Below are 57,671 nucleotides of genomic sequence, written 5' to 3'. Positions count from 1 at the left end.
ACCAGTTTTGATACTAAATTTTTCTTTCATTAAGGGAGATGCAGCAAGCACTACGCTACCTGGCTGGTCAAAATTTGCTACTACTGCAACTGGAGTTTTTAAAATATCTAGCCCATGTAACATCGCTACGATACTGGCGTAAAAGCATTTCATATCGATACACATAATAGGTCTATTGGGCATACTCTCATAATTCATACAACTTCACGTCCCCTACTAACAAAAGGAATAACGGCTAGAACGTTACTGATCAAAAAAGTACGTTTTGCATGTCTTGTAAAACAAAATGCTTGAAATGAATCACCAACAATTTTAATGACTTTCACCCGCCTTTTTGTTATGGAACCATCTTTTGCTACATACATCATGTTCACTAATTGTTTGCGCTGCATAGCTTTAATCAGTTGCTCTCTCATCGTAGTTTCCTCCTTACCTCTCGCAATTTTTAAAATTGGCTAATCACTATATCTGTACTTTCAATTTCTGCCGATGTGCCTACTAGTAAAGGATCAACTTCCATAAATTGAATCGCGCCTGGACTTTTAAACCTTTTATATCCAATTTGAACCAAGATATCTCCTACTACAGTTATTTATTATTGGGCACAATGATTTTCCCCTTTACCTATCATACGTAAGAACACCTGTTTGTATACATACTAGAACAAACGTTTGCTTTTTGGCAAGATTAAATTTTTGGAAATAAAAAAGACTAGGTACTCAAATGAGTGCTGGACTTATTCCCGTCAAGTAAATAGCTGTAAAAAATACTAAGCAGCCATATGATATCGATATTCTATCGGTGCCAGTGAGCTATCTTTGGAGGCGTTGTATCATCATTCGTTTTTTTACAACACACCAAAAATCCCTTTTAAGTTAAATGTTATTAACAGCGTACTGTAAGTTTTTTAACATTTAACTTAAAAGGGGATAATACTAGTTTAATCAAAACCAAATAGAAATTAAATCTTCTGCTATGGGACTTTCCCTTGCCTGTGGGTTACGTATATGTCTGACAGATACTCGGAGTACCAAACGGCAAAAAGAGAAAAAGCAAAAATAAATATAAGAAATTTTTTATAGAAAATACCACATATTTAGTATTCTCTATAACTTATTGCTTAACAATATTCCTGATTTTTATTTTTGTTTTACTCAAATGTTTTGTATTATAGTTAGAGGAGTATTTTTATAATAAGTTTTTGCGCCTTGTTTTTAAATACAGATAGTAAGGTTAACAATAAAAAATAAGTTAGAAGTGATATTTATGACAAAAAATAAGATTAAAGAAGTTGCTTATAAACAATTGGCTGAAAAAGGCTACGATCAGGCAACTCTTTCTAGTATTGCTAAAGAAGTTGGCATTAAAACACCATCGATATATGCTTTTTTTAAAAACAAAGAGGACCTGTTTATGGCTGTATATAAAGATCTGCTCGAAGAGTATTACCTTCACATAAAACGATCAATTACCAATTTAAAAAATGGGTCGGCTAAAGAAAAGCTCTACCAAATAGTGAAAGAACTTTGTAATTACTATTTAAGTCAACCTGAAAAAACAGCAGCATATACAAAATTAGCTTTTTACCTTCCTCCAACTTTAAATGATAAAGTGAAAAACATTTTTAATGAGATGGAAGAAATGCTTTTTGAGGTGCTTGAAACAATCTTTTCAGAAGGAATAGAGCAAGGCATAATAAAGGATCAACCGGTTGATGACTTAATAGCCTCGTTTAATTGTTTGATGGATGGACTCTTTTTGGAATTACTTTTTTATACGGAAGAAAAATTTAGAAGGCGCGCCGAGCAAGTTTGGAACATTTATTGGAATGGGATTTACAAAGAACATTGAAAAGTGTTCTTCTAATCCCATCCTCAAAAAGATAATCGATAGCAAAATTACATAATGGTAGAATTTACTCAAACTTTGAAATAGCTTTTTCAAGGTTATCTTGATTGTAGCACCATCGTACGCTACAACACTTTCTGTTGCCTTTGCAGCCTTATTCATTGTTTTCATTACACCTGTCGTAATCTCCTCTGAAAATGCGGACATTTCTTCTGAGGTCACAGAAACTTATTTGGTATGAGATACTACACCCTAAATGGATTGGACTGCATAAGGTTATCGGTTTACTTTAAAATTCACTTCCGGGTATTTGGTCTTCAGCCTTTTAAGGGTTGAGCCATCGTCCGTCTGTTTTATATACTGGTCAAAAAATGCCAGGCTGAATTCGTTGATAATGCGATGGACTTCCTTTGGATTTTCACCTGGGCTCCGCAACAGAGGGGAGAACAAATGAAAATCAGTGAAGCTTGAATGATCCGTGTGGGGAATGACCATTGACATGCCACCGCCAGCTAACCCACGTTCACTGCGAACCTTGTCTTTATAGGAATCTTCATCAGAATCTTCATTTATTTCTGCACTCATGAGCAGAAATGGTTTTCCAATCCCACTTTCAGGTAAAACTTCCCCATGCAATGTGCCATCCATATCGATGGCTGCTTTGACACGAGAGTCTTCTGCAAGTATTTGTGCTGCGGTAGCCCCACCGTAAGAGTGCCCAAACATTCCAATACGCGAGGTATCAATCTTTCCTGTAAAGAAGCCGGTCTCATCGTTTTGATTAAGCTTCTCTAACTGGTCAAGTACAAAAGTGACATCTTCTTTCCATAATTTGATGTGGCGATCGCGTTCGTTAAAATCAGTTAAATTGAAGGGCTGTACGTAAGCAGTTCGACCATCTGGAAAGACGGTAGCTGCAGCATCAAATGTATGATCGATACCTAGAACAATATATCCTTGACTAGCCAACTCCTCAACTTCAAACGTGTTTTGATTACGAAAACCATTAAACCCATGAGAGAAAAGTAATATGGGATAATGATTCTCTGAGTCTGAGAGTTGTAAATCCATAAACGAATGAGATTTTACCAAGTCCAGGTGGCTGAATGCAAATGCAGGAATGGACAATGTTTTTTCCAATCCCTTGGAGAGCTCATTTATGTTACGAATATAAGGTTCTCGATCCCCTTTGCTTTTTTCAGCTGCAGGATACCAAATTTGCACCATCAGTTCACGTCGGTCGATTGGATTTTTTGAATATGGTTCACTTCTCTGCTGATCGACCCAATGATATAGTTTCGTACCGACCATATGTGGGCCAGTTGGTTCTTCAAATGAAAATACCGGCATAAGTAAGGGTAACGTAACTGCTACAGAAATATAGATGAACAACAACAAAGACTTAACAATGAATATACTCCTGTTTCTGAACCCCTTTTTCCGATCAGCTGATAAATAGCATATAATCAAGATAACTGGGGTTAAATAGGCTGGAATCATCTGCCATCTAAAACCTTCTGCCAATAGCTGTATTATAACCATTCCAATAGCAACCAAAGATGCGAATTTAGACCACTTTTTTGTTTCCTTACCTACTAACAGTATCCAACTCAATAGACTAAAATTTACAATTATCAAAACAATTTCCCAGAAATTCATTGGCCTGTCTCCTTAGAATGCATTTTACTTCTAAATATAGTGATTAAACATCTAAACACTTTCTAAATCGTTTCTAAAAACAGATTTCTTCTTCCTATTCGGAATTTTACTCCAATATGTGAAATATCTTAATATCCATTCAACTGGTCCCATTTTAAAATACCTTAACCAAACAATACTAAAAGAAATTAAAATAGCGTGGATTATGAAGCACACAATTAATGAATTAATAGGTGTAAAACCAATTATGATACTAAACACAATTAGTAAAACACTTTGTGCAAGATAATTTGTTAAAGACATTTGTCCATAGAACTTTAATGGAGTTAATATCACTTTTGCCTTGTCCCATTGTAAAATAATAAGAAGACTGCTAGTCATCATAAAGGCAACACTATAATCTTCTAGCATTTCAAATCCTGAAGGGGGAATGTTAAATAACTCTGATAACTCTGACCCCCTTAAATAAAATGAAGATACATAAGTACAAATATTAACGATTAAAAAAATCGAAATATACTTTAATTTTCCATAGACATTTTCAAAAAATTTAAATTGCCCCATCGTAAAACCTAGCATCATAAATGAAAGCCACTTACTTATGACGGATAGTAATTCTAGCCATACTATTCTCTCACCATAATACGGTTGAGATAAAGCTGTAACTATAGATAAGGCTATTAGCGTAACCGTTACTATTAAGTTAGTCCACTTATTTCTTTTGAAAAATATTACAATAAACAGGCCAAGTACAGCATAAACCATTAAAACATCTTGAATTCCTTGCGGTGCATAAAATGTATGGATAAGTCCTAATACAAATAAAAAAGAGATTCTGCGTAAAAACAAAGGATATCTATTGTTTACTCTTTGATTGGATCGATTCATAAAAAGATAACACCCAAATCCAAATAAAAAGAATAAAATAGGGTAAAATGTCCCGTTGAATATATCATAAAATTTAGCGTGTAACTCGCTATAAGAAAAATAACCCAAAACCTGGTAACTATTCACAAGAAGTACCCCCAGCAAAGCAAATCCTCGTAAGTAATCCATAATATCTATTCGTGGATACGAATTTAGTTTATTCATTTCAATTCTCCTAAAATATATATTTATAACATTATTAATTGTGTGCTACGGATACAACCTTGCAATTTTTAATTCGCCGATAGCTTCTAAAGTATGTATCGATAATTCTAAATCTGCTAATGTTTCGTATAATTTTTCCACATAACGAACACCACGAATGTCTTTAGCAAGTTCATCAAAGCTTCTTGCATCCATAATTTATCGTGGATAACCTAGAAACTCAATTGACCGGTCATTCCCAATCAATCTCATGGTAATTAAATCACTGTAGTCTGTATCATTTCTGTTGATAAGGTGTTTGACCAGCCGCCAAGGATTCTCCAATTGACAGGTAGTTTTCAGTCTGAGCTAAAGCAGATGAAACCTAGATACCCTTCTGGTATTGCTACTAGTGAAGCTCAGGTATCGTTTCATCTGCCCCACTCCTTTCTTCCTATCAAAAACTTAAAATGCCCAGCTACCTTTACGGAAAATTGGCTCTACAGTTCCATCTGGTAAAATACCGTCGATGTCCATCTCACTGCTACCAATCATAAAGTCCTCATGTGTTACTGAAATATTTGCACCTAACGCTTCAAGCTGATCGTTTTCTAAATCTCTTCCACCCTCTAAGCAAGTTGGATAAGCTTTACCAATTGCTAAATGGTTCGATGCATTTTCATCAAACAATGTATTAAAGTATAAAATCCCCGATGCTGAAATTGGCGATCCATGTGGTACAAGTGCTACCTCACCTAAATAGCAAGAGCCTTCATCCACATTCATAAGCTCCTGTAATAAATCATGTCCTATCTGTGCTTCAGCTTTAACAATTTTTCCTTCTTCGAATGTCAGTTTAAAGCCATCGATAATATTCCCCTGATAAACTAATGGTTTTGTATTGCTGACATAACCATTTACACCTTGTTTCATCGGTAACGTATAAACTTCTTCTGTCGGCATATTAGCCATAAAGATCGTATCATCTGGCGTTTTACCACCCCCAGTAATCCATTTATGCTGTGGCGCTAAGGCAATTGTTAAATCAGTACCTGGCGCTGTATAGTGAAGCTTCTCATATTTTTTATTGTTCAGTAGGGCCGCACGAGATTCTAAATTTGTTACATGCTCACGCCAGTTTTTAACAACATTACCTTCACCGATATGAACAGTTTTAAAAATAGCCTCCCATAATGCAGGTACTTGTTCCTCAGCTGATAGGTTTGGGAACACCTTCGATGCCCACTTTGATGAAGGAACTGCTATCATCGACCAAGCTATTAAATCCTTCATTACTGCGTTGCGATTGTTGCTCAGAGCCGCCCCTGATACCTTTTGATAGGTAGCTAGACGATCGGCTGAAATACCTGTAAATTTATCAGGGTCTGCAGCATCTATCATTAATAGTGCTCCTTTACGTTCGATCAGCTCATCATTCATTTTGACTATCCATTCTGGGAAACGATTAAATTCTTCATCTGAGGCATGTTCAAAGTAAGCTCGATCCATTTCATCATCTGATAAATTAACATGAACACGTCCCGCCCCAGCCTTATAAGCTTCTTTCACAACTAAACGGGCGAAATCCAATGCATCCACTGATGTATTGACTAATAAATATTGCCCTGGTTGAATATTGACACCGACTTTTACCGCAAGTTCTGCATACGCTTGTAATTTTTCTTCAAAAGTCATATTATTTACCTCACTTTTGTCTAATTGTTTATTATTACCTTAAAGATAAACATTTTCTTTATTTAAATGAATAACTGTTCCCTTACAATTTGAAATATAATCTTACTAAATTGTAACTATAGAAGTTCCTTTAATATTTTTCCGAATCATGAAAAACTAAATCTCGAATAAATACCATGAAAATCATTTGCTTATTTGCATTAAGAGTAAGATGGTGAAGAATTTTGGTTTACCTAACTAAATTAGTTAGGTGATTGTTATTATAAATCTCACTCATTTCTTCCCGATTTCTTTCACTTAATCTTTAATCAAAGGGGTAATACGGTACAACTTTTTTTATAAACGGTTGCAAGGTTCTACATTTTTGACCATTCTGTACAACGATAACTTTGGTTTATTGATTTCACCTGTAATCTGGTAGCCTATCCTCTGATACAATTTAATGGCAAGATGGTTCTCTTTCTTTACCGTCAGCGAGCATTTGGCAAAGCCTTGCAGGCAGGCCTGTTCCTCGGCAAACTCAAGCAGCTTGGTACCTACCCCCAGTCCCCGGCTTTCGGGCAATAAAGCGATTGTTCCGATGTGAAACTCGTCATCTTCTCCCTCCTTCATGGTGATCATGGAATAAAACATTTTGATATTCAGAATATTATAAGCAACAAGGTCTAGCTTTCGGAATGAAAGCAGCTGTTTAAAAGTGGGCCATGCAAGACGATTTAAAACAGGTATGGGATAGCAAGTAATCATCCCTAAAGTTTTCCCATCCATTTGAGCTTCGTAAGCATATTGATGACTAAAGCGGTTGTTCTCCTGCTGCCATAGCGTACGAAATGTCCCTTCGATCGTGTTCTCCTCCTCAGATCCTGCAAGTGAAAACGCCATGTATTCCAATGCCATTACATTTAGCTTAGCGCTGACCATGGATCGATGATCAGCCTTTACAATTGAGATTTGATTCATTTCCTAGCACTCCTTTTCTCTTTTTATATTATTGATGTTAATTATCATCCTTAGCTTTGAAGCCATAATAAAACGTATTTAAAAAAAGCTCTGCAGCGGATTTTTTAGGCACATTACCTTCATGTACCTGTTCCCATGTATGGAAAAGTAGGGCATAAAGCGTATTCAAAATCCATTCGCTGCTAACCGTTTGCTGAAAGTAACCTCTTTGTTGCAACAGCTCAATAACGCGTCGTATGGGTTCCCTCAGCTTCTCTTCGGCTTCACCTAATTCTTTGTTGTTAAATACAGATGCATCATGACCTAGAAAATAGATTTTGTCACCTATGGGGATTAACGCTTCAATGAGTTCAGGGATATAGTTTTCGCTTCTTTCCTCATCCAGTGGAATCTGGTTTACGGTATCACTTACCAGTTGTATAGCCCGATGGCCCAAGAACAGCATCAATTTCTCTCTGCTTTCGACGTAGCGATGAAGTGTAGCAATGCCAATTCCCGCATATTCCGCAATTTCATTCATCGAAGCAGTAGGATTTTCAACAAGCAATATAGTAGCCGCATCAAGAATTGCATTAAATCTCGCTTCCTTCAACGCTGACAAGCCTTTTTCCATTGTGAATCTCTCCCTTATTTGTATAAAGTGATTATTTTTGATAGATAAATATATCATTTGATATCAATATAAACCATTTTATACAAATTATCAAGCCATTGAATGTACATTTTTCTAAAATTTTACAAAATAATGACAAACACAGATTTTACAGTAAATAAAAAATCCATTTTAATAAAGAGATTAATCAAAATGGATTCTTTTCTTTTTGAATGAACATTCCTTAAAAAGTTTGATCAATTAAATGAACCTTCTTCAACTAACCACCTGTTAGTTGAACAAAAAACTAACTCTACCGTCTACATTGCATACGTTTTTTTCAGAAATATCCTTTTCTGAAGTATCAGACAAGGTGATATGGATTCTATCAAAGGGAGCGACTCCTCGATATGATATAATTTTAAAAAATTTAGAATTTTATAAAGGTAATTGTAAACTTTGTATAAACATTTTTCTCACTTTCAACTTTAATCAAGGCATGATGCGCTTCAATAATCGCTTTAGTTAAAGCCAAGCCAATCCCAGTCGAGTCATGTTTTTTAGAAGTGCTTGCTTTGTAGAACCGATTAAAGATATTTGGTAAGTCTTCAGCAGCAATCCCTTCTCCAAAATCTTGAATTATGAGCTCTGTATAAATCGGTGTATCATTAACTTGAATTGTGATTGTATCATCAGGTTTGGAATGCTCAATCGCATTCTTTAGCAAGTTCATCAAAGCTTCTTGCATCCATAATTTATCGTGGGTAACCACTACTTCCTCCGTCCCGTCCCAGTCAATTGACAAATTCCTTTCATTGATTATATTTTCCAAACGATTCAAAACTTCATGAATGGTCTCCACCAAGTTTAAAGATTCTTTATCAAATGAAACAGCTTTGGCATCAATTTTCGCTACTTTTAACAAGTTTTGAATCAAGACATTCATTCTGGAGATTTGAATTTCATTATTTTGCAATAATTGAACTTGTTGTTGACGGGGCAAGTCTTCATTCAATAACATTTCATTATAGATTGATATAGTTGAAAGTGGCGTTTTTAATTGATGGGATATGTCTTGCAACATTTGTCCTAAAAATTCCTTCTCACCAAGTAAATCCTTCATATTTTTTCTAATTATGTCTTTCATAGAGCGGAATGAAACAGCTAATTTGGCGATTTCTCCTTCTTTATTTTCATTTATTGTAACTGAGTAATCTCCATCAATTATTTTCTTAGCAGTTGATGTAAGTTGCTTAATTTTATTGAAAATAATCTTGTATTGTATATAGTTTGCTAGAAACAGTATTAATCCGAAACAAATCATTCCCCATAATATTGTTTGATTAAAGCTAGAAATATGGTTATTTAAAAGTGGAAAAAATTTCGTTTCCAAATCTTCGTATAATCCATACTGTCTAAAGATTTCTCTCCCTTTCTCCTGATACTCACTTGAATCAGAAGAATTACTTGTTAAAACTTTCATAATTTCTGCTTCATTCTCAGGATTTTGTTCAATCAATTTGGCGGATATTTCTCCCCAGGCTGTAATAGAATCCATTTTTAAATGATTGTAAAATATTTGATGTGAAATTAACTGATAAACCATAAATAGAGAAAATAAAACCACCAGTATTATCATATAACCTTTCAATTCGGTATTTTTCATCATCTATTCTCGGTTCACATCCTTATCCCAATGATATCCTAATCCTCTTTTAGTAATGATAAACTGAGGATTTTTGGGGTCATCTTCAATTTTTTCTCTTAAACGCATTATGTATACAGATAACGTATTTTCACCAAAAAAAACATCATCTTCTTCTGTTATTTTCAGTAGGATTTCATCTCTTTCTAATATTTTGTGAGCGTTTTTCATAAAAGTTAACAAAAGCTTATATTCTAAGCTTGTTAATGAAACAATTCCTTGATTTTTATATACCTTTACTTGGTTCATATCCACTTTTATATTTTCAGATATTAAAATCATTGAGATTTCTTCCACCCTAGCTTGTTTGCGTAATTGCACTCTTACTCTCGACATAAGTTCTCTAACTCGAAAAGGTTTTGTTATATAATCATCTCCGCCTATATCTAGCCCCATTACCACATTTGCTTCTTCATCAAGAGCCGTTAAAAAAATAATAGCTGTTGCATTATTTTGGTTTTTGAAGTGTAAGCATAAATCATAACCATTTCCATCTGGAAGGTTGATATCTAAAATAGCCAAGTCAAAAGTATTATCATTAAATTGGCTTTTCGCTTCTTTTACACTAGTGGCTCTAATCACCTCATACCTTTCATTTCTTAATGAAAATTCAATGGCTAGACCGAGCGCTTCATCGTCTTCTACAAGTAGTATTTTATTCAAATATATCTTCTCCTTCCTCTCACTCCATATTAACATTTACCACCAAATCAGAATAACCTGACTATAAGTAGCCAGGTCATAGGTATTACTCTTCTTTTATCATATCTATAATATTATCCTGTTGGACTCTTCTCAGCGGTAGCAGAACAGATAAATAACTGATTAACAAAGCTGCAGCAAACGTAATGATACAAGCATTATAGGGAATCGACCATTCAACATGAAAGTGACCCGATGCAGCCGTGTATATAACATATGAAAGTATACAACCGTAAAAAATACCTTGCAAGCTTCCAGAAAAACCGTAAATCAATGCTTCATAAATAATCATTTTTTTCAAATCTCTTTGGGACATGCCTATGGATTTTAATGCAGCCAGCTCTTTCCGTCTAATCATGATACTTATAGTAATTGTATTAAGTATATTTAAACTGCCAATTAAAGAAACGACCACAATAAAAGCATATACAAGAACTTTGATGGTGAGAGCTTCTTCATTTTTGGCTTTATTCTCTTCAAAGTTATTGACCACTGCAATATCGTGTTTTTTTCCAATAGTCTTCTGGATGTCTTCAACAGTCGCGATAGATTGATTTGTATCCTTCAATTCAATCTTAATACTTAAGTCTTGTTCGGAAACCTCGGATACATTTTTAATCAACTTTAATTGTTCTAAAACTTCCAGATTTTCAGAAGAAACATTATTTTCTGCTTGTAAATAGATTGTAAGATCCGATTCGGACGGATCGTTCACAAGTTTGGATGATAATGCGATGTTCATTAAAGATGAAAAAGTAATAAACAATACACTACTTATAATGATTGATAAAATAGTAACGACATAACGATTTTTATTTCTTTTTACATTTTTAATGGCCATACTTAATGGGAACGAAAAAGGCTTTCTTAGCACTTTATTATTTTGTTTTTTGATTCTCTCTTTTTTTATTGACAATCTACTGCTAATTGCCAACAATGGTGATATTCTTCCTGCGAAAAAGGCGGGGTAGTAACTGGACACTAATACAGCTATCAGAGTAAGAATCGAACTAGTAAATACTATCTTCCAATCAATATTGAAAAAGGAATATGAGCCTTTGTCTAATAAAATCCAGAAAAAAGCTTGGAGAATAGCAAGCGCCAATAAGCTGCATACAATCCCAATTGGTATGGCTATGAAAGCAAGAACCGCAGCTTCTTTCATGACAATTTGTCGAATTTGTTTTCGTGTAGCACCGATGCTTCTCAACAAGCCGAACTGCTTCATTCGCTCTACGATACTGATTTGAAAAGCGTTATAAATAACAACAATTGTCGTAATTACAACAATGCTAACTACAACTACTAGAATAGCCAAAATCGATTGATCCGATTCCGGTTTCAAAGCTCGAATCAAATCAGTATTAATAGCAATGTTATTGTCTTCAGTAATTGAGTTTAATTCGTCTAAAACCTCATTAAAATCTGCCTTCTCGTTAATTTCTATTAATATCCTTCCCTCTCCAATAGCAAACTCGCTTTTATACGTTAATAATCTCCCCTGTTTATTTTTTTGTGTAAACTCGCTATTATTTAGTAAACCGACCAGTTTATATGATTGTCCATCCAGTTCAAATGAATCACCTAATCGGAGATCTTTTTTTATAGAAGGAATTAACCAGGAATCGATAGCGGCTTCATGAGCATTGGTTGGTAATTTTCCATCCAGAAGACTGTAGGTTAGAAAGTTTAAGGCGTGATGATCCGCGAAATTAATTTGCGCAGAAACCTCTCCAAGTGGAAAGATGTCCCCTTCAGACATTAAACCAAACGATTCAACTTGGGGATTAAATCTGATTTTATTTAATATTTCTTCATCGTAATCTGAAATACCAACATGAAAAGAAACACCGTTTAATTTCTTCATGTTCTCAATTCGAGCGAGTTGAGATCCTTTCATATATAGACCAATAGTTGAAATTAACGCTACAGAGAGTACGATTCCAACCAAGGTCAAAATTGTTCGTTTCATATTCCCTTTTAAATACTTAGTACCTAGTTGCTTATAACTATTGATCAAAATCATTCCCTCCGGTCAGTGACTCTTTCGCAGTCAGTCGTTGGTCAGAAATGATTTCACCATCTTGTATAGTGATAATCCGATCCGAAGCTGATGCTATCGTTAGATCATGAGTAATCATTACAATGGTTTGATTGTATTTCTTTGCAGTGAATCTAAATAAATCCATCACTTCTTTCGTATTTCGAGTATCTAGATTACCTGTAGGCTCATCAGCAAGTATCAAATGCGGACGATTAATAAGCGCCCTGCCGATTGAAACCCGTTGCTGTTGCCCTCCAGATAGTTCGGAAGGTAAGTGATCCTTACGTTCTTGAAGCCCCAGGATATTAATGATTTCATTTAAATACTCCATATCTATAGATTCACTATCCAATAACGTAGGTAAAGCAATATTTTCTTGGACATTTAATACCGGTAGCAAATTAAAGAATTGAAAAATGAACCCGACTTTTCTTCTTCTGAATACTGACAGCTCATTATCTGAATATTTATAAATATCATTATCCCCAATGAATACCTTCCCAGAACTAGGGTGGTCCAAACCACCTAAAATATGAAGTAGAGTACTTTTACCAGAACCAGAAGCACCGACGATTGAGACAAACTCGCCTTGCTGAATAGAAAGATTAATTCCTTTTAATGCATCTACCCTGTTATTGCCTTCCCCATAACTTTTCACTATATTCTCCATGCGTACAACTTCCATATGACCCATCCTTTCATCATTAAAACTCAATCTTTTATGTAAGTTTTGTCATTTAGAATAACAAAATCCAAAGCCATATATCCGACCCATATTTGATTCTTAATATAACTTACAAGTATCATTTGTCCATTCAAATCTATCTGGCTATCTATCAAATCATAATCACTTATAGAATAGAACAAATTTAGTGAACCAGGTAAATCTTTAATTTCATTAACAGGGTCTGAAATGGTAGACACACTGTCTGGTTCTTATCTTGCTCTAATAATTCCTTTCTTAACTACTTGTTCAGCAGTAGTTTTGTTAATAACCATATACTCACGTTCTGATTCACCTTTTTTTGTTACGATGAACTTCGCTTTGTAATCATCAGTTTGTTTGGTTTTATTTTTATATCCCTGCTTAACTTTATTTACATCTTCTTCTGTACTGATAACTAAAATTCCATTGGCCGGTTGTGGTGGTCCTTGAATATAACGTTTTACTCCGAATCCTATACCTATAAAAATAGCGATAACTAAAATAAACTTATAATTTTTTTCATTTTCTTTCTCCTTTTTACTAGATGTCTAAATTATAGACTAGATATTCTTTATATTTGAATAACTGTTATCTAACTATTTATTCTCTATTCTTACTCAATTGTAAGAATAGATACTTTTCCATATGTTAGGAAATGGCAATTTACTTCTAAAATAATAGTATGATACATTGCGTTGTTTGGAGAAGCATCGCTCGACTCCTGCGGGAAAGCGAGACAGACGAGACCCCGCACGAAGCGAAGCGTAGGAGGAGGCTCATCGCCCGTCCGCGGAAAGCGAGCGGAATGCTTCGGAAAACAACAGTAGAATCACAGTGCCAAATGAAAAAAGCGAGGTATTCAACGATTAAATCGTTGAATACCTCGCAATGTGAGAGGATATGGACTTTTTCAGTGCCCTTGAATCTAGCATTCAGTTTTTTTAAATATCATTTAATATGTATTTTCGAAGCAATACTATACCTACCTTTAGTTATGTTTAATTTTAAACCTACTGATTTCGTCAATTATGTCACTTGACATTTTATCTAATACACTTGCATAACTAGCTATTTCTTCATTAGAAGCTGTTTGTTGCTCGATCGATAATGCAATAATTTGTAAGCTTGAAGATGTATCCTCTGCAACTTCAGCAATTTCAACAATTGCTTCATTGGTTTTATTTGCTTGTTTATTTACATTTAGCACAATACTTTTGACTTCATCTGTAGCAACGCTAATTTGATAAATATACTCTACAATGTCTTTAAATGCTTCACCTGATTGTTCTACTACTTCTCTACCTTCATCAACAAATTGCGAACCATTATTAATCGATTTAACAGCACTAGATGTTTTGCTTAGAATGTCATCAATTAATATTTTGATATCATACGTAGCCTTCCCTGCTTCTTCTGCTAATTTTCTAACCCTATCAGCTACCACTGCAAAACCTTTTCCTGCTTCACCAGCTTGAGCTGCTTCAATAGAAGCATTTATTGCTAGTAAGTTTGTTTGATAAGTAATACGTGTTATAAGCTCTAAAATCGTTCTAATTTCTTGTGATTTTTCCCCTAAAGCATTGACAACATCCGTTGATTCTTTTACAGAAGCGTTAATTGTGTTCATTTTATCAATTGATAGTTCAATTAATGACAACCCTAAATCAGCTTTTAAATTAGTCTCACCCGCTACATCTGAAACTGCTTGTACTGCATGTGATACATTTCTCATTTCTTCATTAATAGCTTGAAACGATTCTGATAAAATCAGCGTTTTATTCACCTGAACATCTGATCCAGATACGATTCCCTTATTGAAATTGGCTATTTTCTCAACTGAGGAACTATTTTGATCAGCAATTGATGTAAACTCCTCTGTATAAGACGATACTTTCAAAGAAGCTTTCTTCGCCTTTTGAATCACTGTTTCTATGTTATCAATCATATTATTAAAATAATAGGATAACTGTCCAATTTCATCTTTAGATTTATCCTCAAGGCGTATCGTTAGGTCACCTTTAGCAGCAAATGTCATCGCATTTAATACCTTGTCAATTCGCTTAATAACTATAAATCGTGTACATAAAGAAATAATGAATGTTCCAATAAATAAGGATACAAAAGTATTGATGGTAACTTCAAGACTACCATTGATTTTATCTACTTTATCAATTTGATCATTAATAAAATTTGAGATATGAGAACTGATATATAAACTGATAGCTACAGCTAAAATCATTTTAAAAATTAGACTTTTTCTAAATTTAATCGTACCTTTTTTAGTTTCATCTGTATTCATTTATTTACTCCAATCTTATGTATGCTTACGTCGTACTGCCCCTTACATACATATTCGTTACTGTATAATAAACTACTTCATATTTACATATGTTGGATTATCTTGTGTTGTAGCATACTTTCTGATGTTGCAAAATCCCAACTTGGTTCTGCAATACCCACTCCTGTAATGGCACTAGGAATTTAAATCATTTTCCCTGCAACTTCACCTATTAGCAAAAATGGTGTACTGAAACTATTTATAAGTTGTTCTATTTCATAGGCAATACCAAATAAGCTTTTTACATAAAATGCGCCTGTGTCGATTCAACCACAGGCGCTTTATCGTAGCATCATTACCTAACTAATTTAGTTAGATTAAGTGGGTTATAGCATTCTATTAAGATTCGTTAATGGTAAAAAGCTATGGCAATTTCAAGAGCTTTAAGTGGCTCTTTGATTGAATCAAGCGTATAGACCAGTTTTTCGTCCTGCCAAACAATTGAATTCCCTGATTCATAAACATCTAAGCGCGCAAAACCATTTTGTTTTGGAATTGGGAGCATATGTGTTTCTAGAAATTGGACTGCCTGTTTTGCAAGTTTTACACCTGCTTCTGAATTGACTGTTCGTGTATGTGTCGCAATTGCCCATCTACCCTCATTCCAACCAGTCCATAAAGAACCAGCTCCTGCATCCTGATAACCTTTAATTTTATAGCCAAGATCAACCTCTTGACCACCATTTTGACTGAAGTTCATAAAAGCAATTTGCTCATTTGCTTCTTTAGCATTCTGATATTGCTTTACTACCAGCCTTGCAATAGCAGTAGCTGACTGTGAATTTTTAAGCTTCGGATCATTGATTGGCAAATACTTTTTACTTTCAAAAAATAGTATTTCAACTTGGTTAGCTTCAGCCTTCGTTGTTGCAGTTAAAAATGTACCTTCTGTTATCGGTAGCCCTTTTGGTAAAGTTATAGATAAATTAGCTTTAAGCTGGTTCTTAATATTTTTTAGTACACCCGCCTGTGTAAGAGATGCTTCTGTGTTTCCCTTATTTGTTTTGGACGGTTCCTGATTTTCGTTTGATTGATGCTCTTCTTGTGACTTGTTTGGCACGTTAGATTCTTGTTCCTCTTGCGGCTTGCTCGGCACGTTAGATTCTTGCGCCTCTTGTGGCTTGCTCGGCACATTGGGTTTTTCTTCTTTATCAGAGCATGCACTTATTATACTGAAACTTAAAAGCATGGAGATAAAAAGTACTTTTTTCATGGCATTGGCCCCCTAATTTTTTTCTTCCTGTCCTTAATCAACTGAAACTTTTTGTTATTTAATCTCATTAATTCATTTCATCAAATCATTAAACTTTTGACCGAGTATAACGTATTCCTTATTCTTTGCCTTTAGAAAACCAAACTTATTTAAGCCTTAAACGAAGAACAGCTTTGTCATCAACTAAACCACAAAATACTGACGTTGTTACTACCACTAATGGAATTAGAGTTCTTTAATGTGAAAGGTTACTTGTTTCTTTTCAGGTTAATCTATTCTTTCACTTCTTTTAGGGTTACTTTAATACGAGGATAATAGATACTCGTAACACCTTCAAACGCAGAATCTGTGCCAATAAATAACCACAGTTCTCCTTTTTTATCAGTTTCAACAATAAACGGGCGTTGTTTATTATTAAAAGGCTTTAACTCATACTTCTTATCTATTGTCGTCTTTGCCAAGTCACCAATCATAAATGCATCTTTACCTTCTTCTTTTTGATTCCCTTTATCAATATTCATCAAATAAAATCCCGTGTTATCTAAAACTGGGATTGGTTCCGTATTGGTTGCACCAATTTTCACATATACACTTTCACCAGGCGATCCACCTACGCCTATTTTATCTCCAGCATTAGTGGCAATATCGAAATCAAACGTCACACTATATTTTGTATTTGGTTTTAATCGATCATTTGTATCCAATTTCTTCTTAACAAACATAAATAAATCGTCACTTCCATTATATCCACTTAAGTAAAGACCTTTTTGTTTATTGTTTATCTCTTTAGGTAGTGACTTAAGAGAAAATCGGAGCTTATAACGAAGTTTATCTTTATATGGATAGTCAGAAAATCCACCGATCCATCCATCTTTATCCTTGCTAAAAGTTGATTCAACAATGATATCATCGTAATTCGTTACTACCTGGTCTAAATCAATAAGTGTGACAAACGCATTTTTGTTTAACAATAAAATTTGCTCTTTGGTTAAATCTCCAGCAAAACCACTAATAACGCTATCATAAGTATATCTTCTTGAAAATTCACCAATTTCCTTTTCAAGTTTCGCATAGTCTTCTTTGTCGAGCATTTTATTAAAACTAACAATTACTGAGAATACATCCGATGTCGAAGCTCTCTCAATCTTTCGAGTTAGTTCTTCTGATATTTTATAAGGGAGAATATTTACATCGTGTACATTACTGTGTGCTGCTAATGCCGGTTTAGTCAAATTTAATCCTGAAACTGATCCGCAAAATACTAACATTGTTGCTACTACTAATGAGATTTTTTTACTACTCATTTATTTACCTCCTAAAATTCGATTCAGTTAATAGACGAGAATAAGATTGGATTTTTTTTAAAAAAATCCAATCCAAGAGTATTAAACGCTACCATAAAGTTATAGAACCCATTTACCTAACTAAATTAGTTAGGTAAATGCTATTATAAACATTTATTCTCGAAAATTCACCAATTTTCTTTTCGACTTTTGCATAATCACATAATCTCCTTTGTGAGCGTTTTATCAAAATAACAATTATTGAGAATTTGTTTGATGTCGAATCTTCTCCTATCTTATAAGGGAGAATACTTACTCCTGAACCTTACTGTTTCTACTAGCGGCTCAGTCAAATTTAATCCTGAAACTGGTCCGCAAAATAATACATTGTTACAACTACTAAGGATTTTTTTGAATTCATTATTTACCTCCTAAATTTATAATTCAATTATTAGACGAGAATTCATTACAATGAGTTTCATTTTTTTCAAAAAAACCAATTAAAGGATGTAAAATGCTAACATAAAATTATAAAGTTCTTTAAAATGGGGCTGCGCCTAATGCAGTTCTTTCATCAACCGCAGCCCACTTTCGAAGGCTTTGGCCAACATGTTTTTTGTAAGAAAGCAGATAATGGGCGTTCGCGTAAGCCTAAAATAGCTTTGTACATATTCTGTGCTTAAGACATGTATTGAAACTTAACTAGAGAAAGGATGTAAGTATTAGCTCAAATATTGACTATACTTCACCGTCAACACAGTTCACCTCTGATGTCAATGACAACACTCTTTTTAAAAGAGATGATCGGAATTTTATAAACATTCTAGGTGTAGAACAATTAAATACGTTAGAAAATACATCTTTGCTTGATATTTTTCTAAGTAAGAATAAGATGATAGAGCCACACTATCATCAAAATGCAGCAGAACTTGTTTATTGTATTTCCGGTGCTGCGATTGTTTCTATATTTAATCCCTTTACAAAAGAGATTAAAAACTATCCGATCGAGCCTGGCCAAGTCGCCAATGTACCGCAAGGATGGTGGCATTATGAAATAGCTACTGAGAATGACACGCATTTACTGGCTATTTTTGATTCTCCAACTCCTGACGTTATTTTAGGTTCAGATATATTGAAATTTACACCTTCCAATGTCATGGCTCACGCGTATTGTTTAGATGAAACTCAGTGGAAGAAAACAATTGCGCCTGTTGTACCATCAACATATATCGGTCCACCTAAAGATTGTAACCGTGTAAAATCAACTGCTGAAAATCAAAAAGATCAAAAGCAACAAAATGATCCTCATCATGAACATAAAAATAAATATATGCCTTTGAACCCATATCCGCCATATCGCTATCCAAATATGAATCCTTATATGAATCCTTATGGCTCATATTATTAATCAAAAAACGAAAAATCATAATTGTTCATACGAGTGTATGACTCGACATCATAAGCTCTACACCTTTCATTGCATAAAAATAAATAAAAAGGAAAATCTATATTTTAAGTCATAGCTTCGTTATTACTAAAAGAGGTGTAGAAGATGGAATTATTTCCAGTGATCCATACAAATTTTTGGGATGCTGTAATAGCCGTTCCAGCAGTGTTACTTATTACACAGCTAATTAAGGTATTTATGCGCGTTAAGCCTAAATATGTTCCTGCAGTCGCCCTTGTTATTGGCTTGATTATTTCTCTCTTCATTAGCCATAGACATAATCTTATTGCTGGAATATTTATGGGCTTTTTTTATGGTTATGCAGCTATCGGAAACTTTGCTGCATTAAAAACAACTATTAATAGCTATAAAAGAAAGAAATTAAAGGAATAAAACCTTAGCTCATAACGTGGAGCTGATTTCCGTTCCGACTGGGGGCGTCGAATAAACTGATCCCTAGACAAACGTTTTTACAAAATGACATCCAACTCTTTAGTTTTATCGGAACACTTTCAGAAATTATCGATCAACTTTCACATTTTATCACCCAACTTATAATTTTTATCGACATCCACCTTCCAAAGAGCAAAAAAAGGATTCATACACAAAACTGTGTGTGAATCCTTTTACGTTGTCATCGCGATTACCCATTTTATTGTAAAAAATGATTAGAATTTCATTTATTAACACATCCTAATCTCAAATAAATGAACGAGAACATGAGTTAGGATGTGTAATTATGGAATTGGCAAATGGAAATCTATCTTTACGCTATAAGGAAATTTTTAAGATTTGGACGCAGATTGGCGTAAATAATGGTTATATAGCTTCAAATCATGCATTTTTCAAGCACGCTGTTGATAAAAAACTGAAGGCTATTATTGTGAATTTTGTGCAATGTTTAAAAGAGGAAAATAAACAACTAACAGCGTTATTAAAGGAAAATGGGATACTTGCCCCTACTACATCGATCGACTATGAAAAATTGAAAATGAAAAATATACGAGGGAAAAAAGCTATTAATGATACAGAGATCAGCACCATTTTATCGATGAATATAGCTTCTTCAGTTATTTCAGTCAGTCAGGCTTTAGAAATGTCTGTGAAGAAGAAGCATACTGCAAAATACGGTGAGCTTCATATGAGGTATGCGATACTTGGCGCAAAGCTAATACGGCTCAGTAACGACAAAGGCTGGCTACTAGCTCCTACAACAATTTAATGTTTCTCTTTAATGAGGAAGGTTCCTGTTCTATGTTACTCGCTTTCCCTTGGAAAGCGTCAGCAGCAAAGCGACCAGTCGGAACGGAAATCAACTCCTCATTTTGTCCAAGACTATACCTTATTTAAGTAAGATATCTTCATTTCATTACACAAGCGCCTCATTCACAAAAATTTCTGGTTTTTAACACTAAAAAGCTCTCGTTTCAACAAAACGAGAGCTTCAATATTTATTACACATTATCGACTTCTCACAAACAACAGCTTGTACCACTGATTCACGATGAACGGTAACACAGACAAGCTATAAATAAAGCCTAATTGTGCGGTGCTTAATGTGGCAACTTCAAACACACCTGTAAGCATTGGAATAAACAATACTGCGTGTAAACTTAAAAAACCGATTAAGAATGCAAGCCAAGTATATTTATTCGAAAATAGTCCAATGGCGAAGATAGATTCTTTAGCTCTGGAATTGAAGCCATGCACTAATCGTGACAAGCATAATGTTGTAAATGCCATCGTGCTCGCCGTTAAAGTATCTCCAGTTGACAATCCGATTTCAAAGGCAACCGTTGTCGAAATGGCAATTAATATTCCTTCGAGCACCACTTGAGTAGTAAATGCTTTATTTAATAATGGTGCATGAATATTTCGAGGCTTGTCCTTCATTGTTTTTTTATTATTCGGCTCTAAACCGATTGCAATCGCCGGTAAACTATCCGTTAGTAAGTTAATAAATAATAGATGCACAGGTGCAAAAGGAACTGGCAAACCTAATATTGTTGCATATAAAACAACAAAAATGGCACCCGCATTCCCAGATAATAAGAACAAAATAGCGTTTTTGATATTCGTATAAATACTTCTACCGTTTGAAATAGCCTTTACAATCGTTGAAAAATTATCATCCGTTAGTATCATAGAGGAGGCATCCTTCGCGACCTCTGTGCCGGTAACTCCCATTGCCACACCAATGTCGGATTGTTTTAGCGCAGGACCATCATTAACACCATCTCCTGTCATGGCGACGACATGCCCTTTTTCTTGCCACGCTTTCACGATACGAATTTTTTGAGCCGGTGTTACTCGGGCATAAACAGAAAAATCGTTAACCTTTTCTTGAAGCTGCTGATCTGTTAAGCCTTCTATTTCATGCCCTTCAATCGCTTCAGAGGGATCATTTAAAATCCCAATTTGATTGGCAATAGCCGTTGCCGTAATTTTATGATCACCTGTAATCATCACCGGCTTGATACCAGCTTTTATACATTTTTCAACCGCACCTTCAGATTCTTTTCTTGGAGGATCCATCATCGCGACTAAACCAACAAAGATTAAATCTTTTTCAGCTCTTACATCGATTGCTCGATGTCCCTTTACCTCTTTGTAGGCAACTGCTAGTACCCTTAACCCCTTTATAGAAAATTCACGATTTACCGCTTCGATTTTTTCGCGTTGTTGTTTTGTAATATTAAATATACCTTTTGAAGTTTCAACCTTTACAATTTTAGGAAGAAGGACATCTAATGCTCCTTTTGTAATCATAATAGATTGCTGATTGATAGTGTTCACAGTACTCATGAGCTTTCTATCTGAATCAAAAGGAATTTCGGCCACTCTTGGATAATAATCTCTTACTAATAATTCGTCAAAATCATATTGCTTCCCTAATTTTACGAGTGCCAGCTCAGTAGGGTCACCGATTTCCTTACCGTCCCTTTCCACAGCATCACTACATAATATTGCCTTTAACATTAGATCTTTCTCAACTGTATTTTCAGTGTATAGCTGATCATGTGGAATCACTTTTTCATCCACATAAACCTCTTGAACAACCATTTTATTTTCTGTTAATGTTCCTGTTTTATCTGAACAAATGACAGATACACTTCCAAGACTTTCAACAGCATAGAGCTTTCGAATAATGGCATTTTCCTTTGCCATTTTCTGTGTCCCAAAAGCTAGCACAATAGTAACGATCGAGCTTAACGCTTCTGGAATTGCTGCGACGGCAAGTGAAACAGCAAACATAAACGATTCTACAAGCGCACGTCCTCTAACAAGGTCAATTACGAAAATAGCTAGACAGATTAACGTAATCCCTAAAGCTAATTTTTCTCCGAAATGATCTAAACTTACTTGTAGCGGTGTTTTCTTCTCTTTCGCAGTATCTAGTAAATTTGCAATTTTGCCGATTTCAGTCTGCATTCCGATAGCTGTAACCATGACAATACCACGACCAGTTGTCACATAGCTTCCAGAGTATACCATGTTCTTTTTATCAGCAACTGTTACATTGCTTTCCTTAATAGCATCAACACTTTTCCCCACAGCGATTGATTCACCGGTCAGCGAGCTTTCATTGATATGCAAATTATGACTTTCTAATAGTCTCCCATCTGCATTGATATAATCGCCAGCCTCCAAATAAAGAAGATCTCCAACGACTAGATCTTCTGAAGCAATCTCTATTAGCTGATTATTTCGCATTACTTTGGCAATTGGGGAGGTTAAGGCTTTTAAATTATCCAAAGACTGTTCTGCCTTGACATGCTGAACAGTACCTAGGATAGCGTTTAATATAACGACAACCATAATGACAACGGTGCTTCCTACTTCTCCTAATAGAAATGAAACGAAAGCAGCAATGATTAAAATAATGACTAATAAATCTTTAAATTGTCCAAAGAAAACGGCGAATGCACTTGTTTTTTTTCCTTCCGCTAATACATTATAGCCGTATACCTCCTGCCTCTTTTGAACGTCATAATCACTCAATCCTTGATCTGTCACGTTCAAAGTTTTCATCACTTCAGCTGATGATTGTTGATGATATTCTGACATTCGATTCCCCCTCCATTTGAAATTATTAGACAATCATGCCAATTAAGTAACTCACAGCATCCCTGAGAAAATGCTGTTATTAGTTAACAAGTTAGATTCCCATTAGTAGACCCCTTTGAATTATCTATCTTAGGCAGAGAGAACATAATGTATCCTAAAAATAGTATTGAATCATCAGACTCCCTATCTATTGAGCCCCTAAAATACTTTAACTACAACAATCTATTCCTTGTCCTATTCCAGTATGATAATAATCGATATAGAAATTAAATATTTGTTTAATATTGAACATATAAAATAAAGTGAAACTAGAATCAGTAGGGTTTTACGGGTAGTTCATGCAAGACAAAACGCGATGACAATGAAGCGATATCGAACATAATAACCTCCGCTTACTAGCTATATGAACAAAAAAAGACATTTGGAATATAGCTATTCCAAATGTCTTTCATCACATGCATAGACTCCCAATAGGCCAGTCTTGCAAATATTATCTTATTTTAGTTATCTTTCTTTATTTGCGGATATTAAGTAATCGAGTGTATTACGAGTTGTTATGTGCCGATTTCATCCCTAACTCAGCTCCATGTGAAACTGGCGCTCTTTTTAGAGAAAAAATGGCACAGCCTAGAGCACATAAAACTAAAATGGCACCGAAGCCCGCTAAATGCTTAGCAGATCCTGTAACAGCAAACATAGCCCCACCAACAGCTGATCCGATAGATATACCGATTTGTAATGCAGCAGTATTTAAGCTTTGTTGAATATCAGACGTTTTTGGATCAGTTTCTATTAAATAATTTTGTAATGGAGGGGTAAGTGCCCAGCTAAGTGCACCCCATAAAACTGTCGCGACTAAAAAGAGTGGAAAAGCAATAATTGTGTAAGGAATACTAAATAATACAACGGCAAATGTAGAGACAATAATTAGAATGGCTTTACCAGTACCAATTTTGTCACTTAGCCAACCACCAAGAGCATTCCCACTGACAGACGCTATTCCGAAGATTAGATAACAGATACTAATCCAAGAGGCATTCATATCAAATGCTTCTACTAAAAATGGCGTTAAATATGCATAAAGCATATAATGACCAGCCAGCATAAACAGTGTTGTTAATTGTGCACTTAAGATTTTTAAATTCGCCAATGATTTAATTTGAGCCTTTAATGGGACAATTTCTACAACTGGCATTTTTTCAAGTAATAACGCAATAAGAATCATAGATATAGTTGAAAGAAGCGCAATTCCTAAAAATATAGCTCTCCATCCAAATGCTTCCGAAACAAATATCCCAATTGGCACACCGATGACAAGTGCCGAACTAACACCTATGAAAACAAGCCCTAACGCTTTTGCACGATGTCTTGGTTCAACAATTTTTGTGGCAATTGTTAAGGATAAGACGATGACCAATGCAGTACTCATCGCCGTGAAAATTCTAGCAATCATGACGATCAAGAATGTCGTACTAAAATACGTCATAAGATTACCTAAAGTAAAAATAAATAAAGAAATAAGATAAAGGCGCTTCCGTTCCACTTTTGCGGTTAATGACAAAAGGACAGGCGCAGATATCGCATAGACGAGAGCAAATATTGTAATTAATTGTCCCGCTGTTGATAAGGACACATTTAAATCTTTTGCAATTGTTGGTAATATACCACCTACAATTAATTCCACCAATCCTACTGCAAAGGTAGTAACGGCCAGAATGTAAACTCTCCAATTCATAATTATCACCCTTCTGTTACACTTTCATTTTTGTAGGGAGATATGAATTATGCCTCGGCATAATTGCGTCCGGAATCGGCTTTATGCATAGGCCTGCACGACGCAGGTCAGTTAGCCATTATCGCATGGATGCGATAATGGCTAACATCCTCTAAGAACTCCTTTCCGATTCCGTGACATCCGCCGGAGGCTTTAACTTCTTTCAGCAAATGTTTTTTGTAGCGAAAGCGAAGCGTCAGCTACAAATGTTTGGATACTGATGAAAGAAGTTAAAAAAAATCCTGACTACAAAAATGAAGCACGATTTTTGTAGTCAGGATTTTATGGTTCCTGGTAGAGACCCTCAATCCATATTATTGAGGTTATACATATCAAATATTTACGTTAGCTATATTAGCATATTGAAATTTGCATGACAACACTTTTTTATTATTTCTTTCTTGTCATCCATAAACTTAGTTCACTATAGCACTCTCATTCATTAAAGTGCAACCCCTTACCTACTAAAAAACCATATTAAAAGAAAGAAATTTCAGATTTTACTTATATTTTTTCAAGTTTGACCATACATACTAATATAACAGAACATTGTGAGGTGATTGTTTGCGTATAGTAGGTTTAGTATGCTATTTTTTATTGTTGTTTTATGGTGTAGAACCAATAACAGAAGAGCTCTCAATCGATCAACAAGCAATCAATTCTCCTAGTCTGAGCGAACAGCAAATCCCCATAAAAGAAACGGTTGAAAATTCAACAGTTTGTTCCTATTATTCCACTTATAAAGTTTGCAAGGATTTATCAGCGGACTAAAAAAAGAGGCTACTTAACGTAGCCTCTTTTTCACTGCAAGTCCCTATTTAATTTACTTTGAACCAATATGGAAACGATTAAACGGATATATTGTTAATTTAGCTTCACCATAGACGGCATCTTTAGAAATTAAGCCATAATGGCGGCTATCAGAACTTCTTAAACGGTTGTCCCCGAGTACAAGATACTTACCCTCAGGTACCTTTTTCTCATTTACTAATTGCTCTAACGTGAAATTTTCTGTAATTCGTAATTGCTTAGGATCATTTGTTTGACGATTCACATAATCCTCTTTATAAGCTTTTCCATTTACATATAAAACATCGTCTTTCATTTCAACTGTATCACCTGGTAGGCCAACCACTCGTTTAATATATAGCTCATCCTCTGTTGGTGATTGAAAGACAATTTGATCAAAGCGTTCAATTTTACTCATTTTACTTACAATAATAATATCCTTATCATGATAAGTTGGGTACATAGAAGCCCCTTGTACTTTAATCGGTGCAAATAAAAATTGCTTACAGCCTAAAACAACTATAGCAGTAATTACAATAATTTTAAGATAGGATATTATATCCTGTTTGAAACTACTTGTTTTCTCTTCTTGCATGCTCATTCCCCGATACTGTTTTTTTATAGTATAACATTTTCTACAGTATATGGACGAATTTTCACATAAATTGTTTCATGTTCATAAAAAATAGACAAAGCTATTTTATAACTTTGCCTAGATGCATTCTATTCTTTTATTTTTCGATTATGAGTGGTTACTTTACGTAGTAGTAGAGTGTTGCTGATTAGTTAATAAGTCTACTGTTAAAACAATACCTACATGTAATGCAACTGCTAAAAAAAATGTACCTATAATCATCACAATCACTCCTTCAACCATTTCTAATACAATTATACATCAATTTTCTGATATTTCAAATAAATAAAATAATAAATCAATTATGTTTAGGCCTAATGTGTCCGGTATCGGCTTTGTACCGAAAGCGTAGCGGCAGGTACAGGTGTTTAGACACCCACTGAAAGTAGATAAAATAAAAAAAACCATTCAACTAGGCATGCACCCTACCTAAATGATTTTTTATGTTTCACATGAAAATTTTTAAGCACAATAGTTGTAGATGACGCATAGCAGAACTGAATGAATTTTTTTGAACTTTACGCTTAGGCACATAGCTTTGCATGCAATTGTTTACAGCTGTATACCTAAGCACCTGGGTCCTTCCATTCATGTATCTCCCTCCCCTCATTGTCAAAAGGTTTACCACTATCGTACTCAAATTGTTACTCTTTTATTGCAAATGAGCTTTTAATTCCGATTTTATTTTTTCTAGCTCGGTCTCTTTAGGGATGAAATACCATATGTTATCAATTCTTTTGCCATCTCCCTCTTTAAACGACAACTGCTCAAGATTCCCATCCATATTTTTATAAATACTTTGTAGTTGAATTAAATCCTTCATCGTAAAATTCATACGAACATTATCTCCTACTACATCAAGCATATCTGAAGCCTTTAATAATATAGAAGATTTCGATGAAGCTTTTTTCAAAACCGCTTCAATAATTTGTCGTTGGCGAATTTGACGACCGAAATCACCACGAGGATCTTCATAACGAATACGTGAGAAGATCAGTGCATTATCACCATCTAAAGTTATCTCACCTTTCGGATAATGATAGGAATCAAAGGTTAAGTCCATGTCATTATCAATGGTTACCCCACCAATCGTGTCAATAATTTGCAGGAAGCCATCCATATTAACAAACACATAATAATCAATAGGTATATCTAAAAAATGCTCCACCGTATCGACTGCCATTGGGACGCCGCCAAATGCATAGGCATGGTTGATTTTATCGACGGAATTATGTCCAATAATTTCAGTACGAGTGTCTCGAGGTATACTGAGCATCTTCATCGTTTGTTTTTCAGGGTTCACGGTAATGACAATCATCGTGTCAGAACGTCCACTGTCATCTTTTCGTTCATCTACTCCAAGCATTAACACGGAAAACGGGTCTTTTTTCGTCACTATTTTTTGTTCTTTACTTTCATCCGTTGTTTCAATTAATGGTGTATTTATTTTATTCATTGTTTTTTGGATAGTGTAATAAGCAGTACCTATAAAAATTAAAAAAATCGTTAATAAGCCACCTACTATCCAAAGCCATATTTTCTTCTTGCTCTTTTTTTCTTTAGTGCGTTTTGTGTTTTTTTCCATACATAAGTCCTCTCTTGCAAAAATTTACCCTACTTTTTGACGTATTAAGTTGGAAAAAAGTTAATATAGTCTAATTATATGCATATCGGACGAAAAAAAGACGTACAGTAATATTTACTAATAACACATAATATTACTTTATTTGTAAATTAAATTTCAATTATTTAATGTCAGCTAACATTATGATAAAAGGACTAATATTATGCCACTATGTTTTTTACAAAAATAGACACTCTTTATCCGCATTCATCTCATGATCTATTGAGATTGCAGATTAGAATGGCCTTTGCTTTCTACTACAAAAAAGGAATAGAAAAAAGGTCAAGACACCTTTACATTGCCCTGACCCTTTTACACCTGTAACTGACGCTTCGCTTTCGCTACAAAAAAACACCCTGCTGAAATAAATTAAACCATATTGTTCAACATTCTTACATTTCATTTGCAATCTGTTTGACAATTTCATCAATAGTTGGGATAGCTGAAGTTTTATTGGCCTGTGTCAAAATACTAAAGATATACCACTTGCCACTCTTTCCTTTTACATAGCCACACAAAGCATATGTTCCAGAAATATAGCCTGTTTTAGCAGATACACTATAGCCCTCCATGCGATTCTCTAAAGTCGCACCAACAAGGCTGCCCTTTCTTCCTGCATGCGGTAATGCATCTAAATATGAGGAATACCAGGATTTATTGCGAACGTTATATAATAATAGACTTACTTGCATACTGCTTACTCGATTTTGATGACTTAAACCTGAACCATCTTCAATATACCAATGCTCCATATTAAGCCCAATATCACTACCATACGTACGAATCGCTTTAATGCCAGCCGACCAGCTTCCTTCGTCAAGTAACTTTCGCCCGAGTTGTTTAGTAAACATATCACCCATCCCATTAATGCTTAACTTTAAATACATAAAGTTAATATCCTGTAATGGTTTTGAATATGAAATACCTACTTGTTGTGCATTCTCAGGTACCTTTCCTGTTTCAATAGGCATTGTTTGGATACCTTTCGCTATTAATTTTTCTCGGAATACGTCAAGTGTATATAGCGTTGGATGATAGACAGCTACATTTGTACTTTCCTGCGAATCTACTGGTAAGTTACCTGTTACAATGATTTGATCTGTACCGTATTCTCTTGTAATTTTCACTGTACTTTTCTCGTCCTTGTTCACAACTTTTGTTTTGTTAACAACCGGAATAGTACTTGCAAACGGCACAAGCTGGACATAACCCGCAGTACCAACCTTTGAGCCTGTCACTTTCACTTGCACAGTTGCAATATCATATTGATCATTTGGCGAAATCGTTAATGCCGAAATACGCGAAGCATATGGTTGATCCTCTTCTTCAGGTACAATTCCCTTTGGTAAACGATCTGCATCAAACCAAGTATCATCCCCGATTAAGGAACCCGTAATTTTCGAGATACCTATCTTTTTCATTTCATTCGAAAACGATTCTAAATGAACAGGTAAAAGCGTTGGATCTCCCCCGCCTTGTATATAAATATTACCATGAAGAACACCATCTTCAATTGTGCCATCGACATATGTCTTCGTAGCAAAGCGATAATCTGGCCCTAATAAATCCAAAGCAGCGGCGCTAACTAAAAGCTTGAGCGAAGAAGCAGGGCGTATCATTTTATCTCCATTTCTATTGTAAAGTACTTTCCCAGTATCTATATCTCGTACAGTAATACTATACTCATTGTTCTTCCAATTTTCAGCTATGATGCTATTCACTTTTGTTGTCATCATTTGCTTTCGAGCTCTTTCCTTCACAACAAAGGTAATTGGCAAACAACAAACCATTAAAATAATCATAAAAAAAATAATTTTCTTTTTCATAGATCCTCCAATTAGCAATTTTATACTTTCAACACTTTATCCCGCAGGAAAAATCGGCATTTTTCACAAAAAAATAATATGTCAACTTTTTTATTCGATAAGAATAAACTGTAATAGCTAGCTAAATCATTTCGGGAAAGGAGTTGTTTATAAATGAGTGCTAAATGGATAAAGATTTCAGTCTTATATTTAGTGATTGTTTTGGCTTTTGGACTGTTTATGCATTATACAATTCAACTCGAATGGACGGCGACACACGCACACATCGGTGTGGTAGGTTGGCTGACTACTGGTTTAATCGGTTTAATTTATTCAATATATAAAGATGCAGCCGAGACAGGACTGGCCAAAGCACAATTTTGGTTCTACAATCTCGGATTGCCGTTCCTCTTAGTCGGTATGATGATGGTTCATCTAGATGTACCACGCTGGTTATTTGAGCTCTTTGTATCTGGTGGCGGTATCGCAGTAGCAATTTCAGTACTGTTCTTTTTTGTCAATGTCTTTAAAAATGTAAAATCTTAAATAGAAAGCCTCACTTTTTCACAAAGTGAGGCTTTCAGCTTGTCGGAGTTTAAGTATTATTGCAATGAATTCGCCTGCATTTGATACATTTTTTCATAAATGCCACCCTGTGCTAATAGCTCATCATGTGTGCCACGTTCCATAATCTTGCCTCGATCTAACACAAGAATACGATCGGCATTTTTAATAGTAGAAAGTCGGTGAGCGATAATAAATGTTGTACGTCCTTTTTTCAGTACATCCATCGCATGCTGAATAATCTCCTCAGTTTCCGTATCTATATTAGAAGTAGCCTCATCTAAAATTAAAATTGCCGGGTCAAAGGCAAGGGCACGCGCAAAGGAAATTAACTGGCGTTGCCCAGATGACAGTGTGCTCCCCTTCTCAATAACAGGCTCATCATAGCCATCTGGCAAGTTCGCTAAAACACGTTCCCCACCAACAGCCTTTAATGAGGCTTCTATTTTTTCTCGTGAAATTTTAGGATTATTTAGGCTAACGTTCGAAGCAATAGTACCTGTAAATAAGTATGGGTCCTGTAAAACAATACCCATATGTTCACGCATTGTTTGACGAGGAACCGAAGTGATGTCGATTCCATCAATCGTAATTCTCCCTATAGATGGGTCATAGAAACGGAACAATAAGTTCATAATAGAGCTTTTCCCAGACCCTGTATGGCCTACTAAGGCAATTGTTTCACCTTGGTATGCTTCAAATGATAAATTTTTCAATACGTAATCATCATTTTTATAGGCAAAGGAAACATCTTCGAACACCACATTTCCTTTATATCTAGGCATACTTTTTTCAGCCACTGGCTCCCCGTTCGTATCTAACACTTCAAAGACACGCTTTCCTGCAACGAGTGAGCGCTCAAGCTGAGAAAATTGATTGACGATATTCGTGATTGGATTAAATAATCTCGTTAAATAATCGACAAAGGCATATAATGTCCCCGCAGAAATTACCTCCGTGGCCGTAAATGACTGTGTACTAAAGTAGAAAATAAAGACCGTAAACATAATTAGTCTTAATGTATTAACAAGGTTGAAGGACGTTGCAGAATCAAGGAAAAGTAGCTTGCGTTCATATGCATAATGCTCATTATTCATATCATCAAATTCCTTCGTCATTTGCTGCTCACGACGGAAAGCTTGAATAATTGTCATTCCTTGAATCGATTCGTTAATCATCGCGTTAATATCGGCAATTTTCGTTCTGATGACATCATTATATTTCGAGGCCACTTTACGGTATAAAATCATCCATAAATAAACGACTGGTATCATAGTCAATGCTAACAATGCCATTTTCCAATTTAAAATGAAGAGTGCGATATAAACACCCACAATAGAAATTAAACTCGTAACGAAGTTTGACAGTACTTGAACATATAAATTGCGAACAGCCTCGGTATCATTCGTTACACGGGCTACAATTTTCCCTGCTGGTAAAGTATCGAAGTACTGAATTGGCAATGTTTGAATATGCTCAAATACATCCTTACGTAATTTTTGTACAACACGGTTGGCACCCATCTGTAAATAAACATACATAAAATAGCGTAAAACAGCAGTAGCTATTGCTAAAAGTAAATACACAAGTAATAACCAAGTGATTGGTTTTAATTCAATGTGACCAATTGTCATGTAATTATCAATAATATGCTTTGCAATAAACGGTCCAACAAGCTCCGTAAAGACGGCGATTGTTAAGAAAAATAATCCTAGTAGAATCGTCTTTTTAAAATACATTGCATAGCGTGTTAAACGTTGACTCGTACTCATGAGGCACCTCCTTCAAGCTGCTGACGGTCAAATTGCTCTTTATACCATCCTTGTTGTGAAAGAAGCTGCTCATGCGTTCCCTGCTCTACAATTTGGCCTTCATCTAGCACGATAATTAAATCGGCATGCTGAATTCCTGATAAACGATGCGTTGTAATAATCGTCGTTTTATCTTGTCGTTCTCGCTGTATATTTTCAATAATTCTTGCCTCCGTCTTGGCGTCTACAGCAGAAAGCGAGTCATCAAGCATTAAAATTTCAGGGTCTTTAATAAGAGCACGCGCAATGGAAACACGTTGCTTTTGACCACCCGAAAGAGATACACCCTTTTCACCAACAAGTGTCTCAAGGCCCAGCGGTAAATTTTTTAAATCTTTTTCAAAGTATGCAGAACGAATCGCCTGGTGCAATTCAGACTGTGTAGCATCTTCTTTCCCAAATAAAATATTTTCACGAATAGTACGTGAGAATAGAACATGATCTTGTGGAACATAACCAATCCAATCGAGTAACTGCTCCTTCGTTTGTGCAGCAATATCTACTCCATCAATCGATAGCTGGCCCTCCCCGATTGGATACTCACGTAATAGCTGTCGCAGGAAGGTCGTTTTTCCCGCTCCCGTTTTACCAACAATCCCTAGTGTTTGCCCCTTTTTCAACGACAAAGAAATTCGCTGAAGGTTTTTCACCTGACTCAGTGGATATTGGAAGCTTAAATCATCAAAGCCAATCGCATTTGGTGTCGCAATTGTTTGTGGATTCGCAATATTTCGAACATCCGCCTCATAGTATAGTGTTTCCTGTACGCGGTCAAGAGAAGCATTACCTTGCTGCATCACGTTTATAAGTTCCCCAATTGCAAATATTGGCCAAACTGCTAGCCCTAAGTAAACATTGAACGTTACAAGTTGCCCTACTGTCATAGCCTCAATTGCTACTAAATGAGCACCATAGCCAAGCGCTACAACATAACTAATCCCAGTACCGACCTTTGTAATCGGTCCAAATAAGGCATTAATTTTTGCGGTATGCATATTTTTTTCATACACTAACTCGCTCATCTCTGCAAAATTTGCTTCGTCCTTTTTTTCTTGTACGTATGCCCGTACAACTCGCACACCTGCAACCGACTCTAGAACACTATCATTCAGTTCACCAAAAGCATCCTGCGCCTTCATATAGCGTTCATGCACTATTTTCCCTAAATATTGAATAAGGATGGCCATGATCGGTACTGGTAGCATTGCAAAAAAAGTAAGCTTCCACGAAATCATATAACCCATGGCAAAAATAATAAAGCCCATGTAGATGGTAGAATCGATCAGTGTCATAATCCCAAACCCGGCAGTCATCGACACTGCGTTTAAATCATTCGTCGCACGGGCCATTAAATCTCCGGTACGATTTTTCTCATAAAACGTTGGCGTCATGCGCAAAAAATGCTGCATAAGGTTTCGACGCAAAATTTTCTCTAGATTAATAGCCCCTTCAAATAATCTGAATTGCCACACAAAATTAAGGGTATAACCCCCAATAATGATACATATGAAAATCAAAATATACTTCGTTAAAAGAGCTTGTGTCATTTCTCCAGCAGTCAATAAATCGATAATTGACCCTAGCAAATACGGTGGAACAACTTCTAAGCCACTCGCAATCATTAATAGCACGACAGCTATTGTATATTGTTTCCAATACTCCTTAAAAAACCAGCTTAATTTACTTAAAACATCAAACATACTTTATAACCTTCTTTCTCTAGTGCTGTTAAAGCTTTGCTACCCACTATCCAGAAATACCTTGATGAAAATCAATTTTTCTACTTTGTTTCGCATACACATGCACTCCTATTTTCATGTTCACTACAACCCTTTTTTGCAACAAAAAAAGACACATACCCAAAAAAGAGCATGTGTCTCTTAATAAAAGGCAAGGAGTAACCCATGCCTTTTATTGCAATGTAAAATAAAATGTTAGAGGACATGGACAATGTATGCAGTTGTGATTTGAAATGATACTGGTAAAATTAACATCGTCATGCCCTCCTTTACTTAAGTTTGTTATAGTGTTCTTGAAGATTATCACATCTTAGAAATATTTGTCAACCAACTCGTTGTTATTTTTTACGTTTTCCAGGAAATAATTAGCGCTTTAAAGCAATGAATTGCTACATGTCAATTATGGCGATACCTAATTGCGTTCGAGGGCTTTAGGCCAACAGATTTTGCGCGAAAGCGTCGTGCTAACGTAGCAGTAGAAAGTACGATAGGTCCAAATCATTTTATCGGAACAATTTTTAAATTCATCGCCTAACTTTGTTTATTTATCACCCAACTTTTAAACTTTATCGCTTCAAGAGGTCAAAATCATGTCATTTTAAATTTGCGCTCTCTTTCATATATTTGAATCCATATAACTTATAGAAATATATCTAAATTGATACTCTCATGATACACTTTTCAATATAGATATTTTAGTAAGGAGTCTTTACTTTGAAATCATTTTTAGCTGTTGGAATCGGCGGGTTTTTGGGTGCCATCTGTCGATATAACCTTGGTCAAGCACTTCAAAATACAGGTGGTTTTCCAATTGCAACACTTTGTATGAACTTAATTGGTTGCTTTTGTTTAGCATGGCTATTTACTATGTTTACAAAGCGTACGCCTATTATTTTAGGAATTGGCACTGGTTTTTTAGGTGCATTTACGACATTTTCGACATTTTCTTTAGAAACGCTATTACTTTTGCAAGATAGTAAGTGGCTACTAGCTATTCTTTATATTTTAATAAGTGTTTTTGGCGGTTTAGCATGTGCATGGCTAGGATTTAGACTTGCGAAGGGGCGCAGCGTATGATAGTTATTGGTATCGGTGGATTTTTTGGTGCACTAACCAGATTTTATCTTGGAAAATTGATTGCTCATCCATACCCATGGGCAACATTTTTTATTAATATAACAGGTTCTTTTGCACTTGGCCTTCTATTTGCATTACAGCCAAATGATTGGATTTGGCAGTTTATAGGGCTTGGTTTTTTAGGGGCCTATACGACATTTTCAACATTTGGTTTTGAATGTTTGCAGCTCTTGGAACAGAAGAAATGGAAACAAGTAATTATTTATATATGTACTACCGTTTTATTTGGTTTACTTTTCGCTACACTTGGCTTTTTCCTTGTGTAGCAGCATTTATGACATACTAGAGGTGATTTTTTGACACAGCCATCCATTGAACAATTACAAGTGCTCGAAGCTGAAATTGAACAAACATTATATACTTTAATCGACTTAGAGCTAGAAGAAAACTTTCCAGAAATGAATACCCGCTTTGCACAATTACTTGCAAAGGTTCAGGCTGCTCAGTTAATTGATTATAAACTTGACGTCCTCGTTGATCCTCAAGCATTAGCAACAGAAACATGCACTCTACTCCAAAGTTTAATAGAGGCAAAAGCTAGACCACAAAAAAGACAACGACTTTTAACACACCGTATGATTTTAAAAATATGGCTACGTAAAAACCAACGCTTTATGACCGAATTTTTACCACAAATGTTTTAGGCGCCTCTTGATGTTTCAAGGGCGCCTCCTTTTAAAGTGACAATTGCTGCAACACTTCTTTTACTTTTCCTTCAACTGCATGATGCGCAATATCTAAATTAATATAAGCAGTTTTTCCTTTTGTCATCATTGGAAGTTGATTGACAGGAAACACTTCAAGGCTCGTGCCGATAACAAGAACAAGCTCCGCTGCTTTGATTGCTTCCATTGCATTGTTCCAGCTTATTTGTGGTAAGTGTTCTCCAAAAAGCACTACATTTGGCCTTAGATTGCCATTACAATGTACACAACTCTCTTTGTGTAAAAAACTTTCCATTGGAGCAGCTTTTTCGCAGCGATGACAACGAAATGGAGCGTATTGAGCCCTGTAACTCCCCTACCCTTTGATTTCCTGCTAGCTTATGAAAACCATCAACGTTTTGCGTAGCAACTAACGATACAATTCCTCCCTTTTCCCAATCAGCTAAAGTTTGACTGACTTTTCATGCGGTGCTACCTTTTGGAAGCTTCTCACTTTATGAAAATCCACGCCAACTTATAAAACAAGCGGGATTAACATTACGTGAAAGCTCGTCTGGTCAACATAAGGGACAAAAACATATCTCTAAACGAGGTCAAAAGAAGCTTAGAAATGCTCTATTCAAGATTATAGTCCCGCTGATTCGTCAAAACGAAGCGTTTAAAAAGCTTCATGAATATTACACAACAAGACAACAAAATCCCTTAAGGGGAAAGCAGTCAATGGTGATACTCTGTGGTAAATTACTGAAGGTATTACAACGTCGTCATAAGTATCGCAGAGATCCATTGTGCATCACATAGTGAACGGAACTTGAAAAAGCTGCCGCCTGCAAAGTACAGACAGCAGCTTCAAAAGGTTGCCGCTCTTTTCAAAATGCCCTTACAAAGGGTACACTTCAATTCCGCAAAGTTTTTAATACAATCACCTACACACTATGCCTTGGAAAATGTAATGGTTTCTCCAATATTAAATGTTTTACTTTTCTTCTTTCCCTCTAAATCCCAAGTTATTGTGATCGTTCCTTTACTCAATAAATCTTTGATATCCTTATTTTCAAGCTGCTTATAATTTATAATGATCTCGTCTTTATATTCTATCTTATTTTTTTCTGAATCTTTATCTTGATAACTAGAACCGTTCCAATAAACGTCTTCCCCTAATAACTCACGAAATGAATAGGGTATGTTTATTTCTAAATCATCGATATTATCGGAATAATCTACATTTAATGTAAATTCTAGTTTTTTATAGTTATTTTTCTGAGATTTATCTATATTACTGTAATTTTTCTGAGTCTTTTCATCAAGCTCAATTATTTTAGTATTAATATTAATTATTGGATTAAAGCGATAATACGTATAAGTACCTACCCCGACTACTAAAAAGACTAGCAAAAGAACAACTATGAACCGACTTTTGTTCAAATATCCCTCCTACTTAAAAAGAAAAACAATAACTTAATGCTCAAGCATCGGTTATTGTCTTTCTATTACCAATTACGGTTGAATTAACTTATTAATTTAACTTACTTTAATAACTACTTACCAGTTTAATACATTATCATCCCATAACGGCCACTTTTGTTGATTAGTACTTATACTAACGTCAAATGAAAGGCCACCTGTTATACTTCCTTTTTCGTAGTGGTACGTGCAAGTCGTAATATTAATAATGAAGAATTTATATTCTTCTTCTTTCTTGTATCTATAGCGTTTATTGCTTCTATGTTTTTGAGCTTATTAAAAGGAAGTTTTTTCCACAAACTTTCTTCATCATTACCTATTAGATTAAAGGCACAATCTTTTTTACTTGGATTAGGAAATGTTATTTATTTCTGATAGGGATTTTCTACAGTTTTACATTTTACGGCATTTTAACTAGTGTTTTTATTGTTGTTGGTCCTTATTTATTAAGGATTATAATGTCTACATTTATAAACAATACAATTACCAAGAAAATAAATCCAGTATATATTTTCCTATTAAGTACAATTTTAGTGATATTTGGATTTTACTCACCGATATTTATTATTCTTAGTGTAGTGTTTGGATGCTATACAATTAATATGATTTCTTCTCAAAACAATATGAAAGTATATACCCTGAAGTTGTTCATATAACACCTAACTACCCTCAAACTTTTTTGACAGTTGGAGACTTGCCCCACAATCGACAGAGCTTATAGATGGATAGGCAATACTTATTCGGACAAATTTAATAGGGACTAAGGGGCAATCACCCATCATTCCAACGAAGAAGAGCTTGATATGGAGAGGTGGGTGGTTTGGCGAAGCAAGCCCTATTCAGCTGGCTTTTTGGGGCAAAGAATCATGCCCATAGAGGCTCCTTGAAGCTACTTATGCGCCCCTTATACTTGAAAAGAGCTATTTATTCCCCTTAAAAAAGCTGCCCAATTCCATGAACTCTCCCTAAAAAAAATTTAAAAAACCTTTTATTTATAATTCTCTTCATTTTTGCCAAACTAAAAAATATGTATTGATATATAAGGTGGAGAGCGATGAATAGGATAATTACGGGCTTATTTATATTAACTGTAACACTCCCTCTTCTATCCGGATGTTGGGATGAGATAGAACCCCAAAAAATGTATTATGTTAATGGGGTCGGAGTGGATTTTAAAGATAATCAATACGAAATTTATCTACAATTAATTAACTTTAATGACGTAGCAAAATCTGAAACACCTTCTGTTCCGGAAGCGCCTGCAGAGATTGGATATGCTACAGGGGAAACTATGGAGGAAGCAATTTATGAATTATATCGCTCCATTGACCAAGAAGTATTTTGGGGACATATGACCTATCTGATATTTACAGAAGAGGCTTTAAAACACGAGGAAGTTAATTCAGTTTTCGATACTTTTTTGCGCTTTAGAGAAACAAGATACCAGATGAATGTTCACTTTACCCAAGACTCACTAAAAGAAATTCTTTTGATAACACCTATTTTAAATAAATCACTAATTGATTCAAAATTAAGCCATCCATTAAACGCCCGAAAATTAGAAGTGTTTACGGAACCTGTAAATTTAAGAAATCTAGTTATTGGTTTAAATGAACCTAGTCATGAAGTTAGTTTACCTCTCGTTTCGATTGATAAAAATTGGGATACAACAAAGGAGCACCCTTCAAAAGAAACTACAATTAAAGGGATTGGGATACTTTCAAAAGATGGATTTAAAGGGGTAATTAAAGGTGATACTGCAAGAGGTATCAACTGGATGTATAACAAAAAAAATAGAGGAGACTTAACCTTCAAATTAGACAATAATAAAAGTATAACAGTAGATATGGAAGAAAAATATTTTGATGTTAAACCAGTTATTAAAGGCAATCAAGTACAGTTTGAGGTTAACATTAAAGTCGATGTTATACTTAATGGTTTCAAAAAAAAGGCAACAGAAAATGAAATACGTAAGGGAGTTATTAAAAAAGTTAAAGAGGAAATAAAGACAACCTATAAAGCAGGGTTACAGTTAGACGTTGATATTTATCGTTTATCAGAACACCTTTATCGAAACAACGTAAAAGTATGGAAAACATTAGAGATCAATGGAAAAATACCCTTGACTGAAGAATCAATTAGTAAAATCAATGTTGAAATAGACAAAATAAAATCTGGAAGAAAAACATTTACAGAAACAATTAATAAATAAACACAAAATGACCAGGCTCACAAAGGCTGGCACCATTCAGTGACAAACAAATCATTTTGCCTGGTGCTTTAGTTAAATTTTTGAGTCACGAAAAATCAAACCAAAAGACAGATTTTCTACATTTGTAGATTAGATCTGTCTTTTTAGTTTTAACAGCAACAATCTTTGAGAACACAGCCTTCTTTAAACAATTCTCCCTCTTCATATAAAAGGTTATTTTACATCCAATCATCATACATTTCCTTACGAGCATGATCGAACAACTTGGTATATACTCGGGTAGTTTGATATATTTCATGTCCCAACAAGGTCTGAATACCCTTGATTGGCATTCCCTTTTGTGCTAGATGTGCAGCTAAATTGTGTCGTAAAGTGTGCGGTGTTACGAGGAACATTAAGGAATAAATATAAATGGAGATTGTTATAGGATACATTATGGATTTAAGAAAAATAGTTGGCAGTCGTCCACTAATTATGGCAGGGGCGTGTGTAATTCTTGTAAATAGTAATAATGAGAATACAATTGAAGCATCGCTTGCGTGGCGAAAGGATAATAATTCGGAAATACTAGACAAATTTTTAAAGTTATATTTTGAATTTAATACTAATGATTAAGTTTGTTAAAAAAAGCAAAAACTACGCGATGCTTTATCACATCGCGTAGTTTTTCTTTAAAAATCTCGTAGTTTTTAGACAGCCCTTTCGACTCTGCTATCTTTTAAATGATATAATTTGTCCAAAACAGTGATGCAAAAAAATAAGATCACCGATAAAACAATGCTTCGATTTTAAGCTTACTTATTGCATCACGAATGAGCTGTGTTAAAAATAATATATTCATTCAAATTACATCACGATTAAGTTGAGCTTTTTATTGCAAGATGAATTACATTATAAAAGAATAATCTTTTATGACCTTACAAATTTCCACATTATATTGCTTGTACCATTTTTCTTTTCCAAATTGCTGTGCAACTAGATGTTTTGAATTTTCTTTCCATGCCTGAATAGCCTCTAGTGATTCCCAATACGATACAGTAATACCCTTCCCTTCGGTATTTCTAGCACTTTCTATACGAAGAAAACCTGGCTGTTTTTGTGCTAATTCATCCATAACTTCTGCCATCTTAGCATAGCCTTCTCCATCCTCGTCTGTTCGTTGTGATGTAAAAATTACAGCATAATATGTTTCCATAACTATTTACTCCTTTCTAAATATGTATTATTGTAATCGATAAATACTTTTATGAATATCGAAATGTGGCATGCAGAAAGGATCGTGACGAAACTTGTGCACCCATTGTAATCATAACACCAATAACCCCCAACAAAACACCACACCATTGATACAATCGGTATCGCACATTCGTAAATATAGTAGCAAATATGACTACAAGCAAAGGATTCGTAAATGTTATAATAGAGGATTCACTTGCCGTAATTGTACGTAAGCTTAAAAAAATACAACCCATTACACCAGCGGTTTGAAATGCCCCTATTATTAGAATTTTAATCCAGCCTTTTTTTGAGGTCGGATGAGGCCTTTTTAAAGCGATCACGATGACACCCATTATCATCCCTGCTAAGCGGAGTGCAGCCAATAACAGTGGAGATGCGTACGGGCAACCCCAATTTGACAACGGCAAAGGAAGACCCCATTAGAAATGTTGTCAAAACTAATAATGCTATGAATTTATAAATATTCATTGTTGTCCCCCTATTTCTATGTCTAAGGACATTATAGATAGGAAATACTTCAACTCTTATCGAAGTATGAATTACATAATTTTAAATTTAGAGATGGTGAAACGAAGCATTTTCAGTTTCATTTCATTTTTCAAGCGTATACTTAGCTGAATATAATCACTAGGAGGAAGCTGCCTTGAAAATATTACTAGCAGAAGATGATGCACGATTAAGAAGAAATATCGTTCATATGTTAAAGAAAGAATTTCATAATGTCACTGAAGCGGAAAATGGACAGGAAGCGCTAGACCATACGCATACTGAGAAATATGATCTTGTTATTTTAGATTGGATGATGCCACTCGTTAGTGGTATTCAATTATGTCAAGAGCTACGAAACACTGGATTCAATGGTAGTATTTTAATGCTAACAGCAAAGGACGACACAGAGGACATTATTAAAGGGCTTGATAGTGGTGCTGACGATTACATAGTAAAGCCATTTAAAATAGAGGAACTGTTAGCAAGAATTCGCGCATTACTACGAAGAAAAGATAAAGTGATAGAACAGGTCATCCAGATCAATCAATTACAGCTGAATGTAGATTCCCGAGTGTTTTTGTACAATAATGAAGTAGTGGATCTTACTAAAAATGAATTTTTACTGTTAGAATATTTATTTTTCAATAAAGGACGTGTACTAACTAGGGAACAAATTTGTATTTATATATGGGGCTACGATTACGATGTTTCGAATAATTCTTTAGATGCTTTAGTTAAGCTTGTGCGGAAGAAAATTGATGATAGTCAATCTAAATCACGCATTCAAAATGTCAGAGGTATTGGCTATAAACTGAGGGAAGGCTAATGTTTCATAAAACGAAAAAAAAATTATCCTATTTGTATGCAACGCTTTACTTTTTATTATTTTCACTATTCGTTATTGTTCTATACTTTTCACTCGTAAAATTAATGGAAAATCAACAAATAAACGAGTTGGAAGACTTTTATGGTAGGCAAGAGCACGATTTCTTTGAACATGTTCATGCAAACACTAAAACTTTAAGTTATGACCCAAATCGCAATTTCTTTTACTATATTTACACAAAGAATCATAAGTTTGTCCATGGTGATGAATCTTCCAAAGGACTGAAGAATCAGATCGAAAAAGCATTTGCTAATAGGAATCCAAGTGAGGAACTCGTACAGCATTATGAATGGCAGGAAGAGCATTTTCTACTTCTAAAAAAGCCCATTTTCAACGACGATACTGTAGTAGGCTATATTATCGTTGGTAAATCTGTGACGTCACAGCATCACTTTTTCCAGATGACAAAGTATTTACTAATAGTATTAACTTTTATTTCAACGATTTTAATCGGTCTACTGGCCTATTATCTAGCTGGTAAAGCGATTGTCCCGATTCAATGGTCGTTCGATAAACAAAAAAAGTTCGTATCCGATGCCTCTCATGAATTACGAACACCACTAAGTATTTTTTATAGTTCACTTGAAATTTTAGAAATTGAGGAAGCACGGCAATTAAGCCCTTTGGGAAAAGAATTGATTGCAGATTTAAAAGATGAGGCTGAAATAATGAAGGAACTCATAGATAAAATGTTGTTCTTAGCAAGACACGATCAGCATCAGGTTGCCGTTCAAAAAGAAATCATTCCATTATCTACTTTACTCAAAAAAGTTAGCTCGAAATTTCAAAGGCTTATGCCTCCTGAAATACAGTTTTCTACTGATATCCAAGAAAACCTCGAGCTGCTCGGCGATGCTTCAAAAGTTCAAGAGTTGCTTTATATTCTTTTAGACAATGCCATTAGATATACAAATAGTGGAACCATAACACTTACCCTTTTCAAAAATCAAGACGCTGTAAAAATTACTGTTGTAGATAGCGGAGTCGGTATTACTGAACAGGAATTACCTTTAATATTCGAGCGATTCTACCGAAGTGATGCTGCTCGCCAACGAAATGGCACTGGTTTAGGTCTTGCCATAGCTAAAGCAATAGTGGAGCAACATGATGGGAAAATTCACGCGACAAGTATAGTAAATAAAAGAACTACAATTCATATTGAATTCCCTATTTAATAAGGAATCGGGGCTTTTTAAACAGCCCCGATTTTAGTTAATTATTGTGTAACATTGAAACATTTACTTTTTTCATGAACCCGCTTAATGTTCTTATAACTAGTACTAACATGGTCATCCCTCCGGAAATTACATAAAACATTATAATCAACGTATTTTCTGTATCCGTTCCTATAAGCACTCCGTGAACAAGTGATAATACCCATGCTGGTAACACAAGAAAGTGAAGTTTTTTCCATAAGGAGCGATTCATAGTTCGAATCCATAAATCTGATGTCATGATGACCATTAAAAACAAATAAAATGCGATTGTTCCAAGGGCCGATGGTAGAGACCTATAGTTAGCTGAGAAAGGAATTAAAATCCCCGCTATACTATAAGGCTCATAACGATCGATTAAAAGCACTACCATATGAGCGATTACGGTAATTAACCCTAGCCACCCCGCATTTTGATGGATATGATAAATTAAATTTTTATGTGATTTAATAAATGAGGATTTTCTCAACAAACCAAATATAATGGAAATTGTAAAGTAAAAATACGCTAACAACCCTAATAATCGAATCCATTCCCACGTACTTATGATCATTTATTTCACCCCTGTCATTTTCCAATTTCCTGCTTGCGCTTCTTTAACAATGAAACGGGCACTTTGTTGACAATTATTTTCGAACCATTGCTGCAATTCACGTTCATCCATAAGAAAGCAAAGTTTCGCCCCAACCTCTGCATCACATAAAGAGGACGTTACGACTGAAGCTTGTAATACTTCTGTATTGGCGATTTCACCTGTTTGTCCGTTTAATACATGATGTTTCTTCATTACTCCTTGCATCCAGCTTCGATAAACCCGATTGGATGTAGCAATGGAGCCTGTTTTCAGTTTAATCGAGCTAATTTCCTTGTCGATATCCAAGGCATCCGCAACACCGATTGTCCAGGTCTTTTCCCCAGAAGACCACATTTTCATATCCCCTCCCCCGTCTATTAGTCCGAACTCAGGCGATATCTCTTGCTCAAGCCAATTCGCCAATTTTTCAATTGCATACCCTTTAGCAAATCCACCTAAATCAATTTCCTGCTGTGTCACCCTCAGTATTTGCTCATCACCTAGAAATTCAAATGGTTGCTCTGCCATTAGCGGTTTGTTTTGAAATGTCTTCCTTTTAGTTGAATCAAATGGGAAAGAATGATAGTAGCCATGATGTTCTAATTGACGTTTAAGATAGGGAGAAAATAAACCATTAGAAAATTGGTAATACCGATCCGCTTGCACTAAACAATCATATAGGAACGAACTAATGCGGAGCGTTTTTCCAATTTCTAAATTATTAAGTTGTGATAATTCATTATTTGATTGAAATCTTGACCATTCTTTTGCTACGTATTGAAGCCAATTCTCTGCTTTTTCTTTCCATACGAAATGAGCCCCTTTTGGCATAGCAATATAAAATTCAGTATTCATTATTTGTAAAGTTAGTGTATCCACACGACCCACTCCATTACGTTCTTTTCGTTTTGCGCTCGCTTTTGACAGCAGGTTGCCTTGTCACTTCAAAGTTTGTCCAATCTAGCTGTACTAGTTCTTTTTCTTTTTTTGTCATACTTCCGTGATCTACTTCCTGAACATTATTTGTGCGTGTAGAATCGGCTTCTGCTGGGCTGTTAATTTGGGATAGTATGGCTGCTGATAAAAGTAGCCCCGATGCCCCTAATACCCATTTAGCTTTTTTCGGATCTTTCATAGTGCTTTCCTCCTAATTCGTAATTGGCTGGCAGACAAACGTTTGGTTACTTTCTTGCCATTCAGCTATATAACCTAAGCCATTCGTTATTGTACTAATAGGTACATATAATTCTTCATTCACATAAAACGCTTGTGCAGGTGATGGTGCTTTCACATTGTTATCATATACAACGTTAGTTCCAGCACGGTAAATCAATTCATTTTTTTGATGTTGGATATTTAAAATCTTACTTGCTTTGTAAAAGGTTGCTTTTGCTCCTAAAGCTTGAGCTACTGCTTTTCCTGGCACAAAGAATTCCCCGTCTTTTGGTATTATAAAAAAGCTCAGCTCCTTATTTGTACCTTCTACCTTGAACGTAACCTTTTGAGAGCTTGTAAAAGGTAATACTTCTTTATCTGCTGCAACTGTTCGAGTCCAAATATTCCAAGTCCCTTTTGCACTTACAGCATCTTGAAAATAGTAAGTTTCACCTTCTTCTTCATCGTCATAGTAATAGTTCTCATCATCATCATCATCATCATCATCTTTATAGTCCTTATATTTTTTATACTTTTCTTGTTTTTTATCTTCATGTTTATGATCGTCTGCATGTACGACAACGTCATTTGTAACAAAACCCGCTAATATAAGAACTACAACAAGGCTAATTTTTTTCATCCTCATCTATAACACTCCTTTCCTTTGTCTTCATTCTAGGTTTTAAAAATGATACGAGACTGAATTTTTCAAACAATTTTTTACAGCTAAAAAAACCATTCCTATGGACAGATTCCTCTGCACTTAGAAATGGCATTGTTCATTAGGCAATTATTTTAAGATTCCAATCAGAGTACTTAATCTTTTAATCAATGAAAATAGAAATACATTCACCCTTTGACAATCTTGCACTAGGTTTAATGATTTGATCATTTAATTGAATCATACCTTTTTCAATTTTTTTGATGATCTGTGATCGGCTCCAATCCTCAATTTGGTTTGCAAGCACTTTATCAATTCGATGTTTTCCTACCGCATCATCTAGTACAATGTGTATTATCTTTATTCCTTGTTCTGCTAAGCTAGATATCGCAATCGTTGACAAAATTAGAAATTCCTCTTTCTGGTCATCCACTTCAACAACATGCTCTGAGAACGTTTTATAAATAGCTAACTTTTTATTCCAAGTATGATTGTTTTCGCATTTATAAATTGCATATTGATAAATATTTTTTCCATTTGCGTTATGCCTTCGTACAGTTGTATCCGTAAAAACAGATATCGATCCACACATTTTACAGTGCTTCTTGACAGTTCGTTCTGGTAATTGAGAAAGCTTCCAGCGGAACGTAATAGTTAACATTAATCCTTCACCTCTTAAGATAAAGGTACGCAAGCGTCTATTTGGATATTTCTCTGTACAATGTGAAATTTCTTAAATAAATAAAAAAGGAGATCCTTCACAAGGACCTCCTGACACATTGAGACTACAGGGTTGCTCGGTTCCTTTGTAATGAAAAAATAGGCATACTACCCCCTTGGAAAAAAAACATTGTTTTTTAAGGGGTATGCTATCCATTTTATTGATCATTACAAAGTAAAGTTTGGCATACGTGTTCTCCTGTATCCTTTCCACCCAAATAGAATTATCCTTATTTCACTATATAATTACATTTATATACAAATGGAAGGGTATTCAATTGTTGGATCTGCATAGAGCAAATTTTATCACACCTCGCCCATTGTCTTTATACACATAGCTACCTCCTATTTATATAAAGCCATTTCCGACTGAACATGACTGTAATTAACATTGTTTTCACACAAAAGAAGCAAGCAGTCCTAATTCTAAAAAAATTTAAATAGGATAAATACCCCCTTACTTTCCACAACCATACATATTATAGAAATAGAAAGGAGGAATATTTCATGGGATACTATTGCGGTGGCTCTTCAGGCGGCTATGGCGGTTCATCATTCGTTTTAATTGTCGTTCTATTTATTCTTTTAATTATTGTCGGCGCTAGTTTCATGTATTAATCTTCGGACCCTTTTTGCTCACAACAAAAAATAATAGGATATAGCTAATTAACTTTACACCTCCTTCTTTTAGGATCACTTTTATTTTAAAGTGATCCTTTTCATGTTAACTTGCCTGTAGAATTCAGAAAAAATCTATCCCTCTGCCTTCTTGAATTTCTTGTAATAGCATTCAATTACTTTATATTGTTAAAATGAACTGATTACTAATCACTTTTGAGTGTCACGCCCCTTTTCTAAAATTATTTAAGCATTGTATAGTTAATAATCAATATCCCTTTTGATTACGATGCATAGTATAAATTAAAGAAGGGGGGGAATTTATTATGTCTCAAAATTGTGGCAGTGGTAGTGGTGGCGGTTATGGTACAGGTTCAGCATTCGCGCTAATTGTTGTTCTATTCATTCTTTTAATTATTGTCGGCGCTAGTTTCATGAAATATTAATACCCAATACCGCCACAAATGCTCATAACTTGTGTAAGGTAATACTAATGTAACCTTACAACTTCAAATCTGTACTAAGGGTCACAATCCTCCGGTGACCCTTTTATACTTCCTCTCCCAATGTTCAGCGCCTAAAATTACGTTCATAATCATCTAATGCTATTTTTTTCAACATTTTACTAAGGCATCCTAAGATAAATATAGCAACTCTTTTTGACAACTTTACATATTATAAAGTATAAGAAAGGAGGGATTTACTATGTCTGAATATTGTGGTAGTGGTAGTGGATATGGCAATGGCTCAGCATTTGCGCTAATTGTTGTTCTATTCATTCTTCTAATTATTGTTGGCACTAGTTTCATGAGATATTAATACCTAATACCGCCACCTATACTGCTCATAACTATTAGGATAATACAAATTTAGACTTAAAATTATCCTCCCAACTAAATCTCAACAAGGGTCACTATCCTCCGGTGACCCTTTAATATTTCCTCTATCTATGCATACTCAACTTTCAATGGCATCAAAATAAGCCACTTCATTGATATGATAGATTTTAATTGTTGATTAAATGGACTACACTTTTCATTATCAATTAACCTAAGGCCTCAACAGAATTCTTCCAACCGAGTTTCTATCTTCCATTCTAGAATGCACCTTGGCTGCATCTTTTAAGGGATACGCATGATCTATTTTTATTGGATTCAGTCTTTGTTTACGTAATAAAAATATCAGTCACCATTGGTAAAACTACGTGCTCCGTTAGTGAAATTTCTTATACTTTATCTGTAAAACGCCCTTTCTCCTACACTTGACTTAGCCGATTCTGGCTACTATCATAATATAAAATCCATACAGCAATCTGAAAGAATTCAAATAATTGTATAAAAAGGTGTTATCATTAGGATAAACAAACCTATTTAGCCATGCTTCAATTGAGTTTACAAAACTGAACAGAAATAAATAATTTGAGTTTTCGTGGGTGATCATTTGAAGATTTCAATAGAAAAAATAAGCCAAGAATTCGAAGAAGAGATTCTTATTAAGTGTCATGAAGTTGATGACGAAATAAATGAAATCATTAGCAAGCTGAAAATTGAAACCCCTATTTTACTTGGAAATCAAAATGATCGTATTCACCGCATTCAGCTAAATAATATTTATTATTTCGAGGCAGTCGAGGGAAAAGTTTTTATTTACTGCAAGGACAACGTTTTTGAGGCAAAACAAAAACTATACGAGTTAGAAGAATTATGTAAAGGAAAAAACTGTTTTCGCGCATCGAAATCAACCATTTTGAACATCACCAAAATTTCATCTGTTTATCCGACCATAAGTGGTCGATTCGAAGCGGTGCTGGATAACGGAGAACGCGCTGTTATTTCAAGGCAGTATGTGCCTGTCCTAAAAAAAATGCTTGGTTTGTAAAGAGGGATACATATGAATTTTTTTGAATTTCTGCAAAAGATCATTAAGAATTTCTTTATCATCTTCGCATCCATAATCATGATTATTACTTTGTTGCGTCAAATGTTTTATCCTGATATGGCCTTTGATTTGAAATCAATTTATATCATTATGGCATTTGCATTTTTAAGTGCATTAACCAGATTTATTTTATATTCTCCTTACGATCTAAGCGAGAAGAAAATGCGAATAAGGATTATTATTCATTTCTTCACTTTGGAGATTCTATTGATTGCCATTAGCAGCGCTTTTAATCTTATTAATAGCACATCAGAAGTAATCATTCTTGCACTGCAAATTGCCGTAATCTATATTATTGTTCGTCTACTATCATGGCAAAATGATAAAAAAGATGCAAAAAAAATCAATGAAAAACTAAAGGCATTTAAGAAGGATTTTTAGTCATAAATAATAAGCAGTTGTTGTCTATAACAAATTATTTTTGCGGTAAGCATTAGAGCTTGCCGTTTTTTTGCATCTTATTGGCCTGTGAATACAGCTTACCGTTTTTCCATATACATCCTTCCATCCGTTTCATATGATGATTTTACAAAAAAATTTTTCCAATGAGGTGGAGTTATGAATATGGGAATTTTACTTTTATTAGTCGCTTTGATTTTCGAGATTACCTTTGCCATCTATTGCCTTTCAACTAAGCAAAACCACAAAAAAATAAAGAATTGGATTAGAATTGCTGTATTTATTATATTTGTACTACTTACTATTTCATCGGTGATTGACTGGGCTTTCCGCTGGATAATGCTTGCTATACTTCTTTTCTTATTAGCCGTAAATGGGACTGTTTCTCTTATTCTTAACAAAACAAATATCAAACCATACAAAACTTCTAACATTGTGTGGAAGTCCATTATGATGATATTGACATTTGCATTAGCACTTTCACCTGTAATTATTTTTCCACAGCACCCATCACCAAAAGTGACAGGAGAATATGAAGTCGCAACCGCTACTGACACATACATTGACAAGAATCGTATTGAGGAATTTACTGACAACGGGGACAACAGATTTGTTAATGTAGAATTTTGGTATCCCAAAAATGCAGATGGAACATACCCTTTATTGGTGTTCTCACACGGGGCATACGGTATCAAGACAAGCAACAGTTCTACCTATACTGAGCTGGCAAGCCACGGTTATGTAGTCGTTTCAATCGATCATCCCTATCACTCCTTCTATACTCGTTCAGAGGATGGGACAGTAGTTATGATCAATTCAGATTTTAGTCATGAAGTCACAAATATGAATAAAGGCGTTTACTCGAATGAAGAAATGTACAATCTCATTCAAAAATGGATGAAATTACGAACAGACGATATGAATTTTGTCATTGATACGATCCTTAAAAAGTCAAAAAATGATAATAACCCCCTTTATCAACAAATCGATACAGAGAAAATTGGTGTATTCGGGCATTCTATGGGCGGTGCTGCAAGTGTGCGGTTAGGCAGAGAGCGTAATGATATAAGTGCAGTTGTAAATATTGATGCCCCGTTCTTTAGTGAGCTTGTTTATAAGAAAGAAATGGATGATTTTGTAGCTAACAGCAAAGACTTTACGCCCCATCTTCTTAACATTTATTCTGACGATGTATGGAGACAGCTTGAGAGTAACTCCATTTATATAGCAAACAACCCCAAAAATGAACACTTCAAAGAAGCATATACTGTGCATTTTCAAGGGGCGAAACATTTAAGCTTGACTGATTTACCCCTTTTCTCTCCTATACTGGCAAATATTATACAAGGAGGAAAAGCCGATATTGCTCAATCTTACTGTATTGAAACTGAAAATGAACTAATTCTTAAATTTTTTGACTTTGAATTAAAAGGAATCGGCCATTTCACTCCCAAAGAGACCTATTGAACAAAGTTTCTACCGTATTTTCATCGTTAATTAGGATACGGCGATTACCCCAGTTTATTACTGGGTTTTTTTAACTGTTCAATAATTAATAAATTACGAGGTAATATACAGTTAATGTTAGCTGGTATTAACTCTGCCTTAGGATTATTTTATTCGAATAATAAAACATCTTCTGTACAGACTACTTTCAGGAGGTGAAATCCATGAATAACAACAACCAAAACTTTAACTCGATGAACGAAGAATTTGGGAATGAGACTGATGTTCAACAAATTAAACAACAAATCCAACAGGCAGAAGCTAACAAAAATCAAGCTTCTGGTTCAGTAAACTCGATGAACGAAGAATTCGGGAATGAGACTGATGTTAATCAAATTAGACAACAAATCCAGCAAGCAGAAGCTAACAAAAATCAAGCTTCTGGTCAATTTGCAAATAAAAACAGTACAAAATAAATTGATACTCATCATCCAGAACCGGCAACCTTTATTTCTGCCGGTTTATACTATTTTAATCATCATCCCCTAAATCTACCCAGAGAATTTTATCTTTAATATGGTTAAAATAATTCTTATCATGCGTAGTATCATCACTATCTAATCATAATAACTCGCCGTTAAGAGGCTAGGTTAACACTGGTTCAAAACTATAAAAAGCACGAGAAATCAATATTAGAAACATTGATCTCTCGCGCTTTTCTGATGTGACATTATGAAAATAAAACTCTTAAATATCAATTCAACTGCTTGTATATGGTACTAGTTAATTAGATTCTACATCTGCATCTTTCGAGTAATTATACTTAGAAGGATCCACTGGCGTATAATCTGTTGGCGTATAGAATCTCAATAAGTCACCATTCACTACTTTATCTGATAGATGCAGTTTAAGATCTACTTGATCTTTGATAGTTTTCGCAAGCTCTAATTGACTATCATCTAGTAGTAAACCTGTTTTATTATCATAAAATTTCCCATTAATTGAGTAAATCGTAGGGCTGACAAAATCGCTATTTCTAAATGGTACAATTTCATCATGCTCTTTTGATAATAAGTCTGAACCAAATTGAACAAATTTTTGCGTATCAATTCCTAGTAAATGTAATAGCGTTGGAAGAAGGTCTGTTTGACCACCATAAGCATGGTTAGTCCCACCTTGCATTCCTGGAACATGTATAAATAATGGTACGCGTTGCAAATTAGCACTTTCATATGGTGTAATTTCTTTTCCAATGACTTGTTCCATCGCATCATTATGATTATCTGAAATTCCGTAATGGTCACCATAAAGAACGATCATCGTATTATCATATAAACCTGATTCTTTTAATTGGTCGAATGCTTGTTTGATTGCTTCATCTGCATAACGTGCTGTTTGGAAATAATTATCTACACTTGAATCTCCAGTATTAGCTTTATCAATTGTAACTAAGCTTTGATCCATTTTATAAGGGAAGTGGTTCCCTACCGTAATTAATTTCGTATAAAAAGGTTGTGGTAACGAACTTAAAAGATTTTCAGATTGTTTAAAGAATGGTTTATCTAACAATCCGTATTCAGCCATGTTTTCTGTAGAACCAGTATCATAATAACTAGCATCAAAGAAGTGATCGAATCCAAATGATTTATAAATTTCATTTCGATTCCAGAAGCTTCCGTTGTTACCATGGAATACAGCAGATGTATAACCATAATCTTTTAAAATACTAGGAGCTGCTTGGTACGTATTTTGTGCTTTAGTAATATAAGCAGATCCTTGTGGTAACCCAAATAAAGAATTTTCCAGCATAAATTCTGCATCAGAAGTTTTACCTTGACCTGTCTGATGGAAGAAATTATCAAAATACATTGTATTCTTATCTTTTGCTAATGAATTTAAGAAAGGTGTAACTTCTTCACCGTTTAATTTATAGTCGATTAAAAAGTTTTGGAATGATTCTAAATGTAAATAGACGACGTTCATTCCTTTTGCTGCACCAAAATATTCTGCATTGGGTTTGGCGTAGTTAGATTTTGTATAGTTCATCACTTCTGTAATATCACTACTATCCGCCAAAGCTCTCTGTGAAGATGCTTTCATCGTTTCTACTGAATCATAAATCGTATAGTTATACATTCCTAGATATTTCACAATATAGTTTCTATCAAAACCTCGAGATAATAATTGCGGACGATCAGCTTCAGCTAGCCCTAAATTTAGGACGGATATTGCCAATGCAAATGCAATGATTGCCGTTGCTTTTTTATATCCTAAACGATTAGACTCTTTTTGTACTTTTCTTGAGAATCGTAGGTAAAACATTACAAATACATCTACAAAGAACAAGATATCATAAGGTTTTAGTAAAGAAAGAACACTACCACCTAAATCTCCGAAGTTCTGCGTTTGGGTAACAGTAGGTAATGTTATGAAATCACTAAAAAATCGGTAATAAACAATATTAGCATATAAAACAATAGACATCAGAGTGTATACTACAACTAGTGATGTATATTTTCTCTTTCCACTAAATAAAAATGACAATCCTAGAAATAGCATTGCGGAACCTAGTGGATTTATTAGTAAAAGGAATTGTTGAAGTACTCCTTCTACTCCTAGTTTAAATTGTGCTGTTTGAGCGATGTATGTTTTCATCCATAACATTAAAACAGCTAATAAATATATCCCTAAAAATTTATTTAAAAGGCCATCTTTTTTACTTAATAAATTTTTCATTTTTACACCTCTTTTACTTACTTAACAATCAATTATGCCTGCGTGAAGGCCGAAACGATGTCGGTTATTTCGGTAATGCCACAAGACGTAGCGTTTTTACCGATGCAGGTCAGTAGCCGTTATCGCATACGATGATTTTAAGCTAACATTCTGTATTAACTTAGATTATAAGTATTTCATTTAAAAATGTTACTTCACAATAGCTTTTTTCGCAGCTAATGTAGCTTACTCCCCATTTAGAATTCTGTCAAGTTGTTAAATATAATTGAAGACAGCTAGTACATTACTCCATACTTTTGTAAACCTCTTTCATAAAAACCCCCAGCATATGTTATTTTTTCAACTAACATTTACGGGGTATATAGGAATACCTCATTGTATATTAAAATGTTTATTCATATTTCCAATTTATTAGGAATAAAAGAAACATTCAGATAGCAGTATTTTCTAGTTTCTTTTACTTTAACTATTACATTCGTCATGGATTGCAATCTTCAAATACAAAATACGGTTCATTTTAGGACGAGTGACCTTTAATAAATTTTCAACAATAGTAATTCTAAAACACAATTTTAGTTTTAACAATTAATTTTGATGACATGTACCTTATAATTTTGTAAGTTTTAATTCAATAAATTTAAACTAATGTTACTGAACATTAAAGGTTAAATAAATCCAAACGCAAATCTTTTAATAATAAATCCATTAATGGTAAAAACACCATTATCATTTTAAATTATTCGAATTTTTTTAACCCTCGATTTTGTTGTCAAATGATCGGTGATCGTCTACTTTTTGTTTTCATAGTAGTTCAAATATTTAATCTCCATATTTTTCAAGTAACCTTTTCACCACTCTTTTCTTTTATAAGGGAATTAATCTCATCCCAATGTATCTTTACAGGCAGATGTAGAAAAGCGTTCCTGTAATAACAGGAACGCTTTTCTACTCTTCCCTTATAAAATTCCCACTTTAAAGATTAGTTGCTTTTTCATGAAATTACCAAGTTAAATCATTTAAGAATGTAAGAATATCTTTGTTCACGTCGTTAATGTCGGTGCCTATTGTCATTAAATGTTTAGAGTTCGGATACCCTTTTATTGTTTTTTGATTTGTTGCAACGCTTTGAAAAATCACCTCTGCACTCTCTTTATACAATGGTTCATCTAATTCACCATATAATATACGAATTGGTGAGGTTAAAAGTCTTAGTTTATTCATCGTTGTATTAATTAGCTGTTGGAACTCAATTAATGAATCGATAGACATATTCTGAAGACGTTTCAATTCTAAATTTATTTGCTCTTCATTTTTCCCTTCAAGTTGTTTGTATCCTTTTGCATAATGAAAGACACGCTTTTGGAGAAAAGCCGCTTCCCTATTTGTTGGCACTGACATTGTGACAACACCATTAATCTCCAACTCTTGACCAACTTTTAATGCAAACACACCACCAAGAGAAAGACCAATCACAGCTATTTTTTCAAAACCTTCATCCTTCAACAATTGGTACCCGTTTAGGACATCTTGCCACCAATCTGATGGTCTATATGTGAGAAGTTCTTCTGCTGTTAAACCATGCCCACTATATAATGGCGCGTAGCAAGAATAATTGTTCTTTTGTAAATACTTCCCTAACTTCTTCATATCAATAGTATTGCTAGTAAAAGAATGCAATAGTAAAACGGCCTTCTTTCCACCTTTATAGAAAAAAGGCTTAGGGGGTACTATTTTCATCATTATTTAAAATACCTCACTAACATATTCTTAGCCTTTTAATTAAGTAAATGAACATCGAATTTTTACAATTCCCTTAAAGTATAACATCATGCGTTATTGAACTACACCGCTCCATTAGGATTAACGGTCAGCAAAATATTTATGATTGACGATTTTTAGAAATGTATAAAATCACTTTTTAAAAATACTAATAAATTTATCTTTTCAAACAATCATGTTGCACACACTTTTACTAAAAAATATAGTCTTATATAATTAAGGCCTTTTATTTAAACTTTTATATTAGTAGTAAATAACTGTATTGAAAGGTGTGCTATTGTGGCAAAAGGCTGCAAAATTGAATTACCAAAATTACCATTACATTTAGAAAAAGCGAATTTTCAAGATATTTATTATGAAGAAGAACCATATTTATCAAACTGCATGATCTCTAACACTGTAATTGATAACGAGGATGTCGAAAGACTAATTTTATCAAAAGTTATTTTTAAAAATGTAAGATTCATAAATGTTACTTTTAGAAAAATTGATTTGACTGATGTAATTTTTGAAAACTGTGATTTATCTAATTCCAGCTTTTGTGAAGGCATCATACATCGAGTCAAATTTAAAAACTGTAAAACATTAGGGCTAGATTTTTCAGAATCTAATTTAGGAAACGTTTCTTTTGAAAATTGTATTGCAAATTTATGTAACTTTTCTGAGACTCGTTTAAAACAAGTAATATTCGATAATTCAAATCTACAGGGTGCGAACTATTATGAATGCTCTTTTAATAAGGTAATATTTTCTCAAAGTGATATTAATGATGTTGATTTCTCGCAAACGTCACTACAAGGCATTGATATTAGCACATGTAAATTTGAAAGACTTAATGTTACGTTGGAAAGCTTGAAAGGCTGTGAAGTATCCTCGGAACAAGCGGTTGGATTTGCTTCATTGTTAGGATTAAAGGTTAAAGGTTAAAGCTTAAAACTGATAAAAATTCAATTTACATTTCTTAGCTGTAGCGTGAAACGAGGCCGCGGCTATTTTACACCCGCTGAAAAGTAGCTTAAATTCACATCCATCTGACCAACTATAGAGGTGGGAGACTTCCGCAACAGACGTTGTGCTTTCGCATAAGACAGTTGCTGAAAGAAATTAAATCTAGTTTCTCAGGCTATGAACTATACAAACAACGTCATCACGACATATAAATAGTAATGTAAAGCTAATTTAGCCTTACACCTCCGAATTTTGTTACTGAGGGTCACTCCTATCCCAAGTGACCCTTTTTATAGTTTCTTCCCTCTAGGTGTTCAGTAGGGAAAAGCCGATTTTCTTTATGAAAGATCGGCATATTGCTTGATTATTTGTTTAAAAAAATTAAAAGTTCTCCTTTTTTATTAGCAAAAACTACAGTCTAAAAATAATATTTATCTGTTATAGTCGGTGATCCTTTTGGAAGTTTAGATAAAAATGGTTTGCATCGTTGTATACTCAAAATTCATATCCTTGCTCCTTATAAAATTTAATGATATCAGGAAGAGCATGGAACGTTTGTGGTTTTTCATGCATCAAAACAACTTCTACATCTTCTGTTGTTTGTCTTTTTACATTTTCTATAATCTGATTTGGTTTATCTTTTAATTCCCAATCACGAGAATCAATTGTCCAATCCCACGCCCTTATTTCAGATTCTGCAATTTGATTGCGAATTTCTTTACTCTCCAATCCTGGTGCAGACCCATACGGTGGACGAACTAGTTTAGGATTTGTACCGGTAATATCATATATAAGCGCTAACGTTTCTTTCATCTCTGGTACGAATTGTCCTTTTTTATATAGCTTATCACTATTATGTGACATACTATGTGCACCAATATAATGTCCCTCTATTACTGCTCGCTTTACACTTTCCTGATAATTTGTATTTTGCAAATTACTTCCTATCATAAAAATGTTACCTTAATATTTTGTTCCTTTAATACTTCTAAAAATTGACTTGTTAATGTAGTAGGACCGTCATCAAATGTTAAATAAACAACTTTCTCGACTGGCTTTTTATCAGGGCTTTCTTGCTTCTTTGGTGATGCATCATATAGTTCTTTTTCATGTTGTTGCATATTTGCTGGAATAGAGTTTAACTTTCCAATAAAAAAGAATATGAAAAAAGATATTGCTAGAACAATACCTAGGGATTTTACTACCTTTATTACATTTATTTTATTCTTTGATTCTTTGATTCTTTCATTATTTGTCTATCCTCTCTCTATTAACTATTACTTGTTATAAAGCTGAACCTTTTCTATTAGATTTATTATC

At 34.5% G+C, this 57,671-nt stretch carries 59 protein-coding genes, 3 pseudogenes and 1 riboswitch (1 of these 63 only partly in view); of the genes and pseudogenes, 23 read left to right on the top strand and 39 right to left on the bottom strand.

What is annotated here, in order from left to right; translation table 11 throughout:
* The 3 genes in view from B1B04_RS09935 to B1B04_RS26415 are tightly spaced (at most 29 nt apart) and all read right to left on the bottom strand, a layout consistent with a single transcriptional unit that may run on beyond the window.
* A protein-coding gene (locus B1B04_RS09935; protein ID WP_079561312.1) for a Y-family DNA polymerase crosses the window boundary here: on the bottom strand, positions 1-198 show its 5' end (the start). The gene continues 1,062 nt to the left of window position 1, outside the view; only the first 198 of its 1,260 coding nucleotides appear in the window; the start codon lies at positions 196-198; its stop codon lies beyond the left edge, outside the window.
* Entirely contained in the window at positions 195-416 is a 222-nt protein-coding gene (locus B1B04_RS09930; protein ID WP_079561311.1) for a transcriptional regulator, read from the bottom strand. The genes B1B04_RS09935 and B1B04_RS09930 overlap by 4 nt, the downstream gene beginning before the upstream one ends.
* A gap of 29 nt (positions 417-445) precedes the next feature.
* The gene (locus B1B04_RS26415; RefSeq protein WP_276207749.1) at positions 446-571 is read right to left on the bottom strand and encodes a hypothetical protein; all 126 of its coding nucleotides are present in this window, start codon (positions 569-571) and stop codon (positions 446-448) included.
* 695 nt (positions 572-1,266) lie between these two features.
* Between B1B04_RS26415 and B1B04_RS09925 the strand changes: the two genes are divergently transcribed.
* On the top strand, positions 1,267-1,851 hold the full coding sequence (locus B1B04_RS09925; protein ID WP_079561310.1) for a TetR/AcrR family transcriptional regulator: 585 nt from the start codon (positions 1,267-1,269) through the stop codon (positions 1,849-1,851).
* Positions 1,852-2,124: 273 nt separating this feature from the next.
* Here the strand turns inward: B1B04_RS09925 and B1B04_RS09920 are convergent, their stop codons facing one another.
* The 14 genes from B1B04_RS09920 to B1B04_RS09860 all read right to left on the bottom strand — a co-directional run bounded on the left by B1B04_RS09920 (position 2,125) and on the right by B1B04_RS09860 (position 17,837).
* Positions 2,125-3,507, bottom strand: coding sequence for an alpha/beta hydrolase family protein (locus B1B04_RS09920; protein WP_079561309.1), 1,383 nt, complete (start codon positions 3,505-3,507; stop codon positions 2,125-2,127).
* A 51-nt stretch (positions 3,508-3,558) separates the two neighbouring features.
* Positions 3,559-4,599, bottom strand: coding sequence for a DUF418 domain-containing protein (locus B1B04_RS09915; RefSeq protein ID WP_079561308.1), 1,041 nt, complete (start codon positions 4,597-4,599; stop codon positions 3,559-3,561).
* Between the two features lie 45 nt (positions 4,600-4,644).
* The gene (locus B1B04_RS25640; protein WP_170938953.1) at positions 4,645-4,794 is read right to left on the bottom strand and encodes a hypothetical protein; all 150 of its coding nucleotides are present in this window, start codon (positions 4,792-4,794) and stop codon (positions 4,645-4,647) included.
* 249 nt (positions 4,795-5,043) lie between these two features.
* Entirely contained in the window at positions 5,044-6,273 is a 1,230-nt protein-coding gene (locus B1B04_RS09910) for an aminopeptidase (RefSeq protein ID WP_079561307.1), read from the bottom strand.
* 336 nt (positions 6,274-6,609) lie between these two features.
* Positions 6,610-7,233 carry a GNAT family N-acetyltransferase gene (locus B1B04_RS09905; RefSeq protein WP_079561306.1) on the bottom strand — a complete coding sequence of 208 codons (624 nt, stop codon included), beginning with the start codon at positions 7,231-7,233 and terminating at the stop codon, positions 6,610-6,612.
* A gap of 37 nt (positions 7,234-7,270) precedes the next feature.
* Positions 7,271-7,846, bottom strand: coding sequence for a TetR/AcrR family transcriptional regulator (locus tag B1B04_RS09900; protein WP_079561305.1), 576 nt, complete (start codon positions 7,844-7,846; stop codon positions 7,271-7,273).
* Positions 7,847-8,255: 409 nt separating this feature from the next.
* Entirely contained in the window at positions 8,256-9,491 is a 1,236-nt protein-coding gene (locus tag B1B04_RS09895; RefSeq protein ID WP_079561372.1) for a HAMP domain-containing sensor histidine kinase, read from the bottom strand.
* A 3-nt stretch (positions 9,492-9,494) separates the two neighbouring features.
* Positions 9,495-10,193 carry a response regulator transcription factor gene (locus tag B1B04_RS09890; protein WP_079561304.1) on the bottom strand — a complete coding sequence of 233 codons (699 nt, stop codon included), beginning with the start codon at positions 10,191-10,193 and terminating at the stop codon, positions 9,495-9,497.
* 85 nt (positions 10,194-10,278) lie between these two features.
* Positions 10,279-12,252, bottom strand: coding sequence for an ABC transporter permease (locus B1B04_RS09885; protein WP_079561303.1), 1,974 nt, complete (start codon positions 12,250-12,252; stop codon positions 10,279-10,281).
* A complete protein-coding gene (locus B1B04_RS09880; RefSeq protein WP_079561302.1) occupies positions 12,242-12,961 on the bottom strand; it encodes an ABC transporter ATP-binding protein in 720 nt (239 codons plus the stop codon). Before B1B04_RS09880 ends, B1B04_RS09885 begins: the two co-directional genes overlap by 11 nt.
* Positions 12,962-13,212: 251 nt before the next feature.
* Complete coding sequence (locus tag B1B04_RS26690; RefSeq protein ID WP_368483748.1) at positions 13,213-13,395, bottom strand: lipoprotein BA_5634 family protein; 183 nt, start codon at positions 13,393-13,395, stop codon at positions 13,213-13,215.
* A gap of 575 nt (positions 13,396-13,970) precedes the next feature.
* Entirely contained in the window at positions 13,971-15,281 is a 1,311-nt protein-coding gene (locus tag B1B04_RS09870) for a methyl-accepting chemotaxis protein (protein WP_079561300.1), read from the bottom strand.
* A gap of 388 nt (positions 15,282-15,669) precedes the next feature.
* On the bottom strand, positions 15,670-16,533 hold the full coding sequence (locus B1B04_RS09865; protein WP_240518261.1) for a hypothetical protein: 864 nt from the start codon (positions 16,531-16,533) through the stop codon (positions 15,670-15,672).
* A gap of 272 nt (positions 16,534-16,805) precedes the next feature.
* Positions 16,806-17,837: a protease inhibitor I9 family protein gene (locus tag B1B04_RS09860; protein ID WP_079561299.1), complete on the bottom strand. Its 1,032-nt coding sequence runs from the start codon at positions 17,835-17,837 to the stop codon at positions 16,806-16,808.
* Between the two features lie 700 nt (positions 17,838-18,537).
* On the opposite strand from B1B04_RS09860, the gene B1B04_RS09855 reads away from it, so the two are divergent.
* The 3 genes from B1B04_RS09855 to B1B04_RS09845 all read left to right on the top strand — a co-directional run bounded on the left by B1B04_RS09855 (position 18,538) and on the right by B1B04_RS09845 (position 20,485).
* Complete coding sequence (locus tag B1B04_RS09855) at positions 18,538-19,224, top strand: cupin domain-containing protein (RefSeq protein ID WP_079561298.1); 687 nt, start codon at positions 18,538-18,540, stop codon at positions 19,222-19,224.
* A 144-nt stretch (positions 19,225-19,368) separates the two neighbouring features.
* Positions 19,369-19,656 (top strand): hypothetical protein, encoded by a 288-nt coding sequence (locus B1B04_RS09850; RefSeq protein ID WP_079561297.1) that lies wholly within the window; start codon positions 19,369-19,371, stop codon positions 19,654-19,656.
* Between the two features lie 346 nt (positions 19,657-20,002).
* On the top strand, positions 20,003-20,485 hold the full coding sequence (locus B1B04_RS09845) for a DUF3231 family protein (protein ID WP_079561296.1): 483 nt from the start codon (positions 20,003-20,005) through the stop codon (positions 20,483-20,485).
* A gap of 239 nt (positions 20,486-20,724) precedes the next feature.
* On the opposite strand, the gene B1B04_RS09840 is transcribed toward B1B04_RS09845, so the two are convergent.
* Together B1B04_RS09840 and B1B04_RS09835 are read right to left on the bottom strand one after the other, a co-directional pair.
* On the bottom strand, positions 20,725-23,331 hold the full coding sequence (locus B1B04_RS09840) for a cation-translocating P-type ATPase (RefSeq protein ID WP_079561295.1): 2,607 nt from the start codon (positions 23,329-23,331) through the stop codon (positions 20,725-20,727).
* A gap of 544 nt (positions 23,332-23,875) precedes the next feature.
* Positions 23,876-25,066 carry an MFS transporter gene (locus tag B1B04_RS09835; RefSeq protein WP_079561294.1) on the bottom strand — a complete coding sequence of 397 codons (1,191 nt, stop codon included), beginning with the start codon at positions 25,064-25,066 and terminating at the stop codon, positions 23,876-23,878.
* 290 nt (positions 25,067-25,356) lie between these two features.
* Positions 25,357-25,456: riboswitch (purine riboswitch) on the bottom strand.
* A 213-nt stretch (positions 25,457-25,669) separates the two neighbouring features.
* Here B1B04_RS09835 and B1B04_RS25390 point away from each other — a divergent pair.
* Positions 25,670-25,876, top strand: a complete 207-nt coding sequence (locus tag B1B04_RS25390) for a hypothetical protein (protein WP_139376964.1) — start codon at positions 25,670-25,672, stop codon at positions 25,874-25,876.
* Positions 25,877-25,928: 52 nt separating this feature from the next.
* On the opposite strand, the gene lepB is transcribed toward B1B04_RS25390, so the two are convergent.
* From lepB to dacB, 4 genes are all read right to left on the bottom strand, one after another.
* Positions 25,929-26,489 carry a signal peptidase I gene (gene lepB / locus B1B04_RS09830; RefSeq protein WP_079561293.1) on the bottom strand — a complete coding sequence of 187 codons (561 nt, stop codon included), beginning with the start codon at positions 26,487-26,489 and terminating at the stop codon, positions 25,929-25,931.
* Positions 26,490-26,651: 162 nt separating this feature from the next.
* Positions 26,652-26,750 (bottom strand): transcriptional regulator, encoded by a 99-nt coding sequence (locus tag B1B04_RS26685; protein ID WP_386830290.1) that lies wholly within the window; start codon positions 26,748-26,750, stop codon positions 26,652-26,654.
* A 430-nt stretch (positions 26,751-27,180) separates the two neighbouring features.
* Positions 27,181-28,113 (bottom strand): LCP family glycopolymer transferase, encoded by a 933-nt coding sequence (locus B1B04_RS09825; protein WP_079561292.1) that lies wholly within the window; start codon positions 28,111-28,113, stop codon positions 27,181-27,183.
* Positions 28,114-28,544: 431 nt separating this feature from the next.
* Positions 28,545-29,978 carry a D-alanyl-D-alanine carboxypeptidase/D-alanyl-D-alanine endopeptidase gene (dacB, locus tag B1B04_RS09820; protein ID WP_079561291.1) on the bottom strand — a complete coding sequence of 478 codons (1,434 nt, stop codon included), beginning with the start codon at positions 29,976-29,978 and terminating at the stop codon, positions 28,545-28,547.
* A gap of 153 nt (positions 29,979-30,131) precedes the next feature.
* Between dacB and B1B04_RS09815 the strand changes: the two genes are divergently transcribed.
* Entirely contained in the window at positions 30,132-30,503 is a 372-nt protein-coding gene (locus tag B1B04_RS09815) for a hypothetical protein (RefSeq protein ID WP_079561290.1), read from the top strand.
* Between the two features lie 56 nt (positions 30,504-30,559).
* Here the strand turns inward: B1B04_RS09815 and B1B04_RS09810 are convergent, their stop codons facing one another.
* Together B1B04_RS09810 and B1B04_RS09805 are read right to left on the bottom strand one after the other, a co-directional pair.
* Positions 30,560-32,293: an ABC transporter ATP-binding protein gene (locus tag B1B04_RS09810; RefSeq protein WP_079561289.1), complete on the bottom strand. Its 1,734-nt coding sequence runs from the start codon at positions 32,291-32,293 to the stop codon at positions 30,560-30,562.
* A complete protein-coding gene (locus B1B04_RS09805; protein ID WP_079561288.1) occupies positions 32,290-34,032 on the bottom strand; it encodes an ABC transporter ATP-binding protein in 1,743 nt (580 codons plus the stop codon). Before B1B04_RS09805 ends, B1B04_RS09810 begins: the two co-directional genes overlap by 4 nt.
* Positions 34,033-34,785: 753 nt before the next feature.
* On the opposite strand from B1B04_RS09805, the gene crcB (B1B04_RS09800) reads away from it, so the two are divergent.
* The 3 genes from crcB (B1B04_RS09800) to B1B04_RS09790 are packed head-to-tail and all read left to right on the top strand — an operon-like array spanning position 34,786 to position 35,852.
* Positions 34,786-35,148 (top strand): fluoride efflux transporter CrcB, encoded by a 363-nt coding sequence (gene crcB / locus B1B04_RS09800; RefSeq protein ID WP_079561287.1) that lies wholly within the window; start codon positions 34,786-34,788, stop codon positions 35,146-35,148.
* Positions 35,145-35,474 carry a fluoride efflux transporter CrcB gene (gene crcB, locus B1B04_RS09795; protein WP_079561286.1) on the top strand — a complete coding sequence of 110 codons (330 nt, stop codon included), beginning with the start codon at positions 35,145-35,147 and terminating at the stop codon, positions 35,472-35,474. The genes crcB (B1B04_RS09800) and crcB (B1B04_RS09795) overlap by 4 nt, the downstream gene beginning before the upstream one ends.
* Before the next feature lie 30 nt (positions 35,475-35,504).
* Positions 35,505-35,852: a hypothetical protein gene (locus B1B04_RS09790; protein ID WP_079561285.1), complete on the top strand. Its 348-nt coding sequence runs from the start codon at positions 35,505-35,507 to the stop codon at positions 35,850-35,852.
* Between the two features lie 31 nt (positions 35,853-35,883).
* On the opposite strand, the gene B1B04_RS09785 is transcribed toward B1B04_RS09790, so the two are convergent.
* Complete coding sequence (locus B1B04_RS09785; RefSeq protein WP_254864982.1) at positions 35,884-36,168, bottom strand: Sir2 family NAD-dependent protein deacetylase; 285 nt, start codon at positions 36,166-36,168, stop codon at positions 35,884-35,886.
* Entirely contained in the window at positions 36,128-36,295 is a 168-nt protein-coding gene (locus tag B1B04_RS26410; protein ID WP_254864983.1) for a Sir2 family NAD-dependent protein deacetylase, read from the bottom strand. The genes B1B04_RS09785 and B1B04_RS26410 overlap by 41 nt, the downstream gene beginning before the upstream one ends.
* A 58-nt stretch (positions 36,296-36,353) precedes the next feature.
* Between B1B04_RS26410 and B1B04_RS09780 the strand changes: the two are divergent.
* A pseudogene (locus tag B1B04_RS09780) lies at positions 36,354-36,629 on the top strand (transposase); the annotation flags it as partial.
* A gap of 177 nt (positions 36,630-36,806) precedes the next feature.
* Here B1B04_RS09780 and B1B04_RS09775 read toward each other — a convergent pair.
* Complete coding sequence (locus B1B04_RS09775) at positions 36,807-37,298, bottom strand: hypothetical protein (RefSeq protein WP_079561284.1); 492 nt, start codon at positions 37,296-37,298, stop codon at positions 36,807-36,809.
* A gap of 216 nt (positions 37,299-37,514) precedes the next feature.
* Here B1B04_RS09775 and B1B04_RS09770 point away from each other — a divergent pair.
* Positions 37,515-37,972: pseudogene (locus B1B04_RS09770) on the top strand (hypothetical protein); the annotation flags it as partial.
* 419 nt (positions 37,973-38,391) lie between these two features.
* The gene (locus B1B04_RS09765; protein WP_079561283.1) at positions 38,392-39,549 is read left to right on the top strand and encodes a Ger(x)C family spore germination protein; all 1,158 of its coding nucleotides are present in this window, start codon (positions 38,392-38,394) and stop codon (positions 39,547-39,549) included.
* A 218-nt stretch (positions 39,550-39,767) separates the two neighbouring features.
* Here B1B04_RS09765 and B1B04_RS26405 read toward each other — a convergent pair whose 3' ends face one another.
* On the bottom strand, positions 39,768-39,944 hold the full coding sequence (locus B1B04_RS26405) for a tyrosine-type recombinase/integrase (RefSeq protein ID WP_276207751.1): 177 nt from the start codon (positions 39,942-39,944) through the stop codon (positions 39,768-39,770).
* 16 nt (positions 39,945-39,960) lie between these two features.
* On the opposite strand from B1B04_RS26405, the gene B1B04_RS26680 reads away from it, so the two are divergent.
* Positions 39,961-40,164 (top strand): hypothetical protein, encoded by a 204-nt coding sequence (locus B1B04_RS26680; protein WP_079561281.1) that lies wholly within the window; start codon positions 39,961-39,963, stop codon positions 40,162-40,164.
* A gap of 271 nt (positions 40,165-40,435) precedes the next feature.
* On the opposite strand, the gene B1B04_RS09750 is transcribed toward B1B04_RS26680, so the two are convergent.
* Together B1B04_RS09750 and B1B04_RS09745 are read right to left on the bottom strand one after the other, a co-directional pair.
* Positions 40,436-40,744: an antibiotic biosynthesis monooxygenase family protein gene (locus B1B04_RS09750; RefSeq protein WP_079561280.1), complete on the bottom strand. Its 309-nt coding sequence runs from the start codon at positions 40,742-40,744 to the stop codon at positions 40,436-40,438.
* A gap of 49 nt (positions 40,745-40,793) precedes the next feature.
* Positions 40,794-41,150 (bottom strand): EamA family transporter, encoded by a 357-nt coding sequence (locus B1B04_RS09745; RefSeq protein ID WP_481817178.1) that lies wholly within the window; start codon positions 41,148-41,150, stop codon positions 40,794-40,796.
* Between the two features lie 281 nt (positions 41,151-41,431).
* Between B1B04_RS09745 and B1B04_RS09740 the strand changes: the two genes are divergently transcribed.
* Both B1B04_RS09740 and B1B04_RS09735 read left to right on the top strand, forming a co-directional pair.
* Positions 41,432-42,103: a response regulator transcription factor gene (locus tag B1B04_RS09740; protein WP_079561279.1), complete on the top strand. Its 672-nt coding sequence runs from the start codon at positions 41,432-41,434 to the stop codon at positions 42,101-42,103.
* Positions 42,103-43,338, top strand: a complete 1,236-nt coding sequence (locus tag B1B04_RS09735; RefSeq protein ID WP_079561278.1) for a sensor histidine kinase — start codon at positions 42,103-42,105, stop codon at positions 43,336-43,338. The genes B1B04_RS09740 and B1B04_RS09735 overlap by 1 nt, the downstream gene beginning before the upstream one ends.
* A 37-nt stretch (positions 43,339-43,375) precedes the next feature.
* Here B1B04_RS09735 and B1B04_RS09730 read toward each other — a convergent pair whose 3' ends face one another.
* The 5 genes from B1B04_RS09730 to B1B04_RS09710 all read right to left on the bottom strand — a co-directional run bounded on the left by B1B04_RS09730 (position 43,376) and on the right by B1B04_RS09710 (position 46,428).
* Entirely contained in the window at positions 43,376-43,930 is a 555-nt protein-coding gene (locus B1B04_RS09730) for a ferric reductase-like transmembrane domain-containing protein (RefSeq protein WP_079561277.1), read from the bottom strand.
* On the bottom strand, positions 43,931-44,830 hold the full coding sequence (locus B1B04_RS09725; RefSeq protein WP_240518259.1) for an FAD:protein FMN transferase: 900 nt from the start codon (positions 44,828-44,830) through the stop codon (positions 43,931-43,933).
* A gap of 13 nt (positions 44,831-44,843) precedes the next feature.
* Positions 44,844-45,086, bottom strand: a complete 243-nt coding sequence (locus tag B1B04_RS09720) for a hypothetical protein (RefSeq protein ID WP_079561276.1) — start codon at positions 45,084-45,086, stop codon at positions 44,844-44,846.
* A gap of 12 nt (positions 45,087-45,098) precedes the next feature.
* Positions 45,099-45,752, bottom strand: coding sequence for a copper amine oxidase N-terminal domain-containing protein (locus B1B04_RS09715; protein WP_079561275.1), 654 nt, complete (start codon positions 45,750-45,752; stop codon positions 45,099-45,101).
* A 178-nt stretch (positions 45,753-45,930) separates the two neighbouring features.
* On the bottom strand, positions 45,931-46,428 hold the full coding sequence (locus tag B1B04_RS09710) for a DUF1062 domain-containing protein (RefSeq protein WP_079561274.1): 498 nt from the start codon (positions 46,426-46,428) through the stop codon (positions 45,931-45,933).
* 566 nt (positions 46,429-46,994) lie between these two features.
* Between B1B04_RS09710 and B1B04_RS09700 the strand changes: the two genes are divergently transcribed.
* The 7 genes from B1B04_RS09700 (at position 46,995) to B1B04_RS09670 (ending at position 51,364) form a co-directional block, all read left to right on the top strand.
* Entirely contained in the window at positions 46,995-47,105 is a 111-nt protein-coding gene (locus tag B1B04_RS09700) for a YjcZ family sporulation protein (protein WP_079561273.1), read from the top strand.
* Positions 47,106-47,431: 326 nt separating this feature from the next.
* On the top strand, positions 47,432-47,551 hold the full coding sequence (locus tag B1B04_RS09695; protein ID WP_079561272.1) for a YjcZ family sporulation protein: 120 nt from the start codon (positions 47,432-47,434) through the stop codon (positions 47,549-47,551).
* A 259-nt stretch (positions 47,552-47,810) separates the two neighbouring features.
* On the top strand, positions 47,811-47,924 hold the full coding sequence (locus B1B04_RS09690) for a YjcZ family sporulation protein (protein WP_079561271.1): 114 nt from the start codon (positions 47,811-47,813) through the stop codon (positions 47,922-47,924).
* Positions 47,925-48,545: 621 nt separating this feature from the next.
* Entirely contained in the window at positions 48,546-48,983 is a 438-nt protein-coding gene (locus B1B04_RS09685) for a LytTR family DNA-binding domain-containing protein (protein WP_079561270.1), read from the top strand.
* Positions 48,984-48,995: 12 nt separating this feature from the next.
* The gene (locus B1B04_RS09680; RefSeq protein ID WP_079561269.1) at positions 48,996-49,424 is read left to right on the top strand and encodes a DUF3021 family protein; all 429 of its coding nucleotides are present in this window, start codon (positions 48,996-48,998) and stop codon (positions 49,422-49,424) included.
* A 183-nt stretch (positions 49,425-49,607) separates the two neighbouring features.
* Positions 49,608-50,909, top strand: a complete 1,302-nt coding sequence (locus tag B1B04_RS09675; protein WP_079561268.1) for an alpha/beta hydrolase family protein — start codon at positions 49,608-49,610, stop codon at positions 50,907-50,909.
* Between the two features lie 194 nt (positions 50,910-51,103).
* The gene (locus B1B04_RS09670; protein WP_276207748.1) at positions 51,104-51,364 is read left to right on the top strand and encodes a gamma-type small acid-soluble spore protein; all 261 of its coding nucleotides are present in this window, start codon (positions 51,104-51,106) and stop codon (positions 51,362-51,364) included.
* 307 nt (positions 51,365-51,671) lie between these two features.
* On the opposite strand, the gene ltaS is transcribed toward B1B04_RS09670, so the two are convergent.
* Positions 51,672-53,624 carry a lipoteichoic acid synthase gene (ltaS, locus tag B1B04_RS09665; protein WP_079561266.1) on the bottom strand — a complete coding sequence of 651 codons (1,953 nt, stop codon included), beginning with the start codon at positions 53,622-53,624 and terminating at the stop codon, positions 51,672-51,674.
* A gap of 999 nt (positions 53,625-54,623) precedes the next feature.
* Positions 54,624-55,364 (bottom strand): alpha/beta hydrolase, encoded by a 741-nt coding sequence (locus tag B1B04_RS09660; RefSeq protein WP_240518258.1) that lies wholly within the window; start codon positions 55,362-55,364, stop codon positions 54,624-54,626.
* 318 nt (positions 55,365-55,682) lie between these two features.
* Here B1B04_RS09660 and B1B04_RS09655 point away from each other — a divergent pair, with 318 nt between their 5' ends.
* Positions 55,683-56,330, top strand: a complete 648-nt coding sequence (locus tag B1B04_RS09655) for a pentapeptide repeat-containing protein (RefSeq protein WP_079561265.1) — start codon at positions 55,683-55,685, stop codon at positions 56,328-56,330.
* A 516-nt stretch (positions 56,331-56,846) separates the two neighbouring features.
* Here B1B04_RS09655 and B1B04_RS26140 read toward each other — a convergent pair.
* Positions 56,847-57,592: pseudogene (locus B1B04_RS26140) on the bottom strand (polysaccharide deacetylase family protein).
* Positions 57,593-57,671: the final 79 nt, after the last annotated feature.

This window comes from Lysinibacillus sp. KCTC 33748 (genome assembly GCF_002237755.1).
Classification (GTDB): Bacteria; Bacillota; Bacilli; order Bacillales_A; family Planococcaceae; genus Lysinibacillus.
This window is presented reverse-complemented; position numbering and strand designations above follow the sequence as displayed.

Bases quoted from the DNA above. Each gene is read 5' to 3' on its own strand.
- crcB (WP_079561286.1), top strand. From the start codon at position 35,145: ATGATAGTTATTGGTATCGGTGGATTTTTTGGTGCACTAACCAGATTT.
- ltaS (WP_079561266.1), bottom strand. From the start codon at position 53,624: ATGAAAAATTTATTAAGTAAAAAAGATGGCCTTTTAAATAAATTTTTA.
- B1B04_RS09675 (WP_079561268.1), top strand. From the start codon at position 49,608: ATGGGAATTTTACTTTTATTAGTCGCTTTGATTTTCGAGATTACCTTT.
- B1B04_RS09825 (WP_079561292.1), bottom strand. From the start codon at position 28,113: ATGGAAAAAAACACAAAACGCACTAAAGAAAAAAAGAGCAAGAAGAAA.
- dacB (WP_079561291.1), bottom strand. From the start codon at position 29,978: ATGAAAAAGAAAATTATTTTTTTTATGATTATTTTAATGGTTTGTTGT.
- B1B04_RS09810 (WP_079561289.1), bottom strand. From the start codon at position 32,293: ATGAGTACGAGTCAACGTTTAACACGCTATGCAATGTATTTTAAAAAG.
- B1B04_RS09930 (WP_079561311.1), bottom strand. From the start codon at position 416: ATGAGAGAGCAACTGATTAAAGCTATGCAGCGCAAACAATTAGTGAAC.
- B1B04_RS09690 (WP_079561271.1), top strand. From the start codon at position 47,811: ATGTCTGAATATTGTGGTAGTGGTAGTGGATATGGCAATGGCTCAGCA.
- B1B04_RS09695 (WP_079561272.1), top strand. From the start codon at position 47,432: ATGTCTCAAAATTGTGGCAGTGGTAGTGGTGGCGGTTATGGTACAGGT.
- B1B04_RS09900 (WP_079561305.1), bottom strand. From the start codon at position 7,846: ATGGAAAAAGGCTTGTCAGCGTTGAAGGAAGCGAGATTTAATGCAATT.
- B1B04_RS09680 (WP_079561269.1), top strand. From the start codon at position 48,996: ATGAATTTTTTTGAATTTCTGCAAAAGATCATTAAGAATTTCTTTATC.
- B1B04_RS09915 (WP_079561308.1), bottom strand. From the start codon at position 4,599: ATGAATAAACTAAATTCGTATCCACGAATAGATATTATGGATTACTTA.
- B1B04_RS09835 (WP_079561294.1), bottom strand. From the start codon at position 25,066: ATGAATTGGAGAGTTTACATTCTGGCCGTTACTACCTTTGCAGTAGGA.
- B1B04_RS09720 (WP_079561276.1), bottom strand. From the start codon at position 45,086: ATGAAAGATCCGAAAAAAGCTAAATGGGTATTAGGGGCATCGGGGCTA.
- B1B04_RS09850 (WP_079561297.1), top strand. From the start codon at position 19,369: ATGGAATTATTTCCAGTGATCCATACAAATTTTTGGGATGCTGTAATA.
- B1B04_RS09710 (WP_079561274.1), bottom strand. From the start codon at position 46,428: ATGTTAACTATTACGTTCCGCTGGAAGCTTTCTCAATTACCAGAACGA.
- B1B04_RS09905 (WP_079561306.1), bottom strand. From the start codon at position 7,233: ATGAATCAAATCTCAATTGTAAAGGCTGATCATCGATCCATGGTCAGC.
- B1B04_RS09785 (WP_254864982.1), bottom strand. From the start codon at position 36,168: ATGGAAAGTTTTTTACACAAAGAGAGTTGTGTACATTGTAATGGCAAT.
- B1B04_RS09925 (WP_079561310.1), top strand. From the start codon at position 1,267: ATGACAAAAAATAAGATTAAAGAAGTTGCTTATAAACAATTGGCTGAA.
- B1B04_RS09750 (WP_079561280.1), bottom strand. From the start codon at position 40,744: ATGGAAACATATTATGCTGTAATTTTTACATCACAACGAACAGACGAG.
- B1B04_RS09660 (WP_240518258.1), bottom strand. From the start codon at position 55,364: ATGATGAAAATAGTACCCCCTAAGCCTTTTTTCTATAAAGGTGGAAAG.
- B1B04_RS09920 (WP_079561309.1), bottom strand. From the start codon at position 3,507: ATGAATTTCTGGGAAATTGTTTTGATAATTGTAAATTTTAGTCTATTG.
- B1B04_RS26405 (WP_276207751.1), bottom strand. From the start codon at position 39,944: ATGTTCCTCGTAACACCGCACACTTTACGACACAATTTAGCTGCACAT.
- B1B04_RS09865 (WP_240518261.1), bottom strand. From the start codon at position 16,533: ATGAAAAAAGTACTTTTTATCTCCATGCTTTTAAGTTTCAGTATAATA.
- B1B04_RS09805 (WP_079561288.1), bottom strand. From the start codon at position 34,032: ATGTTTGATGTTTTAAGTAAATTAAGCTGGTTTTTTAAGGAGTATTGG.
- B1B04_RS09895 (WP_079561372.1), bottom strand. From the start codon at position 9,491: ATGAAAAATACCGAATTGAAAGGTTATATGATAATACTGGTGGTTTTA.
- lepB (WP_079561293.1), bottom strand. From the start codon at position 26,489: ATGCAAGAAGAGAAAACAAGTAGTTTCAAACAGGATATAATATCCTAT.
- B1B04_RS09910 (WP_079561307.1), bottom strand. From the start codon at position 6,273: ATGACTTTTGAAGAAAAATTACAAGCGTATGCAGAACTTGCGGTAAAA.
- B1B04_RS26680 (WP_079561281.1), top strand. From the start codon at position 39,961: ATGGAGATTGTTATAGGATACATTATGGATTTAAGAAAAATAGTTGGC.
- B1B04_RS09700 (WP_079561273.1), top strand. From the start codon at position 46,995: ATGGGATACTATTGCGGTGGCTCTTCAGGCGGCTATGGCGGTTCATCA.
- B1B04_RS25640 (WP_170938953.1), bottom strand. From the start codon at position 4,794: ATGGATGCAAGAAGCTTTGATGAACTTGCTAAAGACATTCGTGGTGTT.
- B1B04_RS09765 (WP_079561283.1), top strand. From the start codon at position 38,392: ATGAATAGGATAATTACGGGCTTATTTATATTAACTGTAACACTCCCT.
- B1B04_RS09815 (WP_079561290.1), top strand. From the start codon at position 30,132: ATGAGTGCTAAATGGATAAAGATTTCAGTCTTATATTTAGTGATTGTT.
- B1B04_RS09730 (WP_079561277.1), bottom strand. From the start codon at position 43,930: ATGATCATAAGTACGTGGGAATGGATTCGATTATTAGGGTTGTTAGCG.
- B1B04_RS26685 (WP_386830290.1), bottom strand. From the start codon at position 26,750: ATGATTATAGGTACATTTTTTTTAGCAGTTGCATTACATGTAGGTATT.
- B1B04_RS09870 (WP_079561300.1), bottom strand. From the start codon at position 15,281: ATGAATACAGATGAAACTAAAAAAGGTACGATTAAATTTAGAAAAAGT.
- B1B04_RS09880 (WP_079561302.1), bottom strand. From the start codon at position 12,961: ATGGAAGTTGTACGCATGGAGAATATAGTGAAAAGTTATGGGGAAGGC.
- B1B04_RS09715 (WP_079561275.1), bottom strand. From the start codon at position 45,752: ATGAGGATGAAAAAAATTAGCCTTGTTGTAGTTCTTATATTAGCGGGT.
- B1B04_RS09840 (WP_079561295.1), bottom strand. From the start codon at position 23,331: ATGTCAGAATATCATCAACAATCATCAGCTGAAGTGATGAAAACTTTG.
- B1B04_RS09860 (WP_079561299.1), bottom strand. From the start codon at position 17,837: ATGAGTAGTAAAAAAATCTCATTAGTAGTAGCAACAATGTTAGTATTT.
- B1B04_RS09735 (WP_079561278.1), top strand. From the start codon at position 42,103: ATGTTTCATAAAACGAAAAAAAAATTATCCTATTTGTATGCAACGCTT.
- B1B04_RS09845 (WP_079561296.1), top strand. From the start codon at position 20,003: ATGGAATTGGCAAATGGAAATCTATCTTTACGCTATAAGGAAATTTTT.